At 61.9% G+C, this 55,739-nt stretch carries 56 protein-coding genes (1 of these 56 running past the window's edge); 27 read left to right on the top strand and 29 right to left on the bottom strand.

Going from position 1 to position 55,739, the window contains the following annotated elements; translation table 11 throughout:
* Nucleotides 1–200 precede the first annotated feature (200 nt).
* The 3 genes from KGA85_RS30385 to KGA85_RS30375 all read right to left on the bottom strand — a co-directional run bounded on the left by KGA85_RS30385 (nt 201) and on the right by KGA85_RS30375 (nt 4,594).
* Nucleotides 201–1,484, bottom strand: coding sequence for an NAD(P)/FAD-dependent oxidoreductase (locus tag KGA85_RS30385; RefSeq protein WP_223456653.1), 1,284 nt, complete (start codon nt 1,482–1,484; stop codon nt 201–203).
* Nucleotides 1,485–1,536: 52 nt separating this feature from the next.
* On the bottom strand, nt 1,537–3,027 hold the full coding sequence (locus tag KGA85_RS30380; protein ID WP_223456651.1) for an aldehyde dehydrogenase: 1,491 nt from the start codon (nt 3,025–3,027) through the stop codon (nt 1,537–1,539).
* Nucleotides 3,028–3,217: 190 nt separating this feature from the next.
* Entirely contained in the window at nt 3,218–4,594 is a 1,377-nt protein-coding gene (locus KGA85_RS30375; RefSeq protein ID WP_223456650.1) for a glutamine synthetase family protein, read from the bottom strand.
* Nucleotides 4,595–4,878: 284 nt separating this feature from the next.
* Here KGA85_RS30375 and KGA85_RS30370 point away from each other — a divergent pair, with 284 nt between their 5' ends.
* The 5 genes from KGA85_RS30370 to KGA85_RS30350 all read left to right on the top strand — a co-directional run bounded on the left by KGA85_RS30370 (nt 4,879) and on the right by KGA85_RS30350 (nt 10,206).
* Entirely contained in the window at nt 4,879–5,640 is a 762-nt protein-coding gene (locus KGA85_RS30370) for a gamma-glutamyl-gamma-aminobutyrate hydrolase family protein (RefSeq protein ID WP_223456648.1), read from the top strand.
* A gap of 287 nt (nt 5,641–5,927) precedes the next feature.
* The gene (potA, locus tag KGA85_RS30365; RefSeq protein WP_046042409.1) at nt 5,928–7,070 is read left to right on the top strand and encodes a polyamine ABC transporter ATP-binding protein; all 1,143 of its coding nucleotides are present in this window, start codon (nt 5,928–5,930) and stop codon (nt 7,068–7,070) included.
* Nucleotides 7,067–7,981: an ABC transporter permease subunit gene (locus KGA85_RS30360; protein WP_046042410.1), complete on the top strand. Its 915-nt coding sequence runs from the start codon at nt 7,067–7,069 to the stop codon at nt 7,979–7,981. Before potA ends, KGA85_RS30360 begins: the two co-directional genes overlap by 4 nt.
* Nucleotides 7,978–8,862 (top strand): ABC transporter permease subunit, encoded by an 885-nt coding sequence (locus tag KGA85_RS30355; protein WP_223456644.1) that lies wholly within the window; start codon nt 7,978–7,980, stop codon nt 8,860–8,862. The genes KGA85_RS30360 and KGA85_RS30355 overlap by 4 nt, the downstream gene beginning before the upstream one ends.
* A gap of 246 nt (nt 8,863–9,108) precedes the next feature.
* On the top strand, nt 9,109–10,206 hold the full coding sequence (locus KGA85_RS30350) for a polyamine ABC transporter substrate-binding protein (RefSeq protein WP_223543621.1): 1,098 nt from the start codon (nt 9,109–9,111) through the stop codon (nt 10,204–10,206).
* A gap of 141 nt (nt 10,207–10,347) precedes the next feature.
* Here KGA85_RS30350 and thpR read toward each other — a convergent pair whose 3' ends face one another.
* Entirely contained in the window at nt 10,348–10,890 is a 543-nt protein-coding gene (gene thpR / locus KGA85_RS30345) for an RNA 2',3'-cyclic phosphodiesterase (RefSeq protein WP_223456634.1), read from the bottom strand.
* 183 nt (nt 10,891–11,073) lie between these two features.
* Here thpR and KGA85_RS30340 point away from each other — a divergent pair, with 183 nt between their 5' ends.
* The gene (locus KGA85_RS30340) at nt 11,074–11,268 is read left to right on the top strand and encodes a hypothetical protein (protein WP_223456626.1); all 195 of its coding nucleotides are present in this window, start codon (nt 11,074–11,076) and stop codon (nt 11,266–11,268) included.
* Nucleotides 11,269–11,282: 14 nt separating this feature from the next.
* On the opposite strand, the gene KGA85_RS30335 is transcribed toward KGA85_RS30340, so the two are convergent.
* Nucleotides 11,283–11,636 carry a DUF1428 domain-containing protein gene (locus tag KGA85_RS30335; RefSeq protein ID WP_046042415.1) on the bottom strand — a complete coding sequence of 118 codons (354 nt, stop codon included), beginning with the start codon at nt 11,634–11,636 and terminating at the stop codon, nt 11,283–11,285.
* 17 nt (nt 11,637–11,653) lie between these two features.
* A complete protein-coding gene (locus KGA85_RS30330) occupies nt 11,654–12,718 on the bottom strand; it encodes a hypothetical protein (RefSeq protein WP_223456624.1) in 1,065 nt (354 codons plus the stop codon).
* A 415-nt stretch (nt 12,719–13,133) separates the two neighbouring features.
* Between KGA85_RS30330 and KGA85_RS30325 the strand changes: the two genes are divergently transcribed.
* The gene (locus KGA85_RS30325; RefSeq protein ID WP_223456622.1) at nt 13,134–13,394 is read left to right on the top strand and encodes a hypothetical protein; all 261 of its coding nucleotides are present in this window, start codon (nt 13,134–13,136) and stop codon (nt 13,392–13,394) included.
* Between the two features lie 38 nt (nt 13,395–13,432).
* Here the strand turns inward: KGA85_RS30325 and KGA85_RS30320 are convergent, their stop codons facing one another.
* Nucleotides 13,433–13,669 (bottom strand): hypothetical protein, encoded by a 237-nt coding sequence (locus KGA85_RS30320; protein WP_223456620.1) that lies wholly within the window; start codon nt 13,667–13,669, stop codon nt 13,433–13,435.
* 180 nt (nt 13,670–13,849) lie between these two features.
* Here KGA85_RS30320 and KGA85_RS30315 point away from each other — a divergent pair, with 180 nt between their 5' ends.
* From KGA85_RS30315 to yghX, 6 genes are all read left to right on the top strand, one after another.
* Entirely contained in the window at nt 13,850–15,613 is a 1,764-nt protein-coding gene (locus KGA85_RS30315; RefSeq protein WP_223456618.1) for an L-lactate permease, read from the top strand.
* Between the two features lie 178 nt (nt 15,614–15,791).
* Nucleotides 15,792–17,291 carry a glycolate oxidase subunit GlcD gene (glcD, locus tag KGA85_RS30310; protein WP_223534796.1) on the top strand — a complete coding sequence of 500 codons (1,500 nt, stop codon included), beginning with the start codon at nt 15,792–15,794 and terminating at the stop codon, nt 17,289–17,291.
* Nucleotides 17,291–18,355: a glycolate oxidase subunit GlcE gene (gene glcE, locus KGA85_RS30305; protein WP_223456614.1), complete on the top strand. Its 1,065-nt coding sequence runs from the start codon at nt 17,291–17,293 to the stop codon at nt 18,353–18,355. The genes glcD and glcE overlap by 1 nt, the downstream gene beginning before the upstream one ends.
* A gap of 3 nt (nt 18,356–18,358) precedes the next feature.
* Nucleotides 18,359–19,576 (top strand): glycolate oxidase subunit GlcF, encoded by a 1,218-nt coding sequence (glcF, locus tag KGA85_RS30300; protein WP_223456612.1) that lies wholly within the window; start codon nt 18,359–18,361, stop codon nt 19,574–19,576.
* Between the two features lie 19 nt (nt 19,577–19,595).
* Nucleotides 19,596–19,997 (top strand): heme-binding protein, encoded by a 402-nt coding sequence (locus KGA85_RS30295; RefSeq protein ID WP_223456610.1) that lies wholly within the window; start codon nt 19,596–19,598, stop codon nt 19,995–19,997.
* 152 nt (nt 19,998–20,149) lie between these two features.
* Nucleotides 20,150–21,037, top strand: coding sequence for a YghX family hydrolase (gene yghX / locus KGA85_RS30290; RefSeq protein WP_223456608.1), 888 nt, complete (start codon nt 20,150–20,152; stop codon nt 21,035–21,037).
* Nucleotides 21,038–21,197: 160 nt separating this feature from the next.
* Here yghX and KGA85_RS30285 read toward each other — a convergent pair whose 3' ends face one another.
* Nucleotides 21,198–21,851 carry a peroxiredoxin gene (locus KGA85_RS30285; protein WP_223456606.1) on the bottom strand — a complete coding sequence of 218 codons (654 nt, stop codon included), beginning with the start codon at nt 21,849–21,851 and terminating at the stop codon, nt 21,198–21,200.
* A 123-nt stretch (nt 21,852–21,974) separates the two neighbouring features.
* Nucleotides 21,975–22,919 (bottom strand): aldo/keto reductase, encoded by a 945-nt coding sequence (locus KGA85_RS30280; RefSeq protein ID WP_223456604.1) that lies wholly within the window; start codon nt 22,917–22,919, stop codon nt 21,975–21,977.
* A 126-nt stretch (nt 22,920–23,045) separates the two neighbouring features.
* Here KGA85_RS30280 and KGA85_RS30275 point away from each other — a divergent pair, with 126 nt between their 5' ends.
* The 3 genes from KGA85_RS30275 (at nt 23,046) to KGA85_RS30265 (ending at nt 25,422) form a co-directional block, all read left to right on the top strand.
* The gene (locus KGA85_RS30275; RefSeq protein WP_223456602.1) at nt 23,046–23,834 is read left to right on the top strand and encodes an alpha/beta hydrolase; all 789 of its coding nucleotides are present in this window, start codon (nt 23,046–23,048) and stop codon (nt 23,832–23,834) included.
* A gap of 273 nt (nt 23,835–24,107) precedes the next feature.
* A complete protein-coding gene (locus KGA85_RS30270; RefSeq protein WP_223543620.1) occupies nt 24,108–24,737 on the top strand; it encodes a hypothetical protein in 630 nt (209 codons plus the stop codon).
* Nucleotides 24,738–24,756: 19 nt separating this feature from the next.
* Complete coding sequence (locus KGA85_RS30265; RefSeq protein ID WP_223543619.1) at nt 24,757–25,422, top strand: helix-turn-helix transcriptional regulator; 666 nt, start codon at nt 24,757–24,759, stop codon at nt 25,420–25,422.
* Here KGA85_RS30265 and KGA85_RS30260 read toward each other — a convergent pair.
* The gene (locus KGA85_RS30260; RefSeq protein WP_223456591.1) at nt 25,419–25,778 is read right to left on the bottom strand and encodes a hypothetical protein; all 360 of its coding nucleotides are present in this window, start codon (nt 25,776–25,778) and stop codon (nt 25,419–25,421) included. The two genes, KGA85_RS30265 and KGA85_RS30260, sit on opposite strands and share 4 nt — an antisense overlap.
* Nucleotides 25,779–25,961: 183 nt before the next feature.
* Between KGA85_RS30260 and KGA85_RS30255 the strand changes: the two genes are divergently transcribed.
* A complete protein-coding gene (locus KGA85_RS30255) occupies nt 25,962–26,822 on the top strand; it encodes a CAP domain-containing protein (protein ID WP_223456589.1) in 861 nt (286 codons plus the stop codon).
* 547 nt (nt 26,823–27,369) lie between these two features.
* Here the strand turns inward: KGA85_RS30255 and KGA85_RS30250 are convergent.
* Nucleotides 27,370–28,002 (bottom strand): PQQ-binding-like beta-propeller repeat protein, encoded by a 633-nt coding sequence (locus tag KGA85_RS30250; RefSeq protein WP_223456587.1) that lies wholly within the window; start codon nt 28,000–28,002, stop codon nt 27,370–27,372.
* Between the two features lie 35 nt (nt 28,003–28,037).
* Nucleotides 28,038–29,258 (bottom strand): helix-turn-helix domain-containing protein, encoded by a 1,221-nt coding sequence (locus KGA85_RS30245; RefSeq protein WP_223456586.1) that lies wholly within the window; start codon nt 29,256–29,258, stop codon nt 28,038–28,040.
* Nucleotides 29,259–29,342: 84 nt separating this feature from the next.
* Here KGA85_RS30245 and KGA85_RS30240 point away from each other — a divergent pair, with 84 nt between their 5' ends.
* Nucleotides 29,343–30,101: a DUF899 domain-containing protein gene (locus tag KGA85_RS30240; protein ID WP_223533520.1), complete on the top strand. Its 759-nt coding sequence runs from the start codon at nt 29,343–29,345 to the stop codon at nt 30,099–30,101.
* 269 nt (nt 30,102–30,370) lie between these two features.
* On the top strand, nt 30,371–30,643 hold the full coding sequence (locus KGA85_RS30235; RefSeq protein ID WP_223456582.1) for a DUF2790 domain-containing protein: 273 nt from the start codon (nt 30,371–30,373) through the stop codon (nt 30,641–30,643).
* A 56-nt stretch (nt 30,644–30,699) separates the two neighbouring features.
* Here KGA85_RS30235 and KGA85_RS30230 read toward each other — a convergent pair whose 3' ends face one another.
* From KGA85_RS30230 to KGA85_RS30210, 5 genes are all read right to left on the bottom strand, one after another.
* Nucleotides 30,700–31,632: a LysR family transcriptional regulator gene (locus tag KGA85_RS30230; RefSeq protein WP_223456580.1), complete on the bottom strand. Its 933-nt coding sequence runs from the start codon at nt 31,630–31,632 to the stop codon at nt 30,700–30,702.
* A gap of 64 nt (nt 31,633–31,696) precedes the next feature.
* Entirely contained in the window at nt 31,697–32,647 is a 951-nt protein-coding gene (locus tag KGA85_RS30225) for an aldo/keto reductase (RefSeq protein WP_223533521.1), read from the bottom strand.
* Nucleotides 32,648–32,670: 23 nt separating this feature from the next.
* Nucleotides 32,671–34,149 (bottom strand): efflux transporter outer membrane subunit, encoded by a 1,479-nt coding sequence (locus KGA85_RS30220; RefSeq protein WP_223543618.1) that lies wholly within the window; start codon nt 34,147–34,149, stop codon nt 32,671–32,673.
* A 19-nt stretch (nt 34,150–34,168) separates the two neighbouring features.
* Nucleotides 34,169–35,665 (bottom strand): DHA2 family efflux MFS transporter permease subunit, encoded by a 1,497-nt coding sequence (locus KGA85_RS30215; RefSeq protein ID WP_223456575.1) that lies wholly within the window; start codon nt 35,663–35,665, stop codon nt 34,169–34,171.
* Complete coding sequence (locus KGA85_RS30210) at nt 35,665–36,801, bottom strand: HlyD family secretion protein (protein WP_223456573.1); 1,137 nt, start codon at nt 36,799–36,801, stop codon at nt 35,665–35,667. Before KGA85_RS30210 ends, KGA85_RS30215 begins: the two co-directional genes overlap by 1 nt.
* 260 nt (nt 36,802–37,061) lie before the next feature.
* On the opposite strand from KGA85_RS30210, the gene KGA85_RS30205 reads away from it, so the two are divergent.
* Both KGA85_RS30205 and mug read left to right on the top strand, forming a co-directional pair.
* Entirely contained in the window at nt 37,062–37,688 is a 627-nt protein-coding gene (locus KGA85_RS30205) for a TetR/AcrR family transcriptional regulator (protein WP_223543617.1), read from the top strand.
* Complete coding sequence (gene mug / locus KGA85_RS30200; RefSeq protein WP_223543616.1) at nt 37,681–38,202, top strand: G/U mismatch-specific DNA glycosylase; 522 nt, start codon at nt 37,681–37,683, stop codon at nt 38,200–38,202. The genes KGA85_RS30205 and mug overlap by 8 nt, the downstream gene beginning before the upstream one ends.
* A 152-nt stretch (nt 38,203–38,354) precedes the next feature.
* On the opposite strand, the gene KGA85_RS30195 is transcribed toward mug, so the two are convergent.
* Nucleotides 38,355–39,437: a sterol desaturase family protein gene (locus tag KGA85_RS30195; RefSeq protein WP_223455684.1), complete on the bottom strand. Its 1,083-nt coding sequence runs from the start codon at nt 39,435–39,437 to the stop codon at nt 38,355–38,357.
* A gap of 77 nt (nt 39,438–39,514) precedes the next feature.
* Nucleotides 39,515–40,177 carry a hypothetical protein gene (locus tag KGA85_RS30190; RefSeq protein ID WP_223533125.1) on the bottom strand — a complete coding sequence of 221 codons (663 nt, stop codon included), beginning with the start codon at nt 40,175–40,177 and terminating at the stop codon, nt 39,515–39,517.
* Nucleotides 40,178–40,328: 151 nt separating this feature from the next.
* On the opposite strand from KGA85_RS30190, the gene KGA85_RS30185 reads away from it, so the two are divergent.
* A complete protein-coding gene (locus tag KGA85_RS30185) occupies nt 40,329–40,700 on the top strand; it encodes a DUF3302 domain-containing protein (protein WP_223455682.1) in 372 nt (123 codons plus the stop codon).
* 3 nt (nt 40,701–40,703) lie between these two features.
* Nucleotides 40,704–41,663, top strand: coding sequence for an HlyD family secretion protein (locus KGA85_RS30180; RefSeq protein WP_223455681.1), 960 nt, complete (start codon nt 40,704–40,706; stop codon nt 41,661–41,663).
* Between the two features lie 22 nt (nt 41,664–41,685).
* On the opposite strand, the gene KGA85_RS30175 is transcribed toward KGA85_RS30180, so the two are convergent.
* The 9 genes from KGA85_RS30175 to KGA85_RS30135 form a co-directional block, all read right to left on the bottom strand.
* Entirely contained in the window at nt 41,686–43,230 is a 1,545-nt protein-coding gene (locus tag KGA85_RS30175) for an aldehyde dehydrogenase family protein (RefSeq protein ID WP_223543615.1), read from the bottom strand.
* Nucleotides 43,211–44,284: an aminoglycoside phosphotransferase family protein gene (locus tag KGA85_RS30170; RefSeq protein WP_223543614.1), complete on the bottom strand. Its 1,074-nt coding sequence runs from the start codon at nt 44,282–44,284 to the stop codon at nt 43,211–43,213. The genes KGA85_RS30175 and KGA85_RS30170 overlap by 20 nt, the downstream gene beginning before the upstream one ends.
* A gap of 5 nt (nt 44,285–44,289) precedes the next feature.
* Nucleotides 44,290–44,634 (bottom strand): cupin domain-containing protein, encoded by a 345-nt coding sequence (locus tag KGA85_RS30165; RefSeq protein ID WP_223455678.1) that lies wholly within the window; start codon nt 44,632–44,634, stop codon nt 44,290–44,292.
* A gap of 196 nt (nt 44,635–44,830) precedes the next feature.
* On the bottom strand, nt 44,831–45,199 hold the full coding sequence (locus tag KGA85_RS30160) for a cupin domain-containing protein (protein WP_223455677.1): 369 nt from the start codon (nt 45,197–45,199) through the stop codon (nt 44,831–44,833).
* Nucleotides 45,192–46,475 carry a nucleotide disphospho-sugar-binding domain-containing protein gene (locus KGA85_RS30155; protein ID WP_223455676.1) on the bottom strand — a complete coding sequence of 428 codons (1,284 nt, stop codon included), beginning with the start codon at nt 46,473–46,475 and terminating at the stop codon, nt 45,192–45,194. The genes KGA85_RS30160 and KGA85_RS30155 overlap by 8 nt, the downstream gene beginning before the upstream one ends.
* A 32-nt stretch (nt 46,476–46,507) precedes the next feature.
* Entirely contained in the window at nt 46,508–47,587 is a 1,080-nt protein-coding gene (locus KGA85_RS30150; protein ID WP_223455675.1) for an ABC transporter ATP-binding protein, read from the bottom strand.
* Nucleotides 47,580–48,386, bottom strand: coding sequence for an ABC transporter permease (locus tag KGA85_RS30145; RefSeq protein ID WP_223455674.1), 807 nt, complete (start codon nt 48,384–48,386; stop codon nt 47,580–47,582). Before KGA85_RS30145 ends, KGA85_RS30150 begins: the two co-directional genes overlap by 8 nt.
* Nucleotides 48,383–49,243 (bottom strand): ABC transporter permease, encoded by an 861-nt coding sequence (locus KGA85_RS30140; protein WP_223533131.1) that lies wholly within the window; start codon nt 49,241–49,243, stop codon nt 48,383–48,385. Before KGA85_RS30140 ends, KGA85_RS30145 begins: the two co-directional genes overlap by 4 nt.
* A gap of 82 nt (nt 49,244–49,325) precedes the next feature.
* Nucleotides 49,326–50,381 (bottom strand): spermidine/putrescine ABC transporter substrate-binding protein, encoded by a 1,056-nt coding sequence (locus KGA85_RS30135; RefSeq protein WP_223533133.1) that lies wholly within the window; start codon nt 50,379–50,381, stop codon nt 49,326–49,328.
* 198 nt (nt 50,382–50,579) lie between these two features.
* Between KGA85_RS30135 and KGA85_RS30130 the strand changes: the two genes are divergently transcribed.
* The 4 genes from KGA85_RS30130 to KGA85_RS30115 all read left to right on the top strand — a co-directional run bounded on the left by KGA85_RS30130 (nt 50,580) and on the right by KGA85_RS30115 (nt 54,738).
* Entirely contained in the window at nt 50,580–51,512 is a 933-nt protein-coding gene (locus KGA85_RS30130; protein ID WP_223455672.1) for a GntR family transcriptional regulator, read from the top strand.
* 100 nt (nt 51,513–51,612) lie between these two features.
* Nucleotides 51,613–52,896 (top strand): nucleotide disphospho-sugar-binding domain-containing protein, encoded by a 1,284-nt coding sequence (locus KGA85_RS30125; protein WP_223455671.1) that lies wholly within the window; start codon nt 51,613–51,615, stop codon nt 52,894–52,896.
* A 71-nt stretch (nt 52,897–52,967) separates the two neighbouring features.
* Nucleotides 52,968–54,365 (top strand): NAD(P)/FAD-dependent oxidoreductase, encoded by a 1,398-nt coding sequence (locus KGA85_RS30120; RefSeq protein WP_223455670.1) that lies wholly within the window; start codon nt 52,968–52,970, stop codon nt 54,363–54,365.
* Nucleotides 54,366–54,378: 13 nt separating this feature from the next.
* Nucleotides 54,379–54,738, top strand: coding sequence for a cupin domain-containing protein (locus KGA85_RS30115; RefSeq protein WP_223455669.1), 360 nt, complete (start codon nt 54,379–54,381; stop codon nt 54,736–54,738).
* Here the strand turns inward: KGA85_RS30115 and KGA85_RS30110 are convergent.
* Nucleotides 54,735–55,739, bottom strand: partial view of a GGDEF domain-containing protein gene (locus KGA85_RS30110; protein ID WP_223455668.1) — the 3' portion only. Its footprint extends 63 nt past the window's final position; 1,005 of the gene's 1,068 nt are visible here — the last part of the coding sequence; its start codon lies off the right edge, out of view; its stop codon occupies nt 54,735–54,737. The genes KGA85_RS30115 and KGA85_RS30110 overlap by 4 nt on opposite strands.

Raw genomic sequence — 55,739 nt, 5'->3', positions numbered from 1 at the left:
TGCTCAGCAGGTTCGATAAACGGCTGGAAAAAACGACCTGTGGGAGCGAGCCTGCTCGCGAAAGCGGTGTGTCAGGCGACATCGATTTTGGCTGATATGGCCTCTTCGCGATCAGGCTCGCTCCTACAGGGGACAGTGGTGGTTCAGGTGTTAAAAAGCCGGCGGCACCCTTTGGGGAGATGCCGCCGGCGAGGTAAAGCTTAGATGCCGAAACGGTCACGCAGCGAGTAGTACACGGCGCCGAGGGCGGTCAACGGCGCCGAGAAGGTGCGCCCGCCGATCATTGGCATGTGTGGCAGCGAGGCAAACGCGTCGAAACGCTCGGCGTCGCCACGGATCATTTCCGAGATCAGTTTGCCGGCCAGGTGCGAACAGGTGACGCCGTGACCGCTGTAGCCCTGCATGTAGTAGGCGTTTTTCTCGATACGGCCGAATTGCGGCATGCGTGACATGGTCAGCAGGAAGTTGCCGGTCCAGCGGTAGTCGATCTTCACGTCCTTCAATTGCGGGAAGGTCTTGAGGATCTTCGGGCGGATCAGTTGTTCGATGTCGTCCGGTTCGCGCGCACCGTAGACCACGCCACCGCCGTACAGCAGGCGGTTGTCGGCGGTCAGGCGGTAGTAGTCGAGCAGGTAGTTGCAGTCTTCGACGCAGTAGTTGTTCTTGATCAGGCTGCGGGCCTGCTTTTCCGACAACGGCTCGGTGACCACGATCTGCGAACCACACGGCATGCTCTTGCTGGTCACGCGATTGTCCAGGCCCTGCGGCAGGTAGGCATTACCGGCGATCAGCAGGTACTTGGCCTTCACCAGGCCTTTTGCAGTGCGCACAGTGATCGGTTCGCCGTAGGTGATTTCCACCGCCGCTGATTGCTCGTAGATCTTGCCGCCCAGGCCGATGATGGCCGAGGCTTCGCCGAGGGCCAGGTTCAGCGGGTGAATGTGGCCGCCCTGCATGTCCAGCAGGCCGCCGACGTAGGCGTCGGAACCGACTTCGCGCTTGATGTCGGCCGCGTCGAGCATTTTCAGGTTCTTGTTGCCGTAGCGCTCCCAGCTCTTCTTCTGCTCGGCCAGACCATTGAGTTGTTTCTTGTTCATCGCCGCGAAGATACCGCCGGGACGGTAATCGCACTGGATGTCGTAGTGCTGTATGCGCTGACGGATGATGTCGGCGCCTTCGAAAATCATGCTGCCGAGGATTTCGGCGGTCTTGTCGCCGTAGCGTTCTTCGATGACATCGACGTCGCGGCTATAGGAGTTGACCAGTTGGCCGCCGTTGCGACCGCTGGCGCCGAAGCCGACCTTGGCCGCTTCGAGCACGGTCACGCTGTAGCCCGCTTCAGCGAGGAACAGGGCCGACGACAGGCCGGTGTAGCCGGCGCCGATCACGCAGACGTCGCAGTCCACCGCCCCTTCCAGCACCGGGAAATCGCCGGTGAAGTTGCGGGTGGCGGCGTAGTAGCTGTTTACATGTGTCTGTTTCATAAAATTCTCCGATGGCCGCTGCAGGTTGCCGGCGACCGCCGCTTTATTGTTATTAGAGCTTGATCCAGGTCGCCTTGAGTTCGGTGTACTTGTCGAACGCGTGCAGCGATTTGTCCCGACCGTTACCCGACTGCTTGAACCCGCCGAACGGCGCGGTCATGTCGCCGCCGTCGTACTGGTTGACCCAGACGCTGCCGGCACGCAGGCCACGGGCGAAGGTGTGGGCCTTGCTCAGGTTGCTGGTCCATACGCCGGCGGCCAGGCCGAAGATGCTGTCGTTGGCAATCGCCAGGGCTTCATCGAAGGTGTCGAAGGTGATGACCGACAGCACCGGGCCGAAGATTTCTTCCCGGGCGATGGTCATGGCGTTGCTCACGCCGTCGAAAATCGTCGGTTCCACGTACTGGCCACCGGTGTCTTCGAGGGTGCGGCTGCCGCCTGCGATCAGTTGGGCGCCCTGCTCTTTGCCGATACCGATGTAGCGCAGCACGTTGTCCAGTTGACGCTGGTCGACGACCGCGCCGACGGTGGTTGCAGGATCGAGGGCGTGCCCCGGCTTCCAGGCTTGCAGGGCTTCCACCAGCAATGGAATGAACTGCTCGCGGATCGAACGCTCCACCAGCAGGCGCGAACCGGCGGTGCAGACTTCGCCCTGGTTGAAGGCGATGCCGCTGGCCGCCGCCTGTGCTGCCGCGCGCAGATCCGGCGCGTCGGCGAACACCACGTTCGGGCTCTTGCCCCCGGCTTCGGCCCAAACGCGCTTCATGTTGCTCTGCCCGGCGTAGATCATCAGTTGCTTGGCAATCGCCGTGGAGCCGGTGAAGGCCAGCACGTCGACGTCCATGTGCAACGCCAGCGCCTTGCCGACGGTGTGGCCGTAGCCCGGCAGGACGTTGAACACGCCTTTCGGGATACCGGCATCGAGTGCCAGCTGCGCGATGCGGATCGCGGTCAGCGGGGATTTTTCCGAAGGCTTGAGGATGAACGAGTTGCCCATCGCCAGGGCCGGGGCGAATTTCCAGCTGGCCATGATCAGAGGGAAGTTCCACGGCACGATGGCCGCGACCACGCCGGCCGCTTCGCGGGTCACCAGGCCCAGTTGATCGTGGGGGGTGGCGGCGACTTCGTCGTAGATCTTGTCGATGGCTTCGGCGGTCCAGCGGATCGCGTTGGCGGTCGCCGGAATGTCGATGCTCATGGAGTCGCTGATCGGCTTGCCCATGTCGAGGGTTTCGAGCAGGGCCAGTTCTTCCTGGTTGGCCAGGATCAGATCGGCAAAACGGATCAGGACGCGCTTGCGCTCGGCCGGGGCCAGGTTGGCCCAGACGCCGGATTCGAAGGTACGGCGCGCCACGGCGACCGCTGCATTGGCGTCGGCTTCGTCGGTGCTGGCGACGTTCGCCAGGAAACGACCGTCCACGGGGCTGATGCATTCGAACGTCGCACCGCTGGCGGCTGCGCAGTATTGGCCGTCAATGAATGCGCGACCTTCGATGGTTAGGGACTGGAAGCGTTGCTCCCAATCGCTGCGAGTGTTTGTCATGGTTGTGACTCGACGCAGGGGAATATGGGGTATCGGTGTGTCAGGCGACGGGATGTTGGCTGATAGACCGCTTTCGCTGGCAAGCCAGCTCCTACAGTTGATCGTTGTCGCTCACGATGTCGCGCCCGACACACAACCCTGTAGGAGCTGGCTTGCCAGCGAAGGCTGTGCATCAGGCGACATCGATGAATCAGACGGTATGCAAGTACCAGTTGTACTCAAGGTCCGAGATGGAGTTCTCGAACTCGGCCAGCTCGCTTTCCTTGCACGCCACGAACACGTCGATGTACAGCGGGTCGATGTACTTGGCCATGACTTCGCTGTCGTCCAGCTCGCGCAGGGCATCGCGCAGGTTGTTCGGCAGGCTCTGCTCGTTCTGCTCGTAGCTGTTGCCTTCCACCGGGGCGCCCGGTTCGATCTGGTTGGTCAGGCCGTGGTGCACGCCCGCTAATACCGAAGCCATCAGCAGGTAGGGGTTGGCATCGGCGCCCGCTACGCGGTGTTCGATGCGCACCGAGTCTGGCGAACCGGTCGGCACACGTACCGCTACGGTACGGTTGTCGATGCCCCAGCTCGGCGAGTTCGGCACGTAGAACTGCGCGCCGAAACGACGGTACGAGTTGACGTTCGGGCAAAGGAACGCCATCTGCGCCGGCAGGGTCTCGAGCACACCGCCGATCGCGTGTCGCAGCGCGGCGTTCTGCTCGGGATCCTCGCTGGCAAAGATGTTGTTGCCTTCTTTGTCGAGAATCGAAATGTGCACGTGCAGACCGTTACCTGCCTGGCCCGGATACGGCTTGGCCATGAAGGTGGTGTCCATCTCGTGGTCGTAGGCGATGTTCTTCACCAGACGCTTGAGCAGGACGGCGTAGTCGCACGCCTTGATCGGGTCAGCCACGTGATGCAGGTTGACTTCGAATTGCGCCGGGGCGCTTTCCTTGACGATGGCGTCAGCCGGGATGCCCTGCTCTTTCGCACCTTCGAGGATGTCTTGCAGGCAGTCGACGTATTCGTCGAGGTCGTCGATCAGGTACACCTGGGTCGACATCGGACGCTTGCCGGACACCGGCGAACGTGGCGATTGCGGACGACCGTTCACGTTGTCCTGGTCGATCAGGTAGAACTCCAGTTCGAACGCGGCGCAGATGGTCAGGCCCATGTCGTCGAACTTGCGCACGATATTGGCCAGCACTTCACGCGGGTCGGCGAAGAATGGCTCGCCTTCGAGTTCGTGCATGGTCATCAGCAGCTGCGCAGTCGGGCGCTTCTGCCAAGGCTCGATGCTGAGAGTGCCGGGGATTGGGAAACAGATTCGGTCTGAGTCGCCGATGTCCAGACCCAGGCCGGTGCTTTCCACCGTGGAACCATTGATGTCCAGAGCAAACAGAGAGGCCGGCAGGTTGATGCCTTTTTCGTAAACCTTATGAAGACTGGTGCGCTCGATGCGCTTGCCGCGCACCACACCGTTCATATCCGCAATCAGAAGGTCGACGTACAAAACCTCAGGATATTTCTTAAGGAATGCGTTTGCTTCGTTGAGTTGAACGGCACGCAGAGGGACCGACATGATGCACCTATTTTTTAGCTGTTAATTATTATGTTCACTACCCTTTCACGAGCCCAGTCAACCCGAACGGCAAAGTGAAGTCAATAGCGAACACTTGACCCTTCAACCTTTATTTTCTGGCCTTTTTTGGGGGCTAGAGTGTCAGACCAGTCTTGAGCACCATGTAAACGCTGAGGATCTGACGTGCGGCGTTTAGAATTTTTTACATGAGAGTTGTTAATTAAAATCAACAAGGCTAAGCTCCAGAAAAGCTCGTTCAAGTGTCAAACTTCGAGGTGATAAAAATGGCATTCAAGCCATTGATCGGCGTTACTGCATGCGTCAAACAGATTGGCCTGCACCCCTACCACATCAGCGGCGACAAGTACTTGCGTGCTGTCAGCGTTGCGGCGCTGGGGCTGCCTGTCGTTATTCCTTCCTTAGGCGACCTGACCGAAATCGATGACCTGCTGCCGCAGCTCGACGGTCTGTTGCTGACCGGCTCGCCGTCGAACGTGGAACCCTTCCACTATCAAGGCCCCGACAGCGCCCCCGGCACGGATCATGATCCGGCGCGGGATGCCACCACCCTTCCCCTGATCCGCGCCGCTATTGCAGCGGGCGTTCCGGTGCTCGGCATCTGCCGTGGCTTCCAGGAAATGAACGTGGCGTTCGGTGGCAGCCTGCATCAGAAGGTCCATGAACTGCCTGGCTTCCTCGACCATCGCGAGGCCGACCATCCGGACCTGGCCGTGCAATACGCTCCCGCCCACGCGGTGAACGTGCAGCCTGGCGGTGTGTTCGAAGCGCTGGACCTGCCAGCGGTGTTCCAGGTCAATTCGATTCACAGCCAGGGCATCGACCGCCTCGCGCCCGGCCTGCGCGCCGAAGCCGTCGCGCTCGATGGCCTGATCGAGGCGATCTCGGTCGAGCACAGCCAGGCGTTTGCCCTCGGCGTGCAATGGCACCCGGAATGGCAGGTGCTGAACAACCCTCCTTATCTGAGTATTTTCCAGGCGTTCGGCGAAGCCTGCCGGCAACGGGCGGCGCTGCGTCACTCGAGCTGACGACCTGATACCCACATTCAACGATTAACTGCCCAACGCGAGCGGGCAGGCGCTTGTGCGTGCCCCGCTCGCGAAAACAACACACTGCAATAACAACAAGTACGACCAGGCAGCCAGGATGGCGGCGCCGAATAAACCCGGCCGGAATGCAATGCCGGTCAACCTGATACAGCCCGCTCCCACAGGGTCCTGCGTTGGACTGACCGACATCATCTGATACGGGTTTGCAATCCACTATTAAGCCGGGCCGTGTTGGCCGGGCGACTGAAACCTGTTGGGAGTTTCACATGGCAAACGCCTCCAGCATCTACAGGAAGGCTCTTGAGGGTCACCAGGCACCGAAAAAGGTGTTGGTGAAAATCGATCGCGTCACCAAGAAGTTCGACGAAACCACCGCCGTGGACGATGTGTCCCTGGAAATCCACCAGGGTGAAATCTTCGCTCTGCTCGGTGGTTCCGGTTCCGGCAAATCGACCCTGCTGCGCATGCTCGCCGGTTTCGAGCGCCCGACCGAAGGCCGGATTCTGCTCGACGGCGTCGACATCACCGACATGCCGCCGTACGAACGACCGATCAACATGATGTTTCAGTCCTACGCGCTGTTCCCGCACATGACGGTGGCGCAGAACATCGCCTTCGGCCTCAAGCAGGACCGTTTGCCAGCGGCCGAAATCGACGCACGGGTGCAGGAGATGCTGCGCCTGGTGCACATGACCCAGTACGCCAAGCGCAAGCCGCACCAACTGTCCGGCGGCCAGCGTCAGCGCGTGGCCCTGGCTCGCTCCCTGGCCAAGCGTCCGAAGCTGCTGTTGCTCGACGAACCGATGGGCGCCCTGGATAAAAAGTTGCGCTCGCAGATGCAACTGGAGCTGGTGGAAATCATCGAGCGCGTCGGCGTGACCTGCGTGATGGTGACCCACGACCAGGAAGAGGCCATGACCATGGCCCAGCGCATCGCGATCATGCACCTGGGCTGGATCGCCCAGATCGGCAGCCCGGTGGACATTTATGAAGCACCGGTCAGCCGCATGGTCTGCGAATTCATCGGCAACGTGAACGCCTTCGACGGCACCGTGGTCGAGGACCTGGAAGGTCACGCGATCATTCACAGCCCGGACCTGGAGCAGAAGATCTACGTCGGTCACGGCGTCAGCACGTCGGTGCAGGACAAGTCGATCACCTACGCGATCCGCCCGGAAAAACTGCTGGTCAGCACCGTCAAGCCGGAGAACCGCTACAACTGGTCCGCCGGCAAGGTGCATGACATCGCCTACCTCGGTGGCCACTCGGTGTTCTACGTCGAGCTGCCTGGGGGCAAGATCGTCCAGTCGTTCATGGCCAACGCCGAACGCCGTGGTGCGCGTCCGACCTGGGACGATCAGGTCTACGTGTGGTGGGAAGACGACAGCGGCGTGGTACTGCGCGCATGAAAACCTTCAATCAGCAATTCCTGAGGTGGGTCCCCAGCGGGCGCAAGTTCGTCATCGGGATACCGTTCATCTGGCTGTTCCTGTTCTTCATGCTGCCGTTCTTCCTGGTGATGAAGATCAGCTTCTCGGAAGCAGCCCTGGCCATTCCGCCCTACTCGGAGATCTACACCTTCGCCGAGCAGAAATTCCAGCTGATGCTCAACATCGGCAACTACTCCCTGTTGGGCCAGGATGAGCTGTACCTGTCCGCCTACCTGGGTTCGTTGAAGGTGGCGTTTTTCAGCACTGTGATGTGCCTGGTGATCGGTTTCCCGATGGCCTACGCCATCACCAAGGCCAGCAAGGAAGCGCAGAACGTCCTGATGCTGCTGATCATGATGCCGACCTGGACCGCGATCCTGATCCGCGTTTATGCGTGGATGGGCATCCTCAGCAACAACGGCCTGCTCAACGCGTTCCTGATGTGGACCGGGCTGACGTCGCAGCCGATCGAGATCCTCAACACCAACATCGCCGTCTACATCGGCGTGGTGTATGCGTATCTGCCGTTCATGGTGCTGCCGCTGTACGCCAACCTGGTCAAGCACGACCAGAGCCTGCTGGAGGCCGCATCGGACCTGGGTTCGAGCACCTTCAACAGCTTCTGGAAAATCACCGTGCCTTTGGCCAAGAACGGCATCATCGCCGGTTGCATGCTGGTGTTCATTCCGGTGGTCGGTGAATTCGTGATTCCGGAACTGCTGGGCGGCCCGGAAACCCTGATGATCGGCCGTGTGTTGTGGCAAGAGTTCTTCAACAACCGCGACTGGCCGGTGGCGTCTGCCCTGGCGGTGGTGATGCTGTTGATCCTGATTGTGCCGATTCTGCTGTTCAACCGCAGCCAGGCCAAAGAGATGGAGGCACGGGGATGAAACGCTTCGAATTTTCAAAGTTCATGCTGATTTTCGGCCTGTCGTTTATCTACCTGCCGATGCTGATCCTGGTGATCTACTCGTTCAACGCATCCAAGCTGGTGACGGTGTGGGGTGGCTGGTCGATCAAGTGGTACGCCGGTTTGCTCGACAACAGCCAGTTGATGGGTTCGGTTCTGCGCTCGCTGGAAATCGCCTGCTACACCGCCATCGCAGCAGTCGCACTAGGGACGTTAGCCGCGTTCGTCCTGACGCGCGTTACCCGCTTCAAGGGCCGCACGCTGTTCGGTGGCCTGGTCACCGCGCCGCTGGTGATGCCTGAAGTGATCACCGGCCTGTCGCTGTTGCTGCTGTTCGTGGCCATGGCGCAGTTGATCGGCTGGCCGGTGGAGCGTGGCATCGTCACCATCTGGATCGCCCACACCACGTTTTGTGCCGCTTATGTTGCGGTGGTAGTCTCCGCCCGCCTTCGCGAGCTGGACCTGTCCATCGAAGAAGCGGCCATGGACCTGGGTGCGAAGCCGTTCAAGGTGTTTTTCCTGATCACCATTCCGATGATCGCGCCGTCACTGGCGGCCGGCGGCATGATGTCGTTCGCCCTGTCGCTGGATGACCTGGTGCTCGCGAGCTTCGTGTCCGGCCCGGGTTCCACGACCCTGCCGATGGAAGTGTTCTCGGCGGTGCGCCTGGGCGTGAAGCCCGAGATCAACGCCGTGGCCAGCCTGATCCTGTTGGCAGTGTCGATCGTGACCTTCATGGTCTGGTACTTCAGCCGCCGTGCCGAAGCCACCCGTAAACGCGCGATCCAGGAAGCCATGGACCAGACCGCCAGCGAATCCTGGCAGCAACCTGAAAAGAAAATGGCAGGAGCGACGGCCTAGTCGTTGCCCGGTTAACTGTGGCGAGGGAGCTTTTGTGGCGAGGGGGCTTGTCGGATCGCCGCACCGCCCCGTTCGGCTGCGCAGCAGCCGTAAAACCAGTACGTTCGGTGTAACTGGAACACCGAGGATTCCGGTTTTGGGGCCGCTTCGCGACCCAACGGGGGCAAGCCCCCTCGCCACAAAAGCTCGCTCGTCACAGGTTTTGTGTTCACTGTTTTTGAATAAAAAAGAAATGGAGTTGTACCGATGAAAATGTTTGGCAGGACTCTGCTGACACTGTCCTTATTGGGCGCAATCGCCACTGGCGCCCAGGCCAATGACAAGGTTCTGCGCGTCTATAACTGGTCGGATTACATTGGCCCGGATACCGTCAAGAAGTTCGAGGACGAGACTGGCATCCAGGTGACCTACGATGTCTTCGACAGCAACGAAACCCTTGAGGCACGCCTGCTGGCGGGCAAATCCGGCTACGACATCGTCGTGCCGTCCAACAGTTTCCTGGCCAAGCAGATCAAGGCCGGTGTCTATCAGGAACTGGACAAATCGAAGCTGTCGAACTGGAAAAACCTCAACCCGGTGCTGCTGAAAAACGCCTCCGCCAGCGATCCCGATAACGCCCATGCCATCCCGTACATGTGGGGCTCGATCGGCATCGGCTTCAACCCGCAGAAGGTCAAGGAAGTGCTCGGCGCCAACGCCCCGACCAACTCCTGGGACCTGCTGTTCAAACCGGAAAACGCCGAGAAGCTCAAAGCCTGCGGCATCAGTTTCCTCGATTCGCCGACTGAAATGATCCCGACCGCCCTGCACTACCTGGGCTACCCGGTGAACGATCAGAACAAACAGCACATCGCCGAAGCCGAGGCGCTGTTCATGAAGATTCGCCCGAACGTGGCGTACTTCCATTCGTCGAAATACATCTCGGACCTGGCCAACGGCAACATCTGCGTGGCCGTCGGTTACTCCGGCGACGTGCTGCAGGCCAAGGCCCGCGCCCAGGAAGCCGGGGACAAGGTGAAGATCGACTACAGCATCCCGAAAGAAGGCGCCGCCAGTTTCTACGACATGCTCGCCATCCCCCGCGATGCCGCCAACGTCCAGAACGCGTACCTGTTCATGAACTTCCTGATGCGCCCCGATGTGATTGCCGACATCACCAACAGCATCGGCTACAGCAACGCGAATGCTGCGGCCACGCCACTGGTCGATGAAGCGATCCGCAACGATCCGGGCTCCTACCCGCCGGAAGCGGTGATGGCCACGCTCTATGCCGTGCCGGACCAGCCGATCGCCGTCCAGCGGATCATGACCCGTGGCTGGACCAAGGTGAAGCTGGGCCAATAATCCAGAACCCCACACTTAATCGGTGGGGTTCAACACTTTCCGTTCGCGCAGCGCCTTACCACCGCTGCCTCTCCTGCAAGTAGAACGGCCTCACCTGGCTCCCTCGGTTCAGGTGAATTTTGGCGCCCTCGGGCGCCTTTTTTATTGGGGATCAATCAAAGGCCATTCGGCCAGCGCCCGATAACGGCCCTTGTGGGATTCGAACAGGGTGAGCCGGTCGGCACGCAGGAAGAATTCCGGTGCGGTTGCGGACTCCGGCACCGGCGCCCGATACTGCCGTGCCAGGGTCAGGTGCGGACGGTATTCCCTTGGTGCTTCCTCCAGCCCGAACGGCAACATCGCCTGTTCCAGGGCATACACCAGGCGCAGCAATGCCGGGGGCGCCTGCTGCGGCGCGAGCACCAGCGCCCCTGCCCTGCGCCACACGTCCAGCCGGTCCAGCACCACCGTCAAGCGCTCGCCCGGTGTACGGATCGACGCCGCAGCGGTGCAGATCTCGGCAATCTGCGCCACGCCAACCGCCCCCAAAAACTTCAGCGTCAAGTGAAAGTTTTCCGCCGGCACCGGCCGTCCGTTGCGCAGTTGCAGCGCACTGCGCCACTGGGCGATATCCCGGCGCAGGGCCGGGGCGCAGTTCAGCGCAAAGAACAGACGCTTGAACGGCTCGCGGGCTTCGTCGTTCATGCCGGACACCTCCTGGGGAAGACTGCCTGAGTGTACTCAACACCCGCGTTCCGGCCAGCGCATTTCTGGCGCCGTGGGGCATGCGCGTTATAGTTCCAGGGGGCGTTCTCAATTAGTTTTCACGCCGCGCCGGGAAAACTAATTGAGAACGCCCCCTAGCATCCCGAAAAACCGGAGGGGACCATGCGAGAGATCATCAGCAAGGAACCATGGTGGGCCAGCCCGCCCGAGCCCGGCCAGGATGAACTCAAGCTGGAATGGGGCTGGCTGGTGCATTACAGCGAAGGTGAGCCGCGCTTCGAGTTCATCCGCGAGCGGCCGACGGACGACGAGATCCGCCAGCGCAAGAGTTGCAGGATCACCCCGACGCCGGAGTGATCCCGCGTGCGGCGTCAGGCCTGGAGGAGTACTTCGAACCCGCCGTAGACCATGCGCTGGCCGTCGAAGGGCATCGGATTGACGTCCGGCTTCATGCGCGGGTCCTGCATCATCCTGTCCATTCCGGCATTGCGGGTGGCCTTGTCCGGCCAGATGATCCAGCCAAAGGCCACGGTTTCGCCGTCCTTGAGCTTCACCGACATGGGAAACGAGGTGACCTTGCCTTCCGGGACATCCTCGCCCCAGCATTCGACCACGCTCAACGCACCGTTTTCCTTGAAGACCGAGGCGGCGATTTTGGCGTGCTTGATGTATTGCTCACGGTTGGCGGTGGGTACGGCAGCGATAAAACCATCGACATAAGACATGAGTGTTTCTCCTTGGGTCATGGGGTGTGCTGCAGGTTAGTCGGTTGCGCTGGCGTCCGATCGACAGTGCCGGTGCTCAAACCGACCGGCGGTTGTGCGCTGCCGCCCAGACTGCCTTCGATCTGCGCTGCCATGTAAAGCGTGCCGGCCATGACGCCGCTGGTCGGGCTCTGCACCAGTTTGGTCCAGGCCTTGTCGAAGGTATTGCCCAGGCTACGGCGAATCAGCGCCTCGCTATCGGGCCGGTCAAAGGCCTGGATGAATGCGCGAATGCCAGCCACCCCTAGCGTGATCAAGCCACCGGCCAGTTTCCCGGTCGCTGCGGCCACGGCGCTGGCGGCCCCGCGCGGGGCCATCTCGGCTTCCATCCGCCGGCTGGCGCGCCTGGCCACCGGCGCCATCGCGGTGTCGGTCGAGCCCACACCCTTGTCGCCACCGGCCTTATGGACTTTGTCGATCAGCGCGGCGAAGGCCGGCAAGGAGTTCAGCGGTTCGGTGTGCACGATCCGGTACAACGAGGCGTCCCTCGTCGGCGGAGGCCCGAGGGCGATGGCCGGGACTTTCTGGATGCGCCCGTTGAGTTGGGCCATCGGCACGCCGTGGCGGTTGGAGATTTTCTGCAGCTCTTCCTTGAGGATGTCGACATAGAACGCCGCTGCCAGGCCGAGAATCGCATCGGGATCGATTTCCACGGCCACCGGGGCCAGGACCTTCTCCTGATAGGCTTCGAGCAGGTACGCCGCCAGGCGTTTTTCCACGGCGTCCTGCTCACCCTTGGCGCTGATGGTGTACCAGCTGACCTTCATCGACAGCCATTCCTGGGTCCAGTAGTTGCTGAACCACGGAATGAAATTCTGTTCGGTCAATTCATAGACCCGTGTGCGCCAGTAATCCATGGCGCCGCGGGCGTAGATTTTGGTCTCCTCGGTGGCCGCCTGCGACGCGGCGACGATCTCCCGGTCCACTTGTTGCCAGGTGCTGGCAGGAACGATGACCGGCGCCACTTCCACCGGCGCACGCGGCGGTGTGGCGCACCCTGCCAACACCACCAGCACGGCAATGATCAGCGAACGCAGGTTCACGATGGCGGCTTCCTACAGTTGTCATCGAACCGGAGGTTCGGTGATTGGACAACCTCTGTTTTGAGTATAGGTGGCGGCATGTGCATGGCCGACGGTTGGCGGCGCTTTTGAGGCCCCCTTCGCGGGCAAGCCCGCTCCCACAGGTCCGTGGCCAACCGCTTACCTGTAGGAGCGGGCTTGCCCGCGAAAGGGCCCGCATCAACAGCACAAAAACCACCATCACTTGCGTCGATATTCACCATCGCCGCGATTGCCTTCCGCTTGAACGCCGTCAGCGTAGGATCGATCCCAAGCCAACACGAAACCCCGAATCGGAGGGGAACCTCATGCTGATCCATCTGCTGACCTGCCTGGCCCTGACGGCGTTCACATTGGGTGTGTTTGCCTGGTACGTCCTGAGCGAGGAGCAAACATCATGATTCACATCGTCACCCTCGCCGTGGGCTTCCCGGTGTTCGGCAACAATTTCTACGCGCAGGAATTCGAGTCACGTAAAGAGTTGACTCTGCTGTTCGACGAGAAGTTCGAGGCGTTGCTGATCCCGGCAGCCGATCATCACTTCAGCAACGAAGTGGTCGGGCTCAATGATCAGTTCCGTTTTTTGAATGACGTGCTGGTCGAGCATCTGCTGGATGTCGAACTGGCAAAAGGCTCGGCCCGTTCGTTCGGGTTCTGACAGCGACCGCCGGTCGCCCGGGTTCGGACGGGAACCGCTCACAACGTTCGCTGGCTATTGCCAATCCCCTTGGCAATATCAATCCCCCAATCCATCGCCGCTTCCATGTCCAGCATGTGCGGCCGTGGATCGTGGTTTTCATCGATGACGGTGCCGTCCGGCCAATAGACACCGATGAACATGCCCAACGAACCGTCCTTCAATATCTCGGCTTTGACTTTGATGCTGCATCCGTTCGATAGCGTTTCCTTGTGCTCCAGATGGCGCTCGGTCATGACTGCATTCCTCCCCTGACTGAATTCAAACCCTACTGGCCATGCTAGCTCAGCCCCCGGAACTGCGCCGACCCGCTGGACCGGAGGGCCTGCCCTGACAGCGGCGCAATGCCACCTATACTGAAAGCCACCTCCCCCCAGGGGAACTGCACGTCCAACAATAAAAAGCAGAGGTGGAACATGGTCTGGCAGCAAGTCTACGATCCGTTCGGTAACCCGGTGCTTTCAACGCTCATGGCGGCTGTGCCGGTGGTGGTGATGCTGGCGTCCCTCGCGTTTTTCCATGTCAAGGCGCACCTGGCGGCGTTGCTCGCCCTGGTCTCGGCCTTGCTGATCGCGATCTTCGCCTTCGGCATGCCGGCGAACATGGCAGGTTCGGCGGCGCTGTTCGGTGCGGCCAACGGCCTGCTGCCGATTGGCTGGATCGTGTTGAACATCATCTTCCTGCACCGCCTGACCACCGAGAACGGCTCGTTCAAGGTGTTGCAAGACTCCCTGGCGCGCATCACCGATGACCGACGCCTGCAATTGCTGCTGATCGCCTTCTGCTTCGGTGCATTTTTCGAAGGTGCGGCCGGTTTCGGTACGCCAGTGGCGGTGACCGGGGCGATTCTGATCGGGCTGGGGTTTTCGCCGCTCGCCGCTTCGGGGCTGGCGCTGATCGCCAACACCGCCCCCGTGGCGTTCGGCGCCCTCGGCACGCCGATCATCACCCTGGCCAAGGTCACCGGGCTGGATGAAATGGAACTGTCGATGATGGTCGGCCGGCAGTTGCCCTTCTTCTCGGTGCTGGTGCCGTTCTGGCTGATCTGGGCCTTTGCCGGCTGGCGCAAGATGCTGGAAATCTGGCCGGCGATCCTGGTGGCCGGGGTCAGTTTTGCCGTGCCGCAGTTCCTGGTGTCCAACTATCACGGGCCGATGCTGGTGGACGTGATCGCCGCACTGATTTCCATGGCCTGCCTGACCGGTTTCCTCAAGGTGTGGAAGCCGGCCACTGTGCACACTTCCGCCGCTCTATCCGGGCGGGTCGACGACTCGAAGATCGACGTCGAGCACGACGAAAAACCTGTCCCCACTGCAACCTTTGCCAATGAGGCAAAACCGGCAGTGATGCGGGCGTGGATGCCATGGATCATCCTGACGGTCTTCGTGTTCATCTGGGGCACCCAGGGCTTCAAGAACACCTTCGACACCCGCCCGGCGATTGACCCGCAAACCAGCTCAGCCAAACTCGATCCGCAGGGCAAGCCGATGCGCGAGGCGAACCCGCTGTTTGCGCCGGTCGTGACCTTCACCACCCTGCATTTGCAGGTCGAGAAAGTCCCGCCCGTGGTGGCCGCGCCGAAAACCGAAGAGGCGGTGTACAAGTTCACCTGGTTCACCGCCACCGGCAGCGGCATTCTGCTGTCGGCGATCATCGGCGGCTTGCTGATGGGTTACTCGATCCCGCAACTGATTCACCAGTACCTGCGCACCCTGTGGGTGGTGCGTTACTCGCTGATCACCATTGCGGCGATGCTCGCGCTGGGCTTCCTCACGCGTTACTCGGGGCTGGATGCGACCATGGGCCTGGCCTTCGCCGCGACGGGCATTTTCTACCCGATGTTCGGCACCCTGCTCGGCTGGCTCGGCGTAGCGTTGACCGGCTCGGACACCGCGTCCAACGTGCTGTTCGGTGGCCTGCAACGGGTGACGTCCGAGCAACTGGGCATCAGCCCGGTGTTGATGGCCGCCGCCAACAGTTCCGGCGGGGTCATGGGCAAGATGGTCGACGCCCAGTCGATCGTGGTCGCCTCCACCGCCACCCGCTGGTATGGCCATGAAGGGGAAATCCTGCGCTACGTGTTCTTCCACTCGATTGTGCTGGCGATCCTGGTCGGTGGCCTGGTGTCGTTGCAGGCCTACGTCGCGCCGTTCAGCCATATGGTGGTGGGCGGGCATTGAGTCTGCGCACCCTGCTCCCAACGCTTGCAACGCCCGGGTTCCTTCACCCGGGCGTTGGCATTTTCTGCGCAAGCTCATTGAATGAATGCCCGCTTCAGGCTGACAAACATCCCATGGACAGTCAGCCGTTGCAGGCCAATGATGTACATCAGTGGCCTGCAGCGGGAGTCATGAACCGATGAACATTCTCTACGATGAACGCGTTGACGGTGCCTTGCCCGACGTCGACAAACAGGCGCTGTTGCAGGCCCTGCAAACCCGCTTGCCGAATCTGGAAATCCTGCATCAGCAGGAGGAACTCAAGCCCTACGAATGCGATGGGCTGTCGGCCTATCGCACCACGCCGATGCTGGTGGTGCTGCCTCGATACATCGACGAAGTCCAGGGCGTGCTTCAGGTCTGCCATGAGCTGCACGTCCCCGTCGTGGCCCGAGGCGCGGGCACCGGTTTGTCTGGCGGTGCGCTACCCCTGGAGAAAGGCGTGCTGCTGGTGATGGTGCGCTTCAACAACATCCTGCACATCGATCCAGCCGCCCGTACTGCGCGGGTTCAGCCCGGCGTACGCAATCTGGCGATCTCCCAGGCGGCGGCACCGTTCGGACTGTATTACGCGCCGGATCCGTCCTCGCAAATCGCCTGCTCCATCGGCGGCAACGTCGCGGAGAATGCCGGTGGCGTGCACTGCCTGAAGTACGGCCTGACCGTGCACAACGTGCTCAAGGTCGACATCCTCACCGTCGACGGTGAGCACCTGAGCCTGGGCTCCAACGCCCTCGACGCCCCCGGTTTCGACCTGCTGGCGCTGTTCACCGGGTCCGAAGGCCTGCTCGGGGTGATCACCGAGGTCACGGTCAAGCTGCTGCCCAAGCCGCAGACCGCCAAAGTGCTGCTGGCGGCGTTCGATTCCGTGGAAAAAGCCGGGCGCGCGGTCGGCGACATCATTGCCGCCGGCATCATCCCCGGTGGCCTGGAAATGATGGACAACCTGGCGATCCGCGCCGCCGAGGACTTCATCCACGCCGGTTATCCGGTGGATGCCCAGGCCATTCTGCTGTGCGAGCTCGATGGCGTTGAAGCCGATGTCGCTGATGACTGCGACCGGGTGCGCCAGGTGCTGCAACAGGCCGGCGCCATCGAGTTGCGCCAGGCCAGGGACGAAGCCGAGCGCGTGCGTTTCTGGGCCGGGCGCAAGAATGCCTTCCCGGCGGTGGGCCGCCTCTCGCCGGACTACTACTGCATGGACGGCACCATTCCCCGTCGCGAACTGCCCGGCGTGTTGCATGCCATCGCCGAGCTGTCGAACGAATACGGCCTGCGGGTGGCCAACGTGTTCCATGCCGGCGACGGCAACATGCATCCGTTGATCCTGTTCGACGCCAATCAACCCGGTGAGCTTGATCGAGCCGAAGCCCTGGGTGGCAGGATTCTGGAGTTGTGCGTGAAAGTCGGCGGCAGCATCACCGGTGAACACGGTGTCGGCCGCGAGAAGATCAACCAGATGTGCGCGCAGTTCAACAGCGATGAGCTGACCCTGTTCCATGCCATCAAGGCCGCCTTCGACCCGAGCGGCCTGCTCAACCCCGGCAAGAACATTCCGACCCTGCACCGCTGCGCCGAATTCGGTGCCATGCACATACATGGCGGTCAATTGCCCTTCCCTGAGCTGGAGCGTTTCTGATGCGCAGCGCTGAAGATTTCGATGACAGCCAGTGCCTCCTGGAACAGGTCAATCAGGCGCTGGAAAACGCCACGCCGTTGCGCATCCAGGGTTCCAACAGCAAAGCCTTTCTCGGCCGCACCACGGCCGGGGAAATTCTCGATACCCGCTCGCACCGGGGCATCGTTAGCTACGACCCGACTGAACTGGTGGTCACCGCCCGTTGCGGCACACCGTTGTCGCAGCTGGCGCAGGTGCTGGACGCCGCGCAACAGATGCTGCCCTGCGAGCCACCGTCCTTCGGCGACGGCGCCACCGTCGGCGGCATGATCGCCTGCGGGCTGTCCGGACCACGGCGCCCGTGGGTCGGTTCGGTGCGGGACTTCATTCTTGGCACGCGGGTCATCACCGGCCATGGCAAGCTGTTGCGCTTCGGTGGCGAGGTGATGAAAAACGTCGCCGGCTACGACCTGTCGCGCCTGATGGCCGGCAGTTACGGCAGCCTCGGGCTGATCACCGAAGTTTCCCTCAAAGTGCTGCCAAAACCCCGGCAGTGCCTGAGTATCAGCCTGGAAATGGACGCCGAACGGGCCTTGTTGCGCCTGGCGGAATGGGGCCAGCAGCCGTTGCCGATCAGCGCGGCCTGTCACGACGGTTCACGCCTGCACCTGCGGCTGGAGGGCGGTGAAGGTTCGGTGGCGGCGGCCCATGAGCGCCTCGGCGGCGAACGGCTGGAGGCTTGCTGGTGGGACGATCTGAATGAACAGCGCTTGAGTTTCTTCGATGAAGACCAACCGCTTTGGCGCCTGTCACTGCCGCACAACACGCCGCTCCTGTCGCTGCCGGGGCGCCAGTTGATCGACTGGGGGGGCGCCCAGCGCTGGCTGAAATCCGATGCCGAACCGGCGTTCATCCGCCAGGTCGTCGATGAGGTCGGCGGCCATGTCACCTGCTTCAGCCACGGCCTGACCGACAGCCCGTTCCATCCGCTGCCCCCGGCGCTGATGCGTTATCACCGCAACCTGAAACAACAGCTCGATCCACGGGGTATCTTCAACCCCGGACGCCTATACGCGGAGCTTTGAACCATGCAGACGACCTTGAGTGAACGCGCCAGCCATTTGCCCCGCGCCGCAGAAGCCGAAAGCATCCTGCGCACCTGTGTGCACTGCGGCTTCTGCAATGCCACCTGCCCGACCTATCAATTGCTCGGCGATGAACTGGACGGACCACGGGGCCGTATCTACCTGATCAAGCAAGTGCTGGAAGGCAACGACGTCACGCAAAAGACCCAACAGCACCTGGACCGCTGCCTGTCGTGCCGCAACTGCGAAACCACCTGCCCGTCGGGCGTCGATTACCACAACTTGCTGGACATCGGGCGGGCGGTGGTCGATGCGGCGGTGCCGCGCCCGCTCGGTCAGCGGCTGTTGCGCGAGGGGTTGCGGCAGACCGTGCCGCATCCGGACTTGTTTAAAAGCCTGGTCAATAGCGGTCAGGTGTTCCGCGCGCTGCTGCCCGGCACCCTGCAAAGCAAATTGCCGCGCAATGTACCACCGGCCAAGCCGCGACCCACGACCCTGCGTGAGCGTCAGGTGCTGATGCTCGAAGGTTGCGTGCAGCCCAGCCTGTCTCCCAACACCAATGCCGCGGCGGCGCGGGTGCTGGACCGTTTGGGGATCAGCGTCATCGCGAGCCGCGAAGCCGGTTGCTGCGGCGCCGTGGACTACCACCTGGACGCCCAGGCCGCCGGCCTCGACCGCGCCCGGCGCAACATCGACGCGTGGTGGCCGAGCCTGGAAAAAGGTGCCGAAGCGATTGTGCAGACGGCTAGCGGTTGCGGCGCCTTCATCAAGGATTACGGCCATCTGCTCGCCAGCGACCCGGCCTATGCCGACAAGGCGAAAAAGGTCAGTGCGCTGGCCCGGGACCTGGTGGAGGTGTTGCGCGACGAACCGCTGGAAAAGCTCGGCATCCACGCCTCGCAACGCCTGGCCTTCCATTGCCCCTGCACCTTGCAGCACGGACAGAAACTCGGCGGTGCCGTGGAAGCGCTGCTGACCGGACTCGGTTTCAACCTGACGTCCGTTCCCGACGGACACCTGTGCTGCGGTTCGGCGGGCACCTATTCGCTGACCCAGCCCGAACTGTCGCGGCAACTGCGCGACAACAAGCTCAACGCCCTGGAAAGCGGCCATCCCGAGGTGATTGTCACGGCCAACATCGGCTGCCAGACGCACCTCGACGGCGCGGGCCGAACCCCGGTGCGGCACTGGATCGAACTGGTCGAAGCCGCCTTGCCTTAACCGAACCCTGGAGATGCCCATGAACAGCAAAGCCGTCCTGAGCCAGACCGAAGTCGGACAGATCATCAAAGCCGCCCGCGCCGAAGCACAGGCCAATCAATGGGCCGTGACCATAGTGGTGGTCGATGACGGCGGCCACCCGCTGGCCCTAGAACGCCTCGACGGCTGCGCGCCCGGCAGTGCCTACATCGCCACCGAAAAGGCGCGCACCTCGGCCCTCGGGCGGCGCGAATCGAAAAGCTACGAGGACATGGTCAACGCTGGGCGCTACGCTTTCCTGTCAGCACCCTTGCTGACTTCGCTGGAGGGTGGCGTGCCGATTGTTTTCGATGGGCAGGTAATTGGTGCTGTCGGGGTGTCGGGCGTCAAACCCGAACAGGATGCGCAAGTGGCCAAGGCCGGAGCGCAGTGCCTGAAATGAAATTGTGGCATCACCATTTCCACCCTGTAGGAGCGAGCCTGCTCGCGATCGCGTAGTGTCATTCAACGTAGGTTTCGCCTGATATGGCGCTATCGCGAGCAGGCTCGTTCCTACAGGGGTCCGTGTTAGACCAGCCGAGAGGAACCGCACCGATGACCCGCCTCACTGCCAAAGACTTCGCCCCGGAACTACTTGAGTTATACGACTACTACGCCCACGGCAAGATCAACCGCCGGGAGTTTCTCGACCGCGCGGCGTTGTTTACCTTCGGCGGTTTGACCGCGGGTGCCCTGCTCGCCGCGCTAAGCCCCGACTATGCGCTGGCCGAGCAGGTCGAGTTCACCGATCCGGACATTCTTGCCGAGTACATCACCTACCCCTCGCCCAAGGGCCACGGCCAGGTTCGCGGTTATCTGGTGCGTCCGGCCAAGGCCACCGGCAAGGTGCCCGCGGTGGTGGTCGTGCATGAAAACCGCGGGCTCAACCCCTACATCGAAGACGTGGCCCGGCGTCTGGCCAAGGCCGGTTTCATCGCTCTGGCCCCGGACGGCCTGAGTTCGGTTGGCGGTTATCCAGGCAATGACGACAAGGGCCGCGAGCTTCAGGCCACGGTCAACCCGGAAAAGCTCATGAACGACTTTTTCGCCGCCGTCGAGTGGATGATGAAACACCCTGCCGCCACTGGAAAAGTTGGTATCACCGGGTTCTGCTACGGCGGTGGCGTGACCAACGCCGCCGCCGTGGCCTATCCGGAACTGGGGGCCGCGGTGTCGTTTTATGGCCGTCAGCCGGCGGCGGAAGAAGTGCCTCGGATCAAGGCCCCGGTGATGCTGCACTACGGCGAACTGGATACGCGGATCAACGAAGGCTGGCCCGCCTATGAGAAAGCGTTGAAGGCCGGGGGCAAGACCTATGAGGCCTACATTTATCCGGGCTGCAATCATGGTTTCCACAACGACTCCACGCCGCGCTACGACGAAGCGGCGGCCAAGCTGGCGTGGGAGCGGACGTTGGGGTGGTTTAAAAAGTATCTGGTTTGACCAGAGGTTGAGGGCAGCAGGGCTGGCCCCTTCGCGAGCAAGTCGGATCGCCGCACCGCCGCTCCCACATTGGATCTCTGTCGTACACAGATTTTGTGTTCACTGGAGATCCCCTGTGGGAGCGGGCTTGCTCGCGAAGGCGATCTTAAGGCTGCCGCAATTACTTCGGCTGAGCCACCGTCCGCAGATACGGCTTCAGGGTCTTGAAGCCATCCGGGTATTTCTTCTTCGCGTCTTCGTCAGACACCGACGTCGGGATAATCACGTCTTCACCCGGCCGCCAGTTCACTGGCGTGGCGACGGTGTGTTTGGCATTGAGTTGCAGGGAATCAAGCAGGCGCAGCACTTCATCGAAATTGCGCCCGGCGCTCATCGGGTAGATCAGCATGGCCTTGACCTTCTTGTCCGGGCCGACGATGAACACCGAACGCACCGTGGCGTTGTCCACCGCCGTGCGCGCGCCGCCGCTGGCATTGGGGTGGATCATGTCGTAGAGCTTGGCCACCACCAGGTTTTCGTCGCCAATCAGCGGATAGTTGACCGCCGCGCCCTGGGTCTCGGCGATGTCACCGACCCAGCGGTTATGGTCGCTGACCGGGTCGACGCTGAGGCCGAGGACCTTGGTGTTGCGCTTGTCGAATTCCGGCTTGAGTTTGGCCAGGTAACCCAGTTCCGTGGTGCACACCGGGGTGAAATCCTTGGGATGGGAAAACAGGATGGCCCAACCATCGCCGATCCATTGGTGAAAATTGAGGGTGCCTTCGGTGGTGTCGGCGGTGAAATCCGGTGCTTCGTCGCCAATACGGATAGCCATGTTCGATCTCCTTGCAGTGATGGACAGGGACGCCGTCAGGGCAACGAATGCGCTTTAAACGGCATGGACGCGAGACAGTATAGGAGAGGTTCGACGACTCGCCGCAACGCGTTGAACAAGTCGCTAGCCCACCAGCGCAATCAGTTGCTGACGCTGGGCATCGGTCAGCATCGGGCCGAAACCGGCCCGGGCATTTTCCGCCATGTAGCGCGGATTGCCGGTGCCCGGAATCACGCAGGTCACCGCCGAATGCGACAGCAGGAACTTCAGTGCCAGTTGCGGCCAGCTCTTGACCCCGACTTGCGCCGCCCAGCCTGGCAGCGGCTTATCCTTGAGTTTGGCCAGCAAGCCACCACCGCCAAACGGCCGGTTGCAGATCACCGCCACCCCCCGTTCGCGGCACAACGGCAGCAGGCGATTCTCGGCACCGCGATCATCCAGGGCGTAGTTGATCTGCAAGAAATCCACTGGCTCGGCCTTGAGTACCGCTTCCACTTCTTCATAGGCCGACGCCGTGTAATGGGTGATGCCGATGTAGCGGATGCGCCCTGCTTCCTTCCAGTGGCGCAGGGTCGGCAGGTGCGTCTGCCAGTCCAGCAGGTTGTGGATCTGCATCAGGTCGATCTGGTTGGTCTGCAACAGGGCGAAGGATTGTTCCATTTGCGCAATGCCTTCTTCGCGGCCCCGGGTCCACACCTTGGTGGCCAGGAAGGCCGGCGAGCGCGGCTCATGGATCGACAGCAGCTCGCCGATGGTCTGTTCGGCGCGACCGTACATCGGCGAGCTGTCGATCAGCTTGCCACCTTTGTCGAACAACGCATCCAGCACCGCGGGCAAGTCCTTGTAAGCCGGTTGCGAAGGCTCGACATCGAATCCGCGATAAGTGCCCAACCCTACGATCGGCAAGGACTCGTTGCTGGAAGGAATGGCGCGGGTCTGCATGGTCTTGCCTCCTGTTCCCGTCGACGGCTCGGGTTGTGCACCCGCCGGACCGAACGTGAAGACCGCCGAAGCACCGGCAGCCAGCGTGAGTACTTCTCTACGGGTGTAACCCTCAGGATGGCTCATAAAACGCTTCTCACCAGTCGCTCGGGTCCGGCCCGTTGCGCCGACAACCCGGATAACCCGCGCCAAGGGTCGATTGTCTACACTCAGAAAGCCTTGCGCCAGCCACTTTCAAACCCCGAGCAGTCAATGCCGCCCACTAACGTTAGTCGAATGTCGCGCACCCTGGTGTTACTCGTCGTCATCGTCGCTGCGTTGTACCTGGCGCTGTGCGTGGCGCTGTTCGTGTTTCAACGGGCGCTGATCTACTACCCACAACCGCGCGCCGTCGGGACCGCCGGGACGCTGCTCACCCTGCCGGTCGCCGACGCACAGGTGCTGGTCTCCGTCCGTCCTCACGATGGCCCGAACGCGCTGATTTATTTCGGCGGCAATGCCGAAGACGTCTCGCGCAACCTGCCCGAGTTCACCCAAGCGTTCCCTGACTACGCGCTGTATCTGCTGCATTACCGTGGTTATGGCGGGAGTTCCGGCTCGCCTTCCGAAGAGGCCATTGCCCGCGATGCCATCACCTTGTTCGACCAGGTGTATGCCACCCATCCGCATGTGGCGGTGGTCGGACGCAGCCTGGGTTCCGGGGTTGCCGTGCGCCTGGCCAGCGAACGCCCGGCCGCGCGACTGGTGCTGATCACGCCCTACAACAGCCTCGAAGGGCTCGCCGCCCGTCAGTTCCGCTGGTTTCCGGTGCGCTGGTTGTTGAAGGACAAATACCCGTCCTGGCGCTACGCCGCCCGCATCACGGTGCCGACATTGTTGATCGCGGCCGAGCATGACGAAGTGATTCCGCGCCCGAGCACAGAACGTTTGTATACACACTTCGCCAAAGGCGTGGCGTCACTGCAGGTGATACCGGGGATGGGGCATAACTCGATCAGCGAAAGCCCTGAATACTTAAAGGTGCTGGGGGATGGGTTGTAGCAAGCAAGGTAGAACATACCTGTGATCTGTGGCGAGGGAGCTTGCTCCCGCTGGGTTGCGAAGCGACCCCCAGCTCTTCATCTGAAAAGCAGGGCCTGCTACGCAGTCCAACGGGAGCAAGCTCCCTCGCCACAGAAAAGCGCCCTTTCAGAGCTGAACAAACGTGCAAGGTTATATGACCGTTAATCCGAGAATTCGCCAACGACCAATAAAAACATATTTTTATGCCTATATTGATATTGTCGAACGTTCCCACTCTCAGAGGGTGCCGTCATGAATATCAAAACCCTGGCTTTGCTCCTGCTGGCTTTGTGTGCGCAACCGGTCTGGAGCCAGACGCCTGCCGCTTCACCCGCCGCTGCCGACAGCCCCGCGCTGACCACGCGCCTGGCCGAGCGTGACCTTTGGGTCGAACACATTTTCTGGATCAGAAACTACGCGCTGGCCAATCAATCCGCCGACAAAAAGCAAGCCAAAGTCACGGCGGACCAGGTGGTCGACAACGCCACCAAAATCGCCAACAGCATCGCCCCGCTCTACGGCCAACCGGCGGCGGATCAACTGCTCAAGCTGCTTGCCGGTCACTGGGGCGCGGTGAAACACTACAGCGATGCGACCGTCGCCAAAGACGCCAAGGGCAAGCAGGCTGCCGTCACCGAGTTGACCAGCAATGCCAAGGCGATTGCGGCATTTCTGGCTACGGCGAACCCCAATCTGCCTGAGGCGACACTGGTGACGATGTTGTCAGCCCATGGCGGTCATCACGTCGCCCAAATCGATGAATTCGCCGCGCACGATTACGCTGGCGAAGCCCGTACCTGGGCGATGATGCGCACGCACATCCTGGCCCTGGCCGACGCGTTGACCGGCGCGCTGGTCAAGCAATTCCCGGACAAGTTCTGATATCGCGCGAGGGCACACCATGCTGGAAGGACTGGGCCGAACACAGCAGGACCTGCTCAATGCACTGCTGCACCATGGGGGCGGCATGAGCATTGACGAGTTGGCTGAACACCTGGCCGTCACGCGCACGGCGATCCGCCAACACCTGGCGGCGCTGGAGCGTGACGGTCTGGTGTTGCGCGGCGACACCCGTCCGACGGGCCGTCGTCCGGAGCAGCTGTATCGGCTCACCGACCACGCGCGGGAGCTGTTCCCTCGCCACTATCAGCTACTGGCCAGCGTATTGATCGATGAAGTGGCGGGCATCATCGGTCCTGAAGCCCTGACTTCACTGATGCGCAGCATGGGTCGCAAACTGGCTTCGGACCGAGAACAAAAGGTCGTGGATGAAGCCAGGATCGTGCAGCACATGAACCAGGCGGGCTACGAAGCCGAGGTGTTTTTTCGCTCAGGAGACACCCCGGAAATCGTCGCGCATAACTGCGTATTCCATCGCCTGGCCGCCGAGCACCCGGTGGTCTGCGAACTGGACCTGGCCTTGATCGGCGCGTTGGGCGGTGGTGAAGTCGAGCACAGCGAATGCATGGTGCGCGGCGGGCATGTCTGTCGTTTCAGGCTGCGACCGAGCGAAACCCCGGACGTCGCGACTGACGCTGCTCCAGCCGATACCGATCAGCCAGCCTAGCGCTTGCGTGACAGCCGTTGCTGCCAGTTTCCGGCGTTGTCCCGCTGGCAGGCTTCTTCAGAATCGAACTGCACATGGGCCGCGACCGGGCTGAGTTGAACCTGTGCCTCACCCAAGGCCATGGCGGTGAATTCGACCATGCGTTCGCCCTGCCCTTTGGCCAGCGCCTGCTCCCTGTTGGCCTGGGTGTCGAAGACCCAAACCACCTTGAGGCTGGTCGGAAACCGGGCGTAGTCGACGATATGGGTCAACCACTGAAACCCGACGATTTCCGCTTTGGCCGTCTCGCACGCTTCGGTCAGGGTGGCGACCAGACGCCGTTCGATGTGCGCCTGATCGCGTTTGCTCAAACCCATGGGTTGATCCTTGTCTGGGGTGAAAAATCCCCATCATACAGACCTGCCGACACCCTTCGTCGGACTCATGGCTACGCCCGCAAATAGACAGGTGTCCGCCGTGAACCTTGTTTCAAGGCACCAGTCATAGCCCAGCGCTTTTCCCCACTTTCTTCGTTGTCATCTCATCAGAGTTGTCCGTCCATGCGCCAAACCGCCGTTGCCTTGCGCTTTTCTTCGCTGTGCCTGTTTTCCCTGCTCCCCGTTTTTGCAAGCCCCGCCCACGCCGATGGGCAACGGCAACTGGTGGACGCCATCAACGACTATCGTGCCCATCCGCAACGCTGCGACCGGCGGCCGACGCAACGTTTATCACCCCTGACGCTCAAATCGAACCTGGCCCTGCCCGTTGGCTATGGCGGTGGATTGCGGGACCGGTTAAAGGCTTCCGGCTATCAGGCCACCATGGTGCGATCCATCCGCGTGGTGGGTGCGCGGGATGCCGAAGAAGCCTTCGATATGTTCCAGGACGAGCACTGCGCCGCACTGCTCGACAACCAATACGCCGACATCGGCGTCAGCCGCGCCGGAAGTGAGTGGCAAGTGGTGCTGGCGCGGCCGGTGCTCGACGGGCAAACCGGCGATCCACGTAGCGCCGCACAGGCGTTGCTGGCGCAGGTCAACGCCGCCCGGGCCAAGCCGCGCCTGTGCGGTCGTCAGCGTTTCGCCGCCGCGCGGCCGCTGTCCTGGAGTGCTGCCCTCGGTGCCGCCGCCCAGGGCCATAGCAAGGCCATGGCCTACGGCAACTATTTCGCCCACCAGGACCCCGACGGTGACATGCCCTCCGACCGCGCCAAGGCCGCCGGTTACCGTGGCCGGCAAATCGGTGAAAACATCGCCGCCGGGCAAGGTTCACCGAGCAAGGCCATGGCCGGCTGGCTCGCCAGCCCCGGGCACTGCGCCAACCTGATGAACCCGATGTTCACTCAGGTCGGTGCCGCGTACGCCGCCAACGCGCGCAGCGACAACGGTGTTTACTGGACGATGCTGTTTGGCGCGCCTTGAGCCGCTGACCGGACCCACCTTGCGGGCATTAAAAAGCCCGCACTGAGCGGGCTTCGTGGGTGAATGTAATAAGTAGGTGGCCGGCGCTGGTCTCCGGCTTACAAGGTTTATCAGGCCTCCCACAAAAGAGTTGTGAAACTGTAATGGAACTCTTCTGCTTCACACGGCATAAGGGCTGGATCCCAGCGCGGGGATCTTTCTAACCGTGTACCCTTCGGAACGCGCCCCACGTCTCCTTGCTATCCTTTTGCGCATCAGTCTGCGTCTTCACCTACATGGTTGAGGATAGCAAAACAGACACAATTTCCAACCGGGCTTTTAGACCGATTTCGACCAGCAGAAAACATGGCTGGACGGAAAAAAACTAAGCCCGCAGCGCGGTTCAAAAGGGGCTGCACATCCAACATTGATGGTGCCTGACACGCCGCCTTCGCGGGCAAGCCCGCTCCTACAGGGATCGTTGCCAGACGCTAATGCCGGAAGCGACACATAACCTTGTAGGAGCTGGCTTGCCAGCGAAGGGGCCGGCACATCCAACATCGGTGCCTCATGCAGGCCGACGCACCACCCTCACCTTGCCGCTATCGCCGCCACCACAGAACAACCGCTCGCCGCCATCGGACTCCAGCCCCGACACGCCGACGCCTTCCGGCATCTTGAGGCTTTCCAGCACTTCACCGGTTTGCGAGTCGATGCGCCGCAGTTCACTTTCGTCGCCCTCCCAGGTGCCATGCCACAGCGCACCGTCCACCCAGGTCACGCCGGTGACGAAACGGTTGGATTCGATGGTGCGCAGGATCTTGCCGGTCTCGGGGTCGATCTGGTGAATCTTGCGTTCGCGGTACTGGCCCACCCACAACGTCCCTTCGGCCCAGGTCAGACCCGAATCGGTGCCTGCACCGGGAGCAGGAATCGTCGAGAGGATGCGGCCGGTGCGGGGGTCGATCTTGTGGATGCGGTCTTCGGCGATCTGGAACAGGTGCTCCCCGTCAAACGCGGTACCGGCATGGGCCGCGACATCGATCGAACTCAGTACCTTGCCGCTTTCCGGGTCCAGGGCGTTGATTTTGCTGTTGCTGGCGAACCAGACCTTTTCGCCGTCCCAGGTGACGCCGCACACATGATCGACATCGGCAAACGGGCCATATTCACGAATGATTTCAGCAGTTGCGTGTTTCATCTGGCATTCCTCGATGGGGGTTGGTGGCGTTCATCCTAGCCACCGGGCAACGGCGCCGGGAGTAACAAGGTCGTCGCGAATCCCGGCACCGGTGGCGTCATCCAGCGCCGCGCGCGGCCACGGCCAAACCACTGCACCTTGCCCTGCTCCGCCAGCGTATCGAGCGCCCGTTGCACTGTACGCTGGCTGGTACCCAGCGCCAGTGCCAGGGCGGAACTCGACCACGACTCGCCATCGGCGAGGCAGGCAAATACCGCGGCAAATTTTTCCTCGATCGGTTGCGCCAGCGCCACCACCTCCGTGCACACCGGCGATTGCAGGGCATAACCGCGGGTCGTCGCGATGACGTCGGCCAACGGCTTGAGTGCCTTGCGCAGCCTGCCGATTTCCACACGAAGCCGGGCGCGATGGGACTCATCCGAGAGCTTCAGACGGAATGCCCGGGCGATCAGCACTTCCCGCGTAACGTCGGCGGGCCATGCTTCGGCCAACGCACGGGCGAGCACGAACAGGATCGGCCGCGTCGCCAGCGGCACCGACATGCCACAGCCGTGCACAACGTACCGGCAGGCATCCACCACCAGTGACGTTGAACAGAACAACGCTTCAACATCATCGAGCAACAGCGGCCGTACTTCACCCTGGGCAATCAGGCGTGCCGCTGGAGCATCCAGCAGATACGCAGCGTGCTGGACCTCAGCGATCAGCGCGGTAATCCCGGTTTGACCGGCAGCCTGCCCGGCCCTGTTCAATGCCTCCCGCGCCGCGTGCGATTGCACGCGCCGAATGGCGATCCCCGCCAGCACCAGTTCATGGGTTGCGCGCAAGGCCGGCGGCAATGGGTCGGGGTCGAGTTCGGCCAATAACTGCTGCGCCTCATCGAGCTGGCCGATCAACAGCAAACGGCGGATTTGCAGATAACGCGCATGGGCGGCATTGACCCGGTCACCGTGGTGTTCAAGGGTGACCCGCGCCAATTCAAGCGCCTTGACCGGCCACCCGAGCTCCCGCGAAGCCAGGGCAATTTCGGCCTCGGCCACCACACAGCGCGCCCGGGCCAGCACTTCCTTGGGCGCAAAGGCCCGTTGCGCACGCTTGACCAGCGCCCTGGCCCGCACCAGATCACCCAGTTGCGCCATGGCGATACCGCGCAGGGCCAGCGCCGGCGCATCGTCGCGCAAGGCCACACGGTCCAGTGCGCCCAGCGGATTACCCGCCGCCAGCGCCTGCGCGGCTGCCGCGATCATCGAGTCCATGGAAATCCCGCCACGCTTGTCACTCCCATCATTCGATACCCGGGTTTAGTCTAAATCACGACCTTTCACCAGGAGCGTAGAACGATGAACACCCACAAAACCGCGTCCCGGGACCAATGGCTGGCGGCACGCCTGCAACTGCTCGAAGCGGAAAAGGCCCTGACCCGACGCAGCGATGAAGTGGCCAGGCAACGCCAGGCATTGCCATGGGTTCGCCTCGACAAGGCGTACCGCTTCGATACCGACACCGGCAGCGCAACCCTGGCCGAACTCTTTCAAGGGCGCTCGCAACTGCTGGTCTACCACTTCATGTTCGGCCCCGACTACACCGCCGGCTGCCCGTCCTGCTCAGCCATCGCCGATGGCTTCGACCCCCTCATCGTCCACCTGGCGAACCACGACGTGACCCTGATGGCGATATCCCGCGCGCCGTTGGCGAAACTGCAGGCCTACAAGCGCCGAATGGGCTGGACCTTCCCCTGGGCCTCGGCCGCCGACAGCGATTTCACCGCCGACTTCAATGTCTACTTCACCGAAGAGCAGCAGCGTGAAGGGCTGGTCGAGTACAACTATCAGCGAGGCGGCCATGCCATGGACGCCAGTCAGATCCCGGAACCGGTGAAACAGTTCGCCGCGACCTGTGGCACCGATGCGCCGACCTACACCCGCGACAGGCCGGGGTTGAGTACGTTCGTGTTGGAAGACGGCGAGATCTATCACACCTACTCCACCTACGCGCGGGGCCTGGACGGATTGTGGGGAATGTACCAATGGCTCGACCGCGCGCCCAAGGGACGTAATGAAACGGGGCCCTGGTGGCGTCGGCATGATGAGTACCAGTGAGCGACAGCGGTGTCACTGGCCGCCGATGAAGAGGTCCGCCCGCTTGTCCATCAGCGCCGGCTGGGTCTGGGAGACCCCGCGTCGTCAATGAACTCCCCCTCGATTAATGAGCAATCCGGCAACAGTGTTTATCCCGAGGGCCGATATTTGCGCCCCTGACAAACGCCTAATATCGGCCCTACCCAAGTGAGCAAACCCGGTCAGATGCAACCCGCTCACAAGGCTGAACACCCCTTGCAGGACAACGCTTCAACCACGAGGTGAAGATCATGAAACTGTTGAACATTGCACTCTTTGTTGCCCTTGGCACCGCCGGCACCCAGGCCTTTGCAGACGACAGCCACTCGACTGCCGCCACCGGCCAAACACCCGTTGAAACCTACACATACGGCACCAGGCTAGATATCAAACGCGTCATCGATGTATCAGAAATAGCCAATGAATGCGGACCGGTCCCGGCGCGCATGACCTATGAAGATTCCCAGGGTCAACGCCGCACCATCGAATATCAAGTCATGGGCAGCGGGTGCTCGAACGGTTGAGCAAGGTACGGACGATGGAGGGTCGACACTCCATGGGTACAGCGCCAGCCACATCGCTACACAGATGCACCGACAATTTTTTCATCAGCGGCGAGCAACCCCGGAATGGAATGCTTCAGAAATTCCACCCAGGTTTTTATTTTTGCATCCACGAACTTGCGTGACGGGTAGATCGCAAACAGGTTCAGCTCCTCCAGCCGATACCCCGGCAGTACCCGCACCAGAGTCCCCGCCCGCAGGCCCTCGACGGCCGAAGCAATCGGCTGAATGCCAATCCCCATCCCGTTCTTGATCGCGAATGTCATGGCGTCAGCCGTGTTGACGTGAAAGGGCGACGCCGGCGTGCTGAACGTTTCTATCCCCTGGGAACCTTCGAATACCCAGTTCTCGGCCGGCATGACCGTGTTGACGATTCGCAGGCAATCATGGCTGCCAAGATCACTCGGCGACTCGGGAGTCCCGCGTTTGCTCAGGTACGCCGGCGAGGCGCAGAGAATGCTGTAGGTGATACCCAGCCGCTGGGCAACAAATCCGGAATCGGGCAGATCCCGCGCCAGCACGATCGACATGTCATAGCCTTCCTCGAGCAAATCCGGCAGCCGATTGGTCACGGTCAGGTCAAACAGAACCGAAGGATAGGTTTCTCTGTAGCGGGCAATGGCGCCGATCACGTAATGGTTGCCGATGGCCGACATGGCATGGATTTTCAGCCGGCCTGCGGGCATGACCTGGGCCGTGCCCGCCTCTTCGTCGGCCTCGCGCATGTCCTGCAGAATCCGCTCGCAGCGCTGCAAATAGCGCACACCGGCTTCGGTCAGTGCCAGGCGCCGGGTGGTGCGGTTGATCAGCCGCGTCTGCAGCCGGGCCTCCAGGCTGGAAACGGCTTTTGAAACGTTGGTCGTGGTGGTGTCCAACATCGCGGCCGCCGCGGTGAAGCTGCCGCTTTGGGCCACCGCCGCGAAACAGCGCAGGGTCTGGAACACATCCATCGTTTTCACCTCAAGGGATAGGCAAACAGGACGGCCCCGTGACGGACCGCCCTGGCGTCAGCAACTACTGCTTGCGCGGGATGAATCCGGGGACACCGGTTTCAACCACCGAGTTGAAGCGTATACGGGTTGTGATGTCTTGTTGAATCTCCACCATGGCCCTGTGCGGCAAGGTCGAGATATCGATGTTTTCCCGGATATGGCTCGGCGTAGCCGAGGTGGTCAGGAACGCCACCCCGCGTTGTACCGACCAGGCCAGCGCGACCTGGGCCGGGGTTTTCTGCACGCGCCGGGCGACGCCGGCAAGCACCGGGTCTGCCAGCACGTTCGGTTCCATGCCATGCCCCAGTGGCGCAAACGCCAGCACGATAATCCCGTGCTCCTTGCAGAACTCAAGCAACTCCCACTCCGGCAAATAAGGGTGGGCCTCGACCTGCACCACCGCGGGTTTTATCCGGGCAGCGGCGACCAGCGTCTTCAGCGCCTGCAGCGTGATATCGGACACACCGATGGCCCTCGCCCGTCCCTCATCCACCAGCCGCTCAAGCGCCCGCCACGTCTCGATCAGCGTCACGCCGTCGTCGTAGATGACATTGCCCTGCTCGTCCCGCGGGTCCTGGTTGTCGCCGGGTTGAAAGGCAAACGGCGTGTGGATCAGGTAGCAGTCGATGTAGTCCACTTGCAGGCGCTGGCAACTGGCTTCGAACGCGGGCTCGACGCGCTCCGGACGATGGTTGGTGTTCCACAGCTTGGTGGTGATGAACAGCTCCTCGCGGCGGACTTTGCCCGCCTCCAGCACTTCCATCAGCGCAACACCCACCTGCGCTTCGTTGCGATAGCGCTCGGCACAATCGAAATGGCGGAAACCGGCGGCCAGCGCTTCCTTCACCGCTTCAGTCGTGGTGGCGAGATCACGGAACAAGGTCCCGAATCCAACCGCCGGCATCTCGACCGCCCCATGGTTGAGCGTGAATCGGGTCTCGCGCAGTCCGTCGTGAAAGGCTTCATAGGTCATGTCATTACTCCAGGCCGCAGCCGTTATTGATACGAAGGTTTCTGCCCGTCGCCGGACGCCACGCGTTGCTCGAAGGCACCGACGGCGTTGCCGCCCAGGGCAATGAACAGCTGCACGGTGTCGAGGTACTGCGCGGTATTCACGCGGATCTGTCCCAGCAGCGCCTGCTCGTAGGCACGCTGCGCTTCCAGGACCTGGAGGATGCTGTTCTCGCCTTGTGCAAAGGCTTGCTGGTTCAACTGCAAACTGGATTCGGCCGCGCGCAAGGCATCGGTCTGGGCCTGGTGTTCCTCGGCGTCATGGTTGATCGCCTGCAAGGTGTCGGCGACCTGGCCGAACGAGGTAATGACCGTCTGCTGGTAACCGGCGAGCGTCGCCTTGTAACCGTCGACGGCGGCCTGCTGCTGCGCCTTGAGTGTTCCGCCGTCGAAGATCGGCCCTGCCAGCCCCGCAGCGAAACCCCAGAGTGCCGCGCCACCATTACCGGAAGCCGCCTGCGCCAGGGACGCCGACAGCGTGACGTGGGGATAGAGGTTCGCCGTCGCCACGCCCACCGCCGCGCTGGCCATGCGCAGTTGCGCCTCGGCTTGCAGCACATCCGGCCGGTCGTGGGCCATCTCCGAAGGCAGGCTCACCGGCATGTTCGACGGCAAGGCAAACTCGCTCAAGTCGAAGTCGGGAGCGATCCAGTCCGCCGGCCCCTTCCCTGTCAGAATCGACAATGCGTGGCGTGCCGCATCGCGCTGTTGAGCGAGGGGTGGCAACAAGGTGCGGTCCTGGGCGAGACGGGTCTCGGCCAGTGATACATCGATCTGCGTAGTGGAGCCGTTGAGATGGGCCATGCGCACCAGTTCAAGGTTTTTTGCGTCATTGGCCAGCAGCTCTTCCACGGCCTGTATCTGCGCATTGGCGGAGGCCACCAGCAAGGCCTGGCTGGCGACGTTGCCGGTCAGGGTCAGATACGCCGCTTCGTAGCGGTGCCGTTGCAGGTCGGTAAACGCCTGCTGTTGTTCAACCAGCCGCTTGTTGCCGCCGAACACATCAAGGTCGAACCCCACTCGCGGTCCTATCGCGTAGAAATTGGCGATGGCGGGTTCCCTGGCGTTGTGCAGCCGTTGACGACCGGCCACGGCAGCGAAATCGACCTGCGGATACAGCGCACCCTGCGCCGCCGCAACAGAAGAAGCGGCTTGCCGGATCGTTGCATCGGCTGCCACCAGATCCAGGTTGCCGTCGATGGCACGACGCACCACGCGGTCGAGTTTCGGCGAGCCAAAGGCCGACCACCAATCGCCATTGACCTTGCTGCCGAGGTCGATACGAGGGTTGCCACCCTGGGCAAGACGCTGCTCGGCCTGTGGGTCATAGTGCTGCGACGCACTCGCCGCCGGTGCTTGATAGTCGGGGCCAACGGTGCAGGCCGTCAGGAATGCAAGCAGCGACAACGCCGCGATCTTCGTTTGCAGCAGATATCTGTTGATGACCAGCGCATAAGGTTTCATTTGGCAAACTCCACGAAAACTAATTGGCCGCAACGGGCTTGCGAAGAAACAACACCAGCGGGCTCACCACCAGCATCACCACCATCAGGATCTTGAACTGGTCGATCACGGCGATGAACGCGGCCTGGCCGGTGATCATTTCGTTGAGCCCGTCGAGCACCTGCAAGGGCGCTGAGGTCAGCGAATGCGCAGCCGCGCGGTAGGGCGTCAGGTTGCTGGCCAGCGCCGAGTGCATCGCCTGGGTGTTGTTGAAGAAGAACAGCTGCACGATCGCCACGCCCAGCGTGCTGCCGTAGACACGGGCCAGATTGAACAGGCCGGTACCTTCGGGGCGCAGCGTGGGGTCGAGCGTGCTGAACGCGACCTTGCTCACCGCCGGCATCAGAATGCCCAGGCCCATGCCCTGGATCGCACCGGCGACGGCCACGGGCCACTCGTCCATCAGCGGCGAATAGCCGAGCATCAGCCAGTTGGCATAAACCACCACCGCCACGCCTGCCGCCACGAAAGGACGACGGTCGAAACGCTCGGGCAGCCGCCCCATCAGCAGAAAAGCGCCAACCAGGCCCATGCCACGGGGAATCGTCAAGGCGCCGGTGGTGTCAGGCGGATAGCCGAGAATCTCGTCCAGCATCGGTGAGGTCAGGGCCATGGTCGACAACAGCACGAAACCGAGGGCGAAAAAGATCACCGTCGACAACACGAAGTTGCGGTCCTTGAACAGGCGCTTGTTGAGGAAATGCACGTTCGAGGTCAGCACATGCACCACGAACAGGTAGATCCCCAGCGCAGACGCCACGGCTTCCAGCCAGATCTCGGGCGAGGCAAACCAGTCCAGGCGCTCCCCCCGGTCGAGCAGCATTTGCAGGCTGATCATGCCGAGGGTGAAGGTGCCGAAACCGAAGAAATCGAACCCCGACGGTTTCTCGGCCTTCTTCTCGGTCAGCAACAGCGCCGCCACCAGGAAGATAAACGCCGACAGTGGCACGCTGAGGTAGAACATCGGTCGCCAGCCAAAATGCTCGGCGATCCAGCCACCGATACTCGGGCCGCTGACGATGCCGAACAGCACGATGGCGGTCCAGCTCGCGCCGAACTTCGCACGCTTATCCTGCGGCAAGGTTTCCATGGCAATCGCCATCGACAACGGTGCCAGCACGCCACTGGCGATGCCTTGAACGATGCGCGCGCCGACGAATTCCAGCGGCGTCGTCGCCGCCGTGGCGAGCAGCAAGCCAAGGACAAACAACGCTAGCGCCGCCTGATACACCCACTTCAAGCCAAAGCGCCCGGCCAGCCACTGCGCAATCGGCATGCTGATCGCACTCGCGGCCAGGTACGAGGTGAAAATCCAGCCCGCCTGATCGTCGCTCATCGACAGGCTGCCCTGAATCAACCTGAGTGCCGCGTTCGGCAGCGGCAGGTTCGCCGACTGCATGTAGGTTGCCAGCAAGGCGGCGAACCTGAGCGAGCGCGCGCCCTCCCCACCGGGGCTTACCATCGATTGGGTATTCATCAGGAGTTACCTGCGCTCAGCAACGCCTTGAGCGGGTGCCACCAGGGGCTTTGAAACCGGGTGTCGATCCGCACCGTGGCGCTGGTCCCGGAGAACAGCGGCAGCGCCGGGTCCGCTTCGTCGAGCTCAAGCCGTACCGGCACCCGTTGCGTCACCTTGACCCAGTTGCCGGTGGCGTTCTCCGGTGGCAGCAATGCGAAATCCGAACCGGCCCCCGGGCTCATGCTGGTGACGTGGGCCTTGAACACGCGATCGGGATAGGTATCGATGCGGATGGTGGCTTCCTGGCCCGGGCGCATGTGGGTCACGTCGGTCTCGCGAAAGTTGGCCTCGATCCAGATCTCGTGACCGGACAACAAGGCAAAGGCCGGGGCGCCGCTGTTGAGATGGTTGCCCACCTGCAGGTCGTCGACCTTGGCCACGATGCCATCCTGCGGTGCATACACCGTGGTGTACGAGAGGTACAACTGCGCCTCGTCGAGCTGCGCCCTGGCCTCCAGTACCGTCGGGTGACTGTCGGCATCGATGTTCGGATTGCCGTTCAACGCAACCACGGTGCTCGCGATCTGCTGCTCGATGGAGGCGATCCGTTGCCGCGCCACCTTCACGTCGGTGTCGGCGCGTTCGTAGATGGACTTCGACACGAACGCCGACGCGATCAGGGCCTTCTTGCGGGCAAAATCCTTTTGGTCGAAGTCAGCCGACTCTTTCGCCGATTGCAGTTCCGCCTGTTGCTGGCGATAGCTGGCCTTGAGCCCGTCGATACGCAGCCGCGCCACGCTCAGTTGTGCTTGCGCGCGGTCGACGGCGATCTGGAAGGGTTTCGGGTCGATCCGGAACAGCACCTGGCCCTTGCGGACCTGCTGATTGTCCTCGACGGCGATCTCTACCACTTGCCCGGAGATCCGCGCATTGATCGATGCCTTCGCCACCCGGGCATAAGCGTTATCGGTCGAAACATAAGCCTGCCCGGACACATGGTGGGCATAGCCCAGCGCCGCGAAGAGGATGGGAACACCCACCATCAGCCAGGGACGCAAGGTCTGTCTCAGGGGTTTTCTGGTGGGCGCGCCGACCGGGTTGGGGCCAGGCTGCTCGAAGGTCTGTGAAGCCGGGATATCGAACGATTTGGTCATGATCGAGTTCACCTTTAGCCGGGTAATCGGGCCGACGTCGGCAAACATCGCCAGCGGCCCGCAGGTCAATAAATGCTGTAAGGAAGCAAGCCCGTGCGCGGCCGGGAGGATCGCTCCCGGCGCGTCGGTTTCGTCGCCGCAACACTCAGTTCGCGCTCGGCTACAACAAACCCTGGAACAAGGAATTTCTGATTCCTTAATTTTGTGCGATGGTGTAAGAATATCCCTCGACCCACCCTCCCACAAGGATTTTGTACGACATGGCACAAAATAAATCGACAGAGGGCAAAAGCCGCGGCCGCCCTCGGGCCTACGACCCGCAGACAGCGTTGCAGCAGGCACTCGGTGTGTTCTGGAACACCGGCTATTCCGGCGCGTCCCTGGACAGCATCGCCACCGCCGCCGGCATGAATCGCCCCAGCCTCTATGCGGCATTCGGCGACAAGCACGCGCTCTACATCAAAGCGCTGGAGCAATATTGGGAGTTTGCCGCTGCGTCCATGCGCGAGGCGCTGACGGACCTGGACCTGCCGTTGGCCGAGGCCTTGCAGCTTTTCTACGAGGGGCAGTTATCGATTTACTTCTCGGGCGACGGCCAGCCTCGCGGTTGCTTCGCCATCGGCACGGCAACCACCGAGGCGGTCGAGGACCCGGAAATTCGCGAGGTGCTGTCCGACCGCTTGAGCCGACTGGATGCCGATCTGGAAATTCGATTGCAAGCGGCGAAGGAGGCCGGCGAGTTGAAAGACAACGCAGACCCGGCCGCCCTGGCCGTGCTCGCCTCGTCTTTGCTGCACAGCATTTCGATACGTGCCCGGGCCGGTAAATCCCGAGCCGAGTTGACGGAACTGGCACGCAATGCGATCAGAGTGATCTGCGGTGAGTGAAAAGCTCGAAGATATCCTCGCCGGGCAATTGGCCGTGATCTTTTGCGGCATCAACCCCGGAATGACGGCCGCCGCCCAGGGGCACCATTTTGCGGGGCGCGGCAATCGTTTCTGGCGCACGCTGCATCTCGCCGGGTTTACCCCGCAGCTTGTGCAAGCGGAAAACGATCGGACGATCTTGCGCTACCACTGCGGATTGACTGCGGTGGTGGAACGGCCGACGGCCAGTGCGGATCAGCTGTCCTTGCACGAGTTCACCGCCGCCGCTGCCGACTTCGAACAGAAAATTGCACGCCATGCGCCGCGTTTCGTGGCGTTTCTAGGCAAGGCGGCGTATGCCGCGTTGTCCGGTCAGCGGGAGATTGCCTGGGGCCTGCAAACCAAAACTTTCGGCAATGCCTCGGTCTGGATCCTGCCCAACCCCAGCGGGAGAAATCGTGGGTTCAGCCTCGAGCAACTGGTCACGGCGTACCGCGAACTGCGCCTGGCCGTTGACGAACAGCGACAGGTGTAATCACGCCGGCGGAATCGTCGCCAGCATACCGATCAGGATGGTCAACAGCAGAAAACCGCCGAGAAAAATCGTCATCTTGGCCATGGGGCCTCCCACACAATGAATTGGCGGTACAGGGGCAGCCTGCGCTGCCCGAACGGCGTACCGAAGACTTATTGTGGGCTGGCGGCTGTATCCGTTACAGAGGCAGATTGCGCTGAAAAATACGGATCAGATCCGCTTTCAGGCTGTGCTTTCGGGGGGTTCCCAGGAAAGAGTTTGCGGGCGATGTCCACGAAAGGTGTGACGATCAACCCCTGCAGCGTCAGGTATCGCTCGTGATCCTGCTCACCGATGCCAAATTGGATGGACTCGGGTGTGGACCGGGTGACGTAGAGCGTGCCGAACATCCAGTCCCACAGTGACAGATTGATGCCGAAGTTCTTGTCGAAGTGTCGCGGCGCATCGCTGTGATGGATCTGGTGTTGCGCCGGGCTGCTCAGCACCCGCTCAAGCACCGGCCCGAAGGAAAACCAGACATGGCTGTGACGCAGGTTGGCCGCCAGGGCATTGAAGATGAACACCATGTAGGTCACGCCAAACAAGGTATAGCGGCTGATCTCTCCCCCGCAGGCGTACCAGAAGACACCGGCAAACGCGCCGACGCAGATGATGTCCGTGAGTTTTTCGACCACCTCTTCCAGAAAGTGCACGCGGCTGGCCGTCGCCGGCACCAGCACGGGCGCCGAATGATGGACTTTGTGGAAGGCCCACAGATACCGCGAATGGAAAGCGCGATGGCCCCAGTAATGGCTGAAATCCTTGACCAGAAATACGCCCAGCCCATAGAGCAGGGTCAGCGCCAGGTGCTCCTCCACTTGCGTACGCGCGCCCCACAGCTGGGTGAAGAACCCGATGTAGTCCGCTGAACGCAAGACGTAAGGATCCACCAGCCCGACGATGGGCAGCACCAGGGCAACCTTGAGGATGGCGAGTACAAAGTAATAGCGGTAGTCGAGCAGCGCTGAGCGATGCAGGTACACCCGGCGGCCGCCGATGAACTGCCCGAATGAGCGCGCGTCGGTCAAACCCCGGGATTTACGCAGGCGGAACAGGCAATAAGCGACGCCGTAAGACATGCAGAGAAAGGCTAGACCGAGCCTGCCGTTGAAGTCGAAAATGCCCAGGAACTGCCGGGTGACCGGCTCGATCACCCACTGGGATAAATAAAGATGGATTGTGGCAAGAACATCCATACCGAGCTGCCCGACGTAAATGGAAGGGCAATTGTAAATGAGAATGAGTCTTTAGTGTGTTGAATTATGCCCGGCTGTCAGCCGCCCAGCGCAATGATCGCAAGGATCAGCACACCCCCCGTGGCGGCCAGGATCACCCCACCCTGCCATTGCGTGGCGCCAGCGTATCTGGCGAGCAGCCAGCCTGCGATGAACAGGACCACGAGGCCGATCAGGTTGGACAGGCGGATGGCGAGTGCCGTCTGATCCAGCAGTATGAACGGCACCACCAGCGGAAATGTCGAGCACACGACCAACAGGAAAACACCGAGAGCACCCTTGAAGTCGTTCCAGCCGAGGCCGGCCCTGATCGGCAAGGGGGGCTGCTCGAGCAGCCGACGGCGCAACAACTCCAGGCCCTCGCTGCCGGCTGCCATCGCGAACTGCAATGGCAACACCTGCGCCACGAGCGCCTGACCGGCCGTGGCGTCCGTGCCATTGCGCAGGGCCAGGTACAGCTTGACCCTGCGCGTGCGCTCGACCAGTGCGCGCAACAGGTACATCACAGCATCGGCCAGTCCCCAGGCGAGATTGCAGCCGAGTGCGGCAATCATCATCGTGCGCTCGGCTGCCTGGTCTGCCGTGGCCACGCTGATAGTGCCGGTGAACGTCATGGCCATCAGCAGGCCGAAGATCACCTCGGTAATGCGCTCGACCGGGTCAAGTACAGGCGCCCTCTCGAATTGACCATTGGTTGGCATGATTTCACCTCGTCGAAGTGTGCTTGCACGATTCCGGTCGACGCTTCGGCCAGGCACCGGTTGCCCAGGCTGGATATCCGCATCCCCGTCAAGTGTAGATTGAACGGCTACACTCATGCGCACACGTTATCTGCTTCAAAAGGAGTGGTTCATGCTTGATTACTTCGCCTTGGGCCTGCTGGTCTTTGTCGGGCTTATTCTGTTTTACGGGATCATCCTGCTCCACGACATCCCCTATGAAATTGCCGTCCACCGCAACCACCCTCACCAGGATGCGATCCACGCCACCGGCTGGGTCAGCCTCTTCACCCTGCACGCGCTGTGGCCGTTCCTGTGGATCTGGGCGATGGCCTATCGAGAGGACCGGGGCTGGGGTTTCAGTGACGGACATTCACCCAAAAGTCATGTGGTTCACCTCGAACAACAGGTCGCCGAGCTGCAAGGCCGCATCGAGCGCCTGGAGGCAGCGACGGGCACGGCACAGAACCGGGTACCAACGGACAATCTCGGCGAGGGCCTTTGAGCCATGGATCTATTACTCATTCTGACGTATGCAGCTCTCTGCGTAGCCATCTTCAAGATCTTCCGCATCCCCCTGAACAAATGGACGGTGCCCACGGCGGTGCTGGGCGGGATCGTGATTATCGGCGCGCTGATTTTCACGATGAACTACAACCACCCCTACTCCGAGGTGGCGCGTTCCTATTTCGTATCGGTTCCGGTGATACCCGTGGTCAGCGGCCAGGTGATCGATGTGCCGGTGAAGACCAACCAGCCCCTGGAAAAAGGCGATGTGCTGTTTCGCATCGACCCCGCGCCTTTCGAATACCGGCTCAGATCCCTCAAGGCACAGCTGATTGCCGCCCAAGCCGATCGCGCCCGGATCACCGAGCTGATCAAGCGTAATTTCGGCACCCAACGGGAGCTGGACATTGTGGTCGCTCGCAGTGATGACCTGAAGGCACAACTGGACAGCGCGCAGTACGAACTCGACAACACCACGGTCCGTGCGCCGAGCAAAGGCTTCGTTACCCATGTGTCACTGCGTCCGGGCATGATGGCGACCAAGTTGCCACTGCGCCCTTCGATGGTCTTCATTCCCGCCGAAGGGCATTACTTCGCGGCGTGGATGCGGCAGAACAGCCTGCTGCGCCTATCAGAAGGCGACGAGGCCGAAGTCGCATTTGACGGCATTCCAGGGAGGGTTTTCGAAGGCAAGGTCAAGACTGTCGTTTCGGTCATCGCCGAAGGCCAGATTCAACCGTCGGGCACGCTGATCGGCTTCACCGGTTCACCACCGGCCGGCCGGGTCCCGGTAATCATTGAAATCACCGATCCCGACTATGCCCAGTACGCCGACCAGATGCCCGGCGGCGCCTACGGCCAGGCAGCGCTGTACAGCCAGCATTTCCATCACATCGCGATGATGCGCAAGATCCTCCTGCGCATGGCCGCCTGGATGAACTACATCTTTCCGTTCCACTAACCGGGCAGCATCGGCAACTGGCTCAATCCTTGAATTGGGTCAGTTGCCGGTTCAGCGAACCGGCCGGATCGCGATAGAACACGTCGTCGGCGTACGGATACCACCAGTCCTGAATCTTCGGCTGGTGGTCGATGATGACCATTTTCGAACGGCGGAATGCTTCCAGCCCCTGACGCCCGAGTTCGCGCCCAAGGCCGGACATCTTCCAGCCACCGAACGGCAGCGCATCGTTGTCGATCAGCGGATTGTTGACCCAGACCATCCCCGCCTCCAGACGCTCGGCGGCTTCCATGGCTTCGGCCAGATCAGTGGAAAACAGCGAGGCACCGAGGCCGAACGGCGAATCGTTGGCCAAGCGCACCGCCTCATCGAAATCGCTGACCCGGCAGATCGCCGCCACCGGGCCGAAGCACTCTTCCTGCAGAATCGCCATGTCGCCGGTCACGCCGGTGAGGATGGTCGGCTCATAGAACCAGCCGACGCTGTGCCCAGGCGGAATCCGCCCGCCACACACCACTGTCGCGCCCTTGGCCACGGCGTCATCGACCAGGCGCATGACTTTATTGCGCGCCGCCTCGCTGACCATCGGCCCGATCTCCGAACGTTCCAGGCCATGGCCAATGCGCAAGGCACGGGTGCGCTCGGCGAACCTGGCGACAAATTCGTCATGGATTTCATCGACGACGTAGAAGCGTTCCGCCGAGGTGCAGATCTGCCCGCTCAAGTGGAACGCCGCTGTCACCGCCCCCGCCGCTGCCACTTCCAGCGGTGCATGCCTGGAGATGATCAGCGGATCGCTGCCACCGGCCTCGATCACGCACGGTTTCATTCGTTCGGCGCAGGCCACGGCCACCGCCTTGCCTGCCGCCACACTGCCGGTGAACGCCACCGCGTGGGTCTGCGCCGACTGCACCAGCAACTGCGCGGTGACCGCATCGCCCGGCACGCAAGACACCAGCCCCGGCAGCAACGCGGTGAAATGTTCCATGAACTTGAGGGTGCATAGGGTCGTGGCTTCCGCCGGCTTGATGATGCAGGCATTGCCAGCCGCCAGGGACGCGGCGACGGTCCAGCACATCAGCAGGATCGGAAAGTTGAACGGCATGATGTGCACGCTGACGCCATAGGGCTCGTAACGCACATGCTGGAACGAGCCGATCTGCGTAGTGCCGGCGACCTTGCCGGCATCGTCCCGGGCCATTTCCGCGTAGTAGCGAAAGATCGGCGCGCAGTTCGCCAATTCGCCCATGGCTTCGGGAAACGGCTTGCCCATCTCCAGGGTCATCAGGCGTGCGACTTCACGGTTGCAGGCCACGTTCTGTTCGATGGCATTGGCCAGTTGATGCAGGCGCGCGGCACGGCTTTTGGCATCCACTACGCGCCATTGTTTTTGCGCGGTGGTGGCGGCTTCGATGGCGGCTTGCACGTCGGCTTCGCCACACACGCCGACTTGCCCGACCGGTTGCAGGGTCGCCGGGTCGAGCACTTCGCGCACACGGCCATCGGTCAGCGGCAGGAATTCAGAATTGATGAAGCGCAATGCGGTGTCAGGGTTGAACGTGGCCATGGGATGATCCTTGAACCAATCGATAAGGGGTTTCACGCAACGTCGCCAGGGTCTCGGCGGGCAGTTCTTCACGCCAGCCCGGCACGTGCCGGTCGAGCCATTGCCGCAGTGGCGCAAAGGCCTCGGCATCCAGGGCGCGGATGAACAAACCGAGGGTGCGCGGCAGGTGCGCCAGGTAACCGTGCTTGCCGTCACGGCCGGCCAGGCGTACGAAAATCCCCAGCACCTTGGCGTGACGCTGGGCGGCCAGGCACCGGTAATCTTCGAGAAAACCCGGCGCATCCAGCTCCGGGCGCTGCAACAGGTAATGACTGATCAGTGCCGCCCGCAGCGCTTCGGGCACATCGCGCCGGGCGTCTTCGAGCAGCGACATCAGGTCATAGGCCGCCGCCCCGACCAGGGCGTCCTGGAAATCCAGCAAGCCGCAGGCGGCGACACCTTCACGCCCTTGCAGCAGCATCAGGTTGTCGACGTGAAAGTCGCGCAGCACCAGGGCTTCGCGGCGTTGTGCGACGTCGCAGCAGGCGTCGGCGAACAACGCCAGATAGTCATCGCGCACGTTCTGCGCCGCGTCCTTGCCGATCAGCAGTGGCACGTACCAGTCGATAAACAGCGCGTACTCGTCCGCCAGTCGATGACCGTCGTAAGGCGCCAGTTCCGTGGCTGGCGCTGCGCGATGCAAGGCCACCAGCGTATCGACCGCCAGGTGATACAGCTGCGACTCCGAATGCCCGGCCAGCAGCAGCCGGGTGTAGGTGTCGTGACCGAAATCCTCGATCAACGCCAGCCCCGCCACCTCGTCCACCGCCAGCAAGGCCGGCGCGGACAGGCCCAGCCCCTGCAACTGCCGGGCGATCCGCACGAACGGGCCGATGGGCTCGCTGTGTGGCGGCGAATCCATCAGCAACAGGCCGGCGCCGTCCAGGCGGCAATAACGCCGGGTCGAAGCATCCGCCGGCAAGGCGACCAGCAAGACTCCGGCGTAACCGGCGCGGGCCAGAAAGGCGGCGCGCTGGGCTTCACGGGTTGGCAATGACGCCAGTGCATCTGTCATGGCAGTCACCGGATCATGTAGACCTTTTTGATGGTCTCGTGGACGGTGCACACACCCTTCCAGTCCTTGCCGAAGAAGGCGGCGGTATCCGGCTTGATCTCGATCACTTCGCCAGACTCGTGGACGTAAGTGCAGCGGCCTTCGAGAAAGTGGCAGAACTCGTCGCTGGTCACATGGCAGAACCACTTGCCCGGGGTGCAGATCCAGATACCGCATTCGGACTGGCCTTCGGGGCCTTTGTGCAGCACCACGCCGGAGACACGGGATTCGCCTTCAAGCATGGTCGGGATCACGCCCCAATCCTTGACGTCGGTGATGCTCAGCGGGTCGTACAGAAATGGGGTCTTCATCTGTTGCTCTCCAGAAAAATCAGTTCAAAAGGTTCATCGCATAACCTGTGGCGAGGGAGCTTGCTCCCGCTGGACTGCGCAGCAGGCCCAATTGTTGGGGCAGCTTCGCTGCCCAGCGGGAGCAAGCTCCCTCGCCACAGGTCCAGTGTCAGATTCAGATTCAGATTCAGGTTCAGGTTCAGGTCCGGTTTCAGGCTCAGGCCAGCATGTAAACGTTGCGCAGGGTTTCCCGGACGTGGCATTCGCCCGTCCATCCGGCCGGAAACAGCACCAGGGTGTTGGGGCGCACTTCGATCACTTCGCCGTTGTCGTTACGGTAAGTGGCGTGCCCCGCGATGAAATGGCACAGCTCGTCCCGCGGAATCGACAGCCGCCAGCGCCCGGGGGTGCACACCCACAACCCGGTTTCCGGGCTGTTGTTCGGGCCCTTGAACAGCAAGCGGCCGCTGGAGTGCGAGACACCTTCGATGGCGTCGCTCTGCACGCCCCAGTCCACCAGATCGGTGCGGCTGCTGACGGCTTCGAGGTACGGCGTGATACCCGCCGTGGTGGATGAATCAGGCATCGTTGAGCACCTTGTCGAGAATCGCGGCCGCGTCTTGCGGCCCCTTGCGTGATTGCATTTGCGCGCTGGTGCGCTGCAGGCGTTGGCGCATCGCCTCGTCGTTGAGGCAAGCGTGAAGTTTTTCCGCGAGCTGTTCTTCGCTCCACTCATAGCGGTCGAGCTTGAAGCCATGGCCGCTTTCTTCGGCGCGCATGGCGTTGTCGTGGCCGTCCCAGACGTAGGACATGACGATCGCCGGTTTGCCGAAGAACAGGCACTCGGTGAAGCTGTTGTTGCCGCCGTGGTGGATCACCGCGTCGACCTGGGCAATCACCGACGGCTGCGGGAACCAGTTGGAAATCTGCACGTTGTCCGGCAGGTCCGGGTATTGGTCGAGGTGTTCGCCAACGTTGAACAGCGCCCGGTAAGGCAGCTTGCCCACCGCCTCGATCAAGCGCTTGAGCAGCTCGACATCGCCGGAACCGAGGCTGCCGAAACTGGCGTACAACAGCGGCTTGTCGTTGTGGGCGCGGAATGGCGGAATCTCGTAGGGCGTGTCTTGGCGCACGCAACCTTGCAGGTAATGGAAGCGCTCGGCGGGCAATGGATGGCGCCGGTCGAACTTGACCGCATCCGGGTACAACAACAGGTTCATGAACGGCGAGGCTTCAAAGAATGTTCCCAGCGGATACGGCTGCTCGCCATGGGCCTGGAGGAACTGGTTGAAGTCGTCGTGGATCGGCCCGACCACTTCCTCGAAACGCTGGCGGAATTGCGCGTGGCCGGCCTTGTCGTCAATGCTCATACCCGACAGGTGCGGCGGGATATCCGGGTCTTCGATCTCGTTTTCCGAGCAGGAAATGATCCGCACCCACGGCTTGCCGTATTGCTTGATCGCCGGGAACAGGATCACGTTGTCGACGCAGATCAGGTCGGGCTTGACCTTGTCCAGCACCGCCGGCAGGTCCTTTTGTGCCCACTTGGCGGTTTCGACGATGGCCGCCCAGCATTCCTTGACGTAGTTGTCGATCTGCTCCAGCGGCGACTTGCGGAAATTCGGAATGTGGCCGTTGATGAAATCCACCCAGTAACGGGCCATTTCTTCGGCCGGCATCGGCGCCGACATATTCACCATGTGCTCTTCAAAACCATAACCGGCGTAGACACCGCTCATGCCCGGGTCGGTGAGGAACACCGCTTTGTGCCCCAGGGCTTCACAGGCCTGGGCGATACCCACTGAGTTCAGCGCCGGGCCGTAGGCGGCTTCGGGGAAGAATGCGATCACTTTCTGTTTCATCGAGTGCTGCTCCTGCCTGGTCTTTTTATTGTTCAGCGCGTCAATACGCGGGCATGCCGGGCCTGCCAGCCCAGCCGGATGGTCGTGTCGATTGCAAAATGGGCGAATTCGAACTGGGAGGACGGCACGCGCACGATCAGCGGTTTGTCGCTGAGGGGGGTCTGCACGTGCAGGTTGGTGTCGAGGCCGTGGTAGGCGACTTCGACGATCTTGCCGCTGACCTGATTGGCGCAATCGCCGCCCTGCTCCGTCAGCACTTGCAGGCGTTCGGGGCGCACCACCACGGCGACGGATTGGCCGGTCACCAGCGGCGCGTCGGTTTCAACGCTCAGCTCCTGGCCATTGACCCGCACCGAGTGCTGGCCCGAGCGCACGCCTTCGAGCAGGTTGCTGACGCCGATGAAGTTGGCGACAAAACGGCTGTTGGGGTTTTCGTAGAGTTCGGTCGGGCTGCCGCACTGGCACACCTTGCCGCCATCGAGCACCGCCATGCGGTCGGACATCACCAGGGCTTCTTCCTGGTCGTGGGTGACGATGATGAAGGTGATGCCGCTCTCGTGTTGCAGGCGCTTGAGTTCCAGCTGCATCTTTTCCCGGAGCTTCTTGTCGAGGGCGCCCAAGGGTTCGTCGAGCAGCAACACCCGCGGACGCTTGACCAGTGCCCGGGCCAATGCCACCCGCTGACGCTGGCCGCCGGAAAGCTGATCGGGCTTGCGCTCGGCCAGTTCACCCAGTTGCGCAGTGCTCAGCACTTCATCGACCCGACGACGGATTTCGCTTTCCGGCAGGCGTTCCATTTCCAGGCCGTAGGCGATGTTCTTGCGCACGGTCATGTTGGGAAACAGCGCGTAGGACTGGAACATCAGGTTCAGCGGACGCTTGTTGGCCGGCAGCGGCGAGATGTCATTGCCGTCCAGGTAGATGCAGCCACCGCTGGGGGTCTCGAAACCGGCAAGCATGCGCAGCAGCGTGGTCTTGCCACAGCCGGACGGCCCAAGCAGCGCGAAAAACTCGTTCTCGCGGATGCTCAGCGACACCTCGTTGACCGCCAGACCGTTGCCATAAGACTTGCTGACCTTGTCCAGGATCAGTACCGCGGAAGAATTATTCATGGGTGCGAGGAGCCTTGTTGAGACGCTGCGAAGCCAGCAGCGCGGTGATGCTGACCAGCATCACCAGCGTCGCCAGAGCGTTGATTTCCGGGGTGACGCCGAAGCGGATCATGGCGTAGATCTGCATGGGCAACGTGGTCGAAGCCTGGCCGGAGCCTGAGTTGAAAAAGGCGATGATGAATTCGTCCACCGACAGGGTGAACGAGAGCAAACCGCCCGCCAGCACGCCGGGGAAAATCACCGGCAACAGCACCCGGCGCAAGGTAGTGAACCAGCTCGCGCCGAGGTCGATCGAGGCTTCGAGGATCGAATAGTCGAAGTGCTTGAGCCGCGTGCGCACCACCGCGCAGACGAAGGCGATGTTGAACACCGCGTGGCTGATGATGATCGAGTGCAGCCCCAGGCCGACCTTGAGCAGGTTGAAAAAGCTCAGCAACGCAATCGCCAGCACGATGTCGGGAATGATCATCGGCGCCATCAGCAAGGTGTCGACCACCTGGCCTTTGTGGTTGTCCTTGCGGCGCAACTCGATGCCCAGCGCCAGGAACGTGCCAAGCACGCAGGCAATGAAGGTCGCCGACAAGGCAACAATCAAAGTGTTGAGCGCGGCCGACAGAATCGCCGTGTTGTGCGCCAGTGCCGCGTACCACTTCAGCGATACGCCGCCCCAGGCGGTGGGCAACCCGGACTTGTTGAACGACAGCAGGATCAACACCAGGATCGGTATATAAAGGAAGGCGTACACCAGCCCCAGGTGCGAACCCAGCACGGTGGCGCTGACAGAACGAGACTGACTCATGAGCGCGCCCCTTCTGCTCGACGGGCCACCAGGGCCTGGATGAACAGCAGGATCAACATGATCGCGATCAGAAAGAAGCTCAGCGCCGCACCGAACGGCCAGTCCCGCGCCGTGAGGAATTGCGAATAGATCAGGTTGCCGACCATCTGCACCTGCTTGCCGCCCAGCAGGTCGGCAGTGATGAAGTTGCCGATGCTCAGCACGAAGACAAACACCGCGCCTGCCGCGATACCCGGCACGCTCAGCGGCAGGATGATCCGACGAAAGGTCATCCAGCCCGAGGCGCCGAGGTCTTTCGAGGCGTCCCACAGTTCGTTGTTGATCCGTGACAGCGACGAGAAAATCGCCAGGATCACAAAGGGGATGTAGTTGTAGACCAGCCCCAGCACCACCGAGGCTTCGGTGTACAGCAGGCTGATGGGTTCACCGCTGTAGCCGAACAATTGCAGCAGGCGGTTGATCAAGCCTTCGCGATTGAGCAAGACGATCCAGGCGTAGGTGCGGATCAGGTAATTGCTCCAGAACGGCAGCATCACCAGAAACAGATACACCGCCTGACGCCGCCGTGGCGCGCGGGCAATCGCATAGGCCGCCGGGTAGCCGATCAACACCGCAAACACCGTGGCCAGCCCGGCGATCTTCGCCGACTTGAGCAGGATGCCCAGGTACAGCGGATCGAACGCGCGCTGGTAGTTTTCCCAGGTGAACAACCAGTCGATGCCGCCATACGCGCCACGTTCGACGAAGCTGTAGACCAGCACCAGCAGGCACGGAATCACCAGAAACATCAGCAGCCAGCCGAAGCCGGGCGCAAGAAGCCAGGCCGACAGACGCCTGTCAGCATGCAAAGCACTCATTAACCCTATCCTCCCGCCTCAGGACAGAGGCGGCTTGCGAGCGTGGCGAGGCACGCCAGGCATGCCTCGGGTCGACGTGGCGTTAGTTCTGCGCTGCCATGATTTCGGTGACCGCGCGGGTGTAGGCCTTTTGCGTGGTGCCGCCCAGGTCGCGCAATTGCTCCATTTTCAGCAACTCGGCGGGGGCGATGGTCAGGTTGGGGTATTGCTTGAGCAAGTCAGCGGACAACCCGGCCATTGCCGCCTGGTTGGGGACTTTGTAGAGGATGTTTTCGGCGACCCAGGCGTGGTTTTCCTTGGCCAGCATGAAGTTGATGAACTTGAAGGCTTCGTCCTGGTGCTTCGAATTCTTGAGCACCACCATGGTGTCCACCCACAGGTCGGAACCTTCCTTGGGCACCACGAACTTGATCGCCGCGTTGGCTTGGGTGCCGTAGTTGCACCAGCCGTCCCAGGCGTGGGCCATCAGCGATTCGCCGGAGGCCAGCTTGGAGTAGAAGGTGGTGTCGTCGAAGGAGAGAATGCGTTTTTTGGTGGCGATCAGTTGATCGCGAACCGCAGCGATTTGCGCGGGGTCACTGTCGTTGACCGACCAGCCCTTGGCGAGGAAACCGGCGCCGAGCATCCAGCGGTCGGTGGCGAGCATCGTCACCTTGCCCTTGAGGGCATCGCTCGGATTGAGCAACTCGTTCCAACTCTGTGGCGCCGGCGTCACCTTGTCGGAGCGATAGCAGATGCCGGTGGTGCCCCAGGTGTAAGGCACGGAGAACCGGTTGCCCTGGTCATATTCCAGGTGCGTGGCTTCGGGGTAGAGGTTTTTCAGGTTGGGGACCTTGACCGGATCGATGTCCGCCAGCAGCCCCTGTTTGTGCAGGACTTCGGCGAAGGGCGAGGAGACGAACACCACGTCGTACCCTTCACCACCGGACGCCATCAGCTTGCCCATGATTTCTTCGTTGGTGGCGTGCAGCGCCTTGTCGACGTCCACACCGCTGGCCGCCTTGAACTTCTCCAGCGCATCCGGGGCCATGTAGCCATCCCAGATGGAAATCACCATGTCTTTCGCACTTGCAGCCTGTGAAGCGATCGCCAGGGAAACGGCCAATCCCACGCACAGAAGATCATTCAGCTTGCTCATAAATACTCACCCGACGATTGTTTATTGTTGTGTTCGAAGGCAGTACGGCAAAACGAGAAACGATTGCTTGTGTTTTTTTTTAGAAATTAGGACCAGTATCAAAAGATGTCAACGCTTTTTTCCGGCCTGACGATTGGCCAGCGCATGACATAAGATGAGCACCTGAGCCCGACAGCGGATCACCACGAGAAAAGACGCTTGAGCACGACAGCCGAAAAAAAACCGCGCACCAATCACCTGGAACTGGCCCGCCGCATCCTCGATCACACCCAGGAAAGCGGCCTGGTGGCCGGCGACCCGGTGGCCGAACAGGCCCTGGCCCGCACGTTCCAGGTCTCGCGCACGCTGATTCGCGGCGCGCTGAAAGTGCTGCTGGAAGAAAACCTGCTGAGTCACGAAGCCGGCAAGGGCTACCGATTGCTGGCCTCGCCATCGGGCCAGGCCTTCAACGCCGCCCTGCCGCAAGCCGAGGAAGAAGAACTGGCCGCCTCGGTACTGCGCGACCGCATGGCCGGGCGCCTGGGCGACAGCATCAGCATCAGCGAACTGATGCGCCGCTACGAAATCGGCCGGCCGGCGGCACAAAAGGCCCTGCAGCAATTGAGCGAAAACCAGGCCATCGAGCGCGGCCCCGGCCAGTCCTGGCTGTTTCGTCCGTCGCTGAACAGCTTGGCCGCTCTGGAAGAAAGCCTGAAATTCCGCCTGATTCTCGAACCCGAAGCCTTGCTCAGCCCGAGCTTCAACGCCGACCCGCAACGCCTGGCGCTGTTGCGCAGCGCCACGCAAAGCCTGCTCGCCCGCCCCGTGGAAGACTTCGACATCCAACAGTTTCGCGAACTGGACATCAGCTTCCACGAACTGCTGGCCCAGAGCTGCGGCAACCGCTTCATCAGCGACGCCCTGCTCCAGCATCAGGGCCTGCGGCGCCTGCCGAACCTGCTGCCCTCGGTGAGCGTGCACCGCCTGCAGGAAGCCCTGCGCGAACACCTGCAAATCATCGCGCAGATCGAACGCGGACAGATGGAGATCGCCGCCGACCTGCTGCGCCTGCACCTGCGCTTGAGCGCTGCGCAACGCCCGCAAACCGCCAACCGTGGCATCCCGCAAAGTCATCTGTTCGGGCGGCGCTAACCGGCTCGCAAAAACATGATGATTTTTTTTTGAAAATAAGACAGCATCAAAAACACCTTCAGGAGCGGCGGGTCTGACCCGCCATGGACAGTCCCTCGCCATGCAAAAACAAAAACTGATCGCCCTGTTTCCGGAAGCCAGTTTCGGCGCGGCCTTGAACTGCATTGGTATCGCTCAGTCGCTGCGTGAACTGGGTGCCAAGCCGGTGTTCATCTGCCATGAACATTTCCAGGGGTTGTTCGCCGAATACGGTTTCGACGAGTACCCGATTCCGCAAGCGAGCCCATTGTCGGCGGCGGAACACCAGCACTACTGGGAGCGCTTCATCGAACGCAGCATTCCCTACTTCGACCAGACCCCGCTGGCACAGATCGACAGCTACGTGGCGCCGGCCTGGGAAGCCATCATCGACACCGCGATCGAAGCGGAAAAACCCTTGCAGCAGTTGCTCGGCCGCCTCAAGCCCGACGTGATCTTACTCGACAACGTGGTGATGTTCCCGGCCATCGCCAACGCCGGTTGCCCCTGGGTGCGGATGGTGTCCTGCGCCGAAACCGAACTGCCGGATGCGGCCGTTCCACCCTACCTGTCCGGATGCCTGGCCAGCGACACCCAGGCCTGCGAGCGTTACACCAAGCAGTACCTGAAGGCTGTCGCACCGGCCCATGAACGTTTTTCGCAATTTCTCCTCGGCAACGCCACCGCGCCGTGCCCAGCGGGACAGTTCCTCACCGACTCGCCATGGCTGAACCTGCTGCTGTCACCGACGCCAGTGCGCTATGAGCGCCAGCAACCGCTGGACCCGCAACGCTACGTGTACCTCGACGGTTGCGTACGCCGCGAAGCGCCGTACATCGTCCCGGACTTTCCACGGCACAACGACGCGCCGCTGATCTACCTCAGCTTCGGCAGCCTCGGTGCCGCCGATACCGAAATGATGAAGCGCCTGATCAGTACAATCGAAACCTTGCCGTACCGCTTCCTGGTCAACGTCGGCGCCTACCGCGACATGTACACCACCGTGCCGGACAACGTGTACCTCGACAGCTGGTTTGCCCAGCCGGCGGTGCTCAAGGAATGCCAGTTGTTCATCCACCACGGCGGTAACAACAGCTTCTGCGAAGCGCTGTACTTTGGCCTGCCATCGCTGATCATTCCCTATTGCTGGGACGGCCACGACAACGCCGCCCGCGCCGAGGAAGTCGGCGTCGGCCGCTACCTACCGCGCTTTGCCGATCCCCTGGCCGCCCTGCCCGCTGCCCTCGAACAGCTGCTGGCCGACCAACCGATGAAACAACGCCTCAAATCGTTCAGCGAGCGCATGCAGGCGACCCGCGGCACCGACATTGCCGCGCGCGCGATCCTGGCGCTTCCAGACCTCTAGCCATAACAACAAAAAATCGTCGGGCAACCGAACGCAATCGTCGCTGCCCGACACACCGCCGGAGTTTCAGCATGAATGCCCCACCGCGTCTCGATTCCCTCGACAACGTCCTGCCCCATCCCTTTTGGCAAGACACCGTCACCCCACCGCCCGTCGCAGCTTCCGTCACCGGCACGGTGCAGTGCGACCTGGCGGTGGTTGGCGGTGGCTTTACCGGATTGTGGACGGCGTTACTGGCGCGCCAGCGCAACCCCGGGCTGAGCATCGCGATCATCGAGGCGCGACGCTGCGGCGGTGAGGCTAGTGGGCGCAACGGCGGGTTTTGTGCTCCAAGCATTTCCCATGGAGTGTCCAACGCCCTCAAGCGTTGGCCGGATGAAGCAGAGCAACTGATCCGCCTCGGCCGGCAGAACCTTGATGAACTGGCCACCGACCTGCAACGCTTTGGCATGCACGTCGAGTTCGAACGCCAGGGCAAACTCAACGTCGCCAGCCAGCCGTGGCAGGTCGACGGGCTGCGCTCGATGCAGCGTAACTATGCACAGTTCGGCATCGACTGCCAGTGGCTGGAAGGCAGCGACCTGGCACGCAAGCTTGATTCACCGGCGTATGCGGCCGGCCTGTTCGAAGCCAATTACGCCCTGCTCAACCCGGCGAAAATGGCCGCTGAACTGCGCCGCGTTTGCCTTGAGCAAGGCATTCAATTGTTCGAAAACAGCCCGGTCCTGCAACTGGATGCGGACAAAGACAACGTGCGCCTGCGTACAGAAAGCGGCGAAGTGACCGCTGGAAAAATCGCCCTCGCCACCAACATCGCCCCGCCGCTGCTCGGCCATCTGGCATCGAGCGTAATCCCGGTCTACGACTACAGCCTGGTCAGCGACCCCTTGAGCGATGCGCAACTGCATGCCATCGGCTGGACCGGCCGCTACGGCATCGCCGACGCCGGCAACCAGTTCCACTACCTGCGCAAGACCGCCGACAACCGCATTCTCTGGGCCGGCTTTGATGCCATCTACCATTTTGGCGGGCGCCGCGACGAAGCCCTGACCCAGCGCCCGCAAAGCTTTCAGCGTCTGGCCGAGCAGTTTCAACAAACTTTCCCGGCCCTGGGCGATGTGCGTTTCAGCCATGCCTGGGGCGGCATCATCGACACCTCGGCGCGCACCACGATGTTCACCGGTTGCGAACATCAGGGCCGCGTCGCCTATGCCTTGGGCTTCACCGGCCAAGGCGTGTCCGCCAGCCGTTTCGCCGCGCTGAACATGCTCGATCTGTTGTCCGGCGAGCGCACCGAACGCACCGAATTGCTGATGACCTCCAAGGCGCCATTCCGCTTTCCGCCCGAACCCTTGCGTTATGTCGGCGTGAAACTGGCCCAGCGTTCGCTGGCGCGAGAAGACCACGACGGTCACCGCGACCTGCTGCTCAAGACCTTCGATGCCTTTGGCATCGGTTTCGATTCCTGATCCGGAGACCACCATGTCCACAGCCCTGCCCCGGCACGTCATCGACTTCGCCAGCGAGCTTGCCCCCCGTGAAACCGAAATCAACGACCCGGCCGTGGTCGACGCGCCTTACCGCAGCAAGAGTTGGCGGCACTTCGTGCAACCCGGGAAAAACGCCGTGGCCGGCATCTGGGAGGCGGGACCGCACCGCGAGCGTTGCCAGTGCGATTACGACGAGCTGTGTCACATCCTTGAAGGCAGCGTGCGCCTGACCGATGCCGAGGGCGTCGCACGCACGTTCGGCCCCGGTGATTCCTTCGTGGTCGCCAGCGGATTCAACGGCACCTGGGAAAACCTCACGACGGTGCGCAAGGTCTACTTCATCCTCGGCTAAACGGCCCCGACCGCTGCTTCAGGCTGTTGACGTACCTGATTGCGCCCGTTGCGCTTGGCCTGGTACAGCGCGTCGTCGGCGCGGGTCAACAGGCTTTCCGGTGTGTCGCCGGGTTGTACCTGGGCCACGCCGAACGAGGCAGTGATGGTGTCCAGCACCGTGTCGGTGCCCCGGGCCTTGACCCGCAGCGCCTGGATTTTCAGGCGCAGGCGCTCGGCAAAAGCGCCCGCGGCCGCCAGATCCGGGCAATCCTTGAGCACCACGCAGAACTCCTCACCGCCATAACGCGCCGCGAACGCTTCGCCGGGCAGCGAATCGCGCAACACCCGGGCGACATGCTGAAGCACGCGGTCGCCCAAGGGATGGCCGTACTGGTCGTTGAATTGCTTGAAGTGGTCGATATCCAGCATCACCAGCGCCACGCCTGTCGAGGCATTGTTCATCGCCTGTTCAAGCTTGCGGTTGAAGGTGGTGCGGTTGAGCAATTCGGTCAGGCCATCGAGGGTCGCGGCCAATTGGGCGCGCTTCAGTTTGTCCCGCAGGCTTTTGATTTCATGCTGCGCCGACTGCAACTGGGCGAGGAAATGCTCCTGCTGCCCCTGCATCAGGCGGGTGCTCTGTTGCAGCTGGACCAGGATGCTCGGCAAGCGCTCGCTGGCGGGCTCTTCGAGCATTTGCAGGTATTGGCCGAGGCTGGCCTGGAAATTCTGATTGCCTTTCACGCTGCGCGAAACATCGCGCTCCATGTCATCAACCAGATTGATCGCGTCCTGCTGCCCGGAGCGGGCGTCCGCCAGCTCATCGCGGATGATGTACTCGCGAAACAGTTTGGTGGCCGAATCCGGCGGGAAATAGTCGAAGTCGTTGACCAGCCGGTCCAGGTGCCGATTGAGCTCCGGCTCCTGGCCCTTGCTGTAGGTGTACCAGAGCGCGTAGTGCACCGGGTTGGGCGCAATGTTGTGACGAACCATCAGCGGCACTGCCTGCTTGAGCAATGCCGC

Origin of the sequence: Pseudomonas sp. GL-B-12 (assembly GCF_019955895.1) — a bacterium.
In the GTDB taxonomy this organism is placed as follows: domain Bacteria; phylum Pseudomonadota; class Gammaproteobacteria; order Pseudomonadales; family Pseudomonadaceae; genus Aquipseudomonas.
This window is presented reverse-complemented; position numbering and strand designations above follow the sequence as displayed.

Coding starts and splice junctions, on each gene's coding strand:
- KGA85_RS30385 (WP_223456653.1), bottom strand. CDS start 1,484: ATGAAACAGACACATGTAAACAGCTACTACGCCGCCACCCGCAACTTC.
- KGA85_RS30380 (WP_223456651.1), bottom strand. CDS start 3,027: ATGACAAACACTCGCAGCGATTGGGAGCAACGCTTCCAGTCCCTAACC.
- KGA85_RS30375 (WP_223456650.1), bottom strand. CDS start 4,594: ATGTCGGTCCCTCTGCGTGCCGTTCAACTCAACGAAGCAAACGCATTC.
- KGA85_RS30370 (WP_223456648.1), top strand. CDS start 4,879: ATGGCATTCAAGCCATTGATCGGCGTTACTGCATGCGTCAAACAGATT.
- potA (WP_046042409.1), top strand. CDS start 5,928: ATGGCAAACGCCTCCAGCATCTACAGGAAGGCTCTTGAGGGTCACCAG.
- KGA85_RS30360 (WP_046042410.1), top strand. CDS start 7,067: ATGAAAACCTTCAATCAGCAATTCCTGAGGTGGGTCCCCAGCGGGCGC.
- KGA85_RS30355 (WP_223456644.1), top strand. CDS start 7,978: ATGAAACGCTTCGAATTTTCAAAGTTCATGCTGATTTTCGGCCTGTCG.
- KGA85_RS30350 (WP_223543621.1), top strand. CDS start 9,109: ATGAAAATGTTTGGCAGGACTCTGCTGACACTGTCCTTATTGGGCGCA.
- thpR (WP_223456634.1), bottom strand. CDS start 10,890: ATGAACGACGAAGCCCGCGAGCCGTTCAAGCGTCTGTTCTTTGCGCTG.
- KGA85_RS30340 (WP_223456626.1), top strand. CDS start 11,074: ATGCGAGAGATCATCAGCAAGGAACCATGGTGGGCCAGCCCGCCCGAG.
- KGA85_RS30335 (WP_046042415.1), bottom strand. CDS start 11,636: ATGTCTTATGTCGATGGTTTTATCGCTGCCGTACCCACCGCCAACCGT.
- KGA85_RS30325 (WP_223456622.1), top strand. CDS start 13,134: ATGATTCACATCGTCACCCTCGCCGTGGGCTTCCCGGTGTTCGGCAAC.
- KGA85_RS30320 (WP_223456620.1), bottom strand. CDS start 13,669: ATGACCGAGCGCCATCTGGAGCACAAGGAAACGCTATCGAACGGATGC.
- KGA85_RS30315 (WP_223456618.1), top strand. CDS start 13,850: ATGGTCTGGCAGCAAGTCTACGATCCGTTCGGTAACCCGGTGCTTTCA.
- glcD (WP_223534796.1), top strand. CDS start 15,792: ATGAACATTCTCTACGATGAACGCGTTGACGGTGCCTTGCCCGACGTC.
- glcE (WP_223456614.1), top strand. CDS start 17,291: ATGCGCAGCGCTGAAGATTTCGATGACAGCCAGTGCCTCCTGGAACAG.
- glcF (WP_223456612.1), top strand. CDS start 18,359: ATGCAGACGACCTTGAGTGAACGCGCCAGCCATTTGCCCCGCGCCGCA.
- KGA85_RS30295 (WP_223456610.1), top strand. CDS start 19,596: ATGAACAGCAAAGCCGTCCTGAGCCAGACCGAAGTCGGACAGATCATC.
- yghX (WP_223456608.1), top strand. CDS start 20,150: ATGACCCGCCTCACTGCCAAAGACTTCGCCCCGGAACTACTTGAGTTA.
- KGA85_RS30285 (WP_223456606.1), bottom strand. CDS start 21,851: ATGGCTATCCGTATTGGCGACGAAGCACCGGATTTCACCGCCGACACC.
- KGA85_RS30280 (WP_223456604.1), bottom strand. CDS start 22,919: ATGAGCCATCCTGAGGGTTACACCCGTAGAGAAGTACTCACGCTGGCT.
- KGA85_RS30275 (WP_223456602.1), top strand. CDS start 23,046: ATGCCGCCCACTAACGTTAGTCGAATGTCGCGCACCCTGGTGTTACTC.
- KGA85_RS30270 (WP_223543620.1), top strand. CDS start 24,108: ATGAATATCAAAACCCTGGCTTTGCTCCTGCTGGCTTTGTGTGCGCAA.
- KGA85_RS30265 (WP_223543619.1), top strand. CDS start 24,757: ATGCTGGAAGGACTGGGCCGAACACAGCAGGACCTGCTCAATGCACTG.
- KGA85_RS30260 (WP_223456591.1), bottom strand. CDS start 25,778: ATGGGTTTGAGCAAACGCGATCAGGCGCACATCGAACGGCGTCTGGTC.
- KGA85_RS30255 (WP_223456589.1), top strand. CDS start 25,962: ATGCGCCAAACCGCCGTTGCCTTGCGCTTTTCTTCGCTGTGCCTGTTT.
- KGA85_RS30250 (WP_223456587.1), bottom strand. CDS start 28,002: ATGAAACACGCAACTGCTGAAATCATTCGTGAATATGGCCCGTTTGCC.
- KGA85_RS30245 (WP_223456586.1), bottom strand. CDS start 29,258: ATGGACTCGATGATCGCGGCAGCCGCGCAGGCGCTGGCGGCGGGTAAT.
- KGA85_RS30240 (WP_223533520.1), top strand. CDS start 29,343: ATGAACACCCACAAAACCGCGTCCCGGGACCAATGGCTGGCGGCACGC.
- KGA85_RS30235 (WP_223456582.1), top strand. CDS start 30,371: ATGAAACTGTTGAACATTGCACTCTTTGTTGCCCTTGGCACCGCCGGC.
- KGA85_RS30230 (WP_223456580.1), bottom strand. CDS start 31,632: ATGGATGTGTTCCAGACCCTGCGCTGTTTCGCGGCGGTGGCCCAAAGC.
- KGA85_RS30225 (WP_223533521.1), bottom strand. CDS start 32,647: ATGACCTATGAAGCCTTTCACGACGGACTGCGCGAGACCCGATTCACG.
- KGA85_RS30220 (WP_223543618.1), bottom strand. CDS start 34,149: ATGAAACCTTATGCGCTGGTCATCAACAGATATCTGCTGCAAACGAAG.
- KGA85_RS30215 (WP_223456575.1), bottom strand. CDS start 35,665: ATGAATACCCAATCGATGGTAAGCCCCGGTGGGGAGGGCGCGCGCTCG.
- KGA85_RS30210 (WP_223456573.1), bottom strand. CDS start 36,801: ATGACCAAATCGTTCGATATCCCGGCTTCACAGACCTTCGAGCAGCCT.
- KGA85_RS30205 (WP_223543617.1), top strand. CDS start 37,062: ATGGCACAAAATAAATCGACAGAGGGCAAAAGCCGCGGCCGCCCTCGG.
- KGA85_RS30195 (WP_223455684.1), bottom strand. CDS start 39,437: ATGGATGTTCTTGCCACAATCCATCTTTATTTATCCCAGTGGGTGATC.
- KGA85_RS30190 (WP_223533125.1), bottom strand. CDS start 40,177: ATGCCAACCAATGGTCAATTCGAGAGGGCGCCTGTACTTGACCCGGTC.
- KGA85_RS30185 (WP_223455682.1), top strand. CDS start 40,329: ATGCTTGATTACTTCGCCTTGGGCCTGCTGGTCTTTGTCGGGCTTATT.
- KGA85_RS30180 (WP_223455681.1), top strand. CDS start 40,704: ATGGATCTATTACTCATTCTGACGTATGCAGCTCTCTGCGTAGCCATC.
- KGA85_RS30175 (WP_223543615.1), bottom strand. CDS start 43,230: ATGGCCACGTTCAACCCTGACACCGCATTGCGCTTCATCAATTCTGAA.
- KGA85_RS30170 (WP_223543614.1), bottom strand. CDS start 44,284: ATGACAGATGCACTGGCGTCATTGCCAACCCGTGAAGCCCAGCGCGCC.
- KGA85_RS30165 (WP_223455678.1), bottom strand. CDS start 44,634: ATGAAGACCCCATTTCTGTACGACCCGCTGAGCATCACCGACGTCAAG.
- KGA85_RS30160 (WP_223455677.1), bottom strand. CDS start 45,199: ATGCCTGATTCATCCACCACGGCGGGTATCACGCCGTACCTCGAAGCC.
- KGA85_RS30155 (WP_223455676.1), bottom strand. CDS start 46,475: ATGAAACAGAAAGTGATCGCATTCTTCCCCGAAGCCGCCTACGGCCCG.
- KGA85_RS30150 (WP_223455675.1), bottom strand. CDS start 47,587: ATGAATAATTCTTCCGCGGTACTGATCCTGGACAAGGTCAGCAAGTCT.
- KGA85_RS30145 (WP_223455674.1), bottom strand. CDS start 48,386: ATGAGTCAGTCTCGTTCTGTCAGCGCCACCGTGCTGGGTTCGCACCTG.
- KGA85_RS30140 (WP_223533131.1), bottom strand. CDS start 49,243: ATGAGTGCTTTGCATGCTGACAGGCGTCTGTCGGCCTGGCTTCTTGCG.
- KGA85_RS30135 (WP_223533133.1), bottom strand. CDS start 50,381: ATGAGCAAGCTGAATGATCTTCTGTGCGTGGGATTGGCCGTTTCCCTG.
- KGA85_RS30125 (WP_223455671.1), top strand. CDS start 51,613: ATGCAAAAACAAAAACTGATCGCCCTGTTTCCGGAAGCCAGTTTCGGC.
- KGA85_RS30120 (WP_223455670.1), top strand. CDS start 52,968: ATGAATGCCCCACCGCGTCTCGATTCCCTCGACAACGTCCTGCCCCAT.
- KGA85_RS30115 (WP_223455669.1), top strand. CDS start 54,379: ATGTCCACAGCCCTGCCCCGGCACGTCATCGACTTCGCCAGCGAGCTT.